Annotated in this window: 65 protein-coding genes and 9 tRNA genes (2 of these 74 running past the window's edge); 72 read left to right on the top strand and 2 right to left on the bottom strand. The window is 40.5% G+C overall.

Annotated features, from left to right (window positions below; translation table 11 throughout):
- The 40 genes from rplN to ACSV5T_RS02980 form a co-directional block, all read left to right on the top strand.
- A protein-coding gene (gene rplN, locus ACSV5T_RS03175) for a 50S ribosomal protein L14 (RefSeq protein ID WP_004695117.1) crosses the window boundary here: on the top strand, positions 1-132 show its 3' end. 237 nt of this gene lie to the left of the window's left edge; the window shows 132 of its 369 coding nt (coding positions 238-369); its start codon lies off the left edge, out of view; it ends in the stop codon at positions 130-132.
- Positions 133-150: 18 nt separating this feature from the next.
- Positions 151-471, top strand: a complete 321-nt coding sequence (gene rplX / locus ACSV5T_RS03170; protein ID WP_005385506.1) for a 50S ribosomal protein L24 — start codon at positions 151-153, stop codon at positions 469-471.
- A gap of 23 nt (positions 472-494) precedes the next feature.
- The gene (gene rplE, locus ACSV5T_RS03165; protein ID WP_295782857.1) at positions 495-1,034 is read left to right on the top strand and encodes a 50S ribosomal protein L5; all 540 of its coding nucleotides are present in this window, start codon (positions 495-497) and stop codon (positions 1,032-1,034) included.
- Positions 1,035-1,050: 16 nt separating this feature from the next.
- Positions 1,051-1,320, top strand: a complete 270-nt coding sequence (rpsN, locus tag ACSV5T_RS03160) for a 30S ribosomal protein S14 (protein ID WP_005377140.1) — start codon at positions 1,051-1,053, stop codon at positions 1,318-1,320.
- Between the two features lie 27 nt (positions 1,321-1,347).
- A complete protein-coding gene (gene rpsH / locus ACSV5T_RS03155; RefSeq protein WP_004695128.1) occupies positions 1,348-1,734 on the top strand; it encodes a 30S ribosomal protein S8 in 387 nt (128 codons plus the stop codon).
- Positions 1,735-1,758: 24 nt separating this feature from the next.
- Positions 1,759-2,304: a 50S ribosomal protein L6 gene (gene rplF, locus ACSV5T_RS03150; RefSeq protein ID WP_295782855.1), complete on the top strand. Its 546-nt coding sequence runs from the start codon at positions 1,759-1,761 to the stop codon at positions 2,302-2,304.
- Between the two features lie 17 nt (positions 2,305-2,321).
- Positions 2,322-2,702, top strand: coding sequence for a 50S ribosomal protein L18 (gene rplR, locus ACSV5T_RS03145; protein ID WP_005385510.1), 381 nt, complete (start codon positions 2,322-2,324; stop codon positions 2,700-2,702).
- An 18-nt stretch (positions 2,703-2,720) separates the two neighbouring features.
- Complete coding sequence (gene rpsE / locus ACSV5T_RS03140) at positions 2,721-3,224, top strand: 30S ribosomal protein S5 (RefSeq protein WP_004695136.1); 504 nt, start codon at positions 2,721-2,723, stop codon at positions 3,222-3,224.
- A 14-nt stretch (positions 3,225-3,238) separates the two neighbouring features.
- Positions 3,239-3,418 carry a 50S ribosomal protein L30 gene (gene rpmD, locus ACSV5T_RS03135; RefSeq protein WP_004695138.1) on the top strand — a complete coding sequence of 60 codons (180 nt, stop codon included), beginning with the start codon at positions 3,239-3,241 and terminating at the stop codon, positions 3,416-3,418.
- A gap of 22 nt (positions 3,419-3,440) precedes the next feature.
- A complete protein-coding gene (rplO, locus tag ACSV5T_RS03130; RefSeq protein ID WP_060923780.1) occupies positions 3,441-3,884 on the top strand; it encodes a 50S ribosomal protein L15 in 444 nt (147 codons plus the stop codon).
- Position 3,885: 1 nt separating this feature from the next.
- Positions 3,886-5,148, top strand: coding sequence for a preprotein translocase subunit SecY (gene secY / locus ACSV5T_RS03125; protein ID WP_039968988.1), 1,263 nt, complete (start codon positions 3,886-3,888; stop codon positions 5,146-5,148).
- A 12-nt stretch (positions 5,149-5,160) separates the two neighbouring features.
- Positions 5,161-5,724, top strand: a complete 564-nt coding sequence (locus tag ACSV5T_RS03120; protein WP_005385513.1) for an adenylate kinase — start codon at positions 5,161-5,163, stop codon at positions 5,722-5,724.
- A gap of 3 nt (positions 5,725-5,727) precedes the next feature.
- Positions 5,728-6,498 (top strand): type I methionyl aminopeptidase, encoded by a 771-nt coding sequence (gene map, locus ACSV5T_RS03115; protein WP_005385514.1) that lies wholly within the window; start codon positions 5,728-5,730, stop codon positions 6,496-6,498.
- 23 nt (positions 6,499-6,521) lie between these two features.
- On the top strand, positions 6,522-6,740 hold the full coding sequence (infA, locus tag ACSV5T_RS03110) for a translation initiation factor IF-1 (RefSeq protein WP_004695147.1): 219 nt from the start codon (positions 6,522-6,524) through the stop codon (positions 6,738-6,740).
- A gap of 26 nt (positions 6,741-6,766) precedes the next feature.
- Positions 6,767-6,880 (top strand): 50S ribosomal protein L36, encoded by a 114-nt coding sequence (gene rpmJ / locus ACSV5T_RS03105; protein ID WP_004695148.1) that lies wholly within the window; start codon positions 6,767-6,769, stop codon positions 6,878-6,880.
- Positions 6,881-6,903: 23 nt separating this feature from the next.
- A complete protein-coding gene (rpsM, locus tag ACSV5T_RS03100) occupies positions 6,904-7,272 on the top strand; it encodes a 30S ribosomal protein S13 (RefSeq protein ID WP_004695149.1) in 369 nt (122 codons plus the stop codon).
- A 19-nt stretch (positions 7,273-7,291) separates the two neighbouring features.
- Positions 7,292-7,681, top strand: coding sequence for a 30S ribosomal protein S11 (gene rpsK, locus ACSV5T_RS03095; protein ID WP_004695151.1), 390 nt, complete (start codon positions 7,292-7,294; stop codon positions 7,679-7,681).
- Between the two features lie 71 nt (positions 7,682-7,752).
- Positions 7,753-8,757 carry a DNA-directed RNA polymerase subunit alpha gene (locus ACSV5T_RS03090; protein ID WP_105089704.1) on the top strand — a complete coding sequence of 335 codons (1,005 nt, stop codon included), beginning with the start codon at positions 7,753-7,755 and terminating at the stop codon, positions 8,755-8,757.
- 12 nt (positions 8,758-8,769) lie between these two features.
- A complete protein-coding gene (gene rplQ / locus ACSV5T_RS03085) occupies positions 8,770-9,105 on the top strand; it encodes a 50S ribosomal protein L17 (protein ID WP_004695155.1) in 336 nt (111 codons plus the stop codon).
- A gap of 282 nt (positions 9,106-9,387) precedes the next feature.
- Complete coding sequence (locus ACSV5T_RS03080; RefSeq protein WP_370815676.1) at positions 9,388-10,332, top strand: energy-coupling factor transporter ATPase; 945 nt, start codon at positions 9,388-9,390, stop codon at positions 10,330-10,332.
- The gene (locus tag ACSV5T_RS03075; RefSeq protein WP_438320292.1) at positions 10,332-11,192 is read left to right on the top strand and encodes an energy-coupling factor transporter ATPase; all 861 of its coding nucleotides are present in this window, start codon (positions 10,332-10,334) and stop codon (positions 11,190-11,192) included. The genes ACSV5T_RS03080 and ACSV5T_RS03075 overlap by 1 nt, the downstream gene beginning before the upstream one ends.
- Entirely contained in the window at positions 11,182-11,985 is an 804-nt protein-coding gene (locus tag ACSV5T_RS03070) for an energy-coupling factor transporter transmembrane component T family protein (protein WP_295867241.1), read from the top strand. Before ACSV5T_RS03075 ends, ACSV5T_RS03070 begins: the two co-directional genes overlap by 11 nt.
- Entirely contained in the window at positions 11,982-12,767 is a 786-nt protein-coding gene (gene truA / locus ACSV5T_RS03065; protein WP_438320291.1) for a tRNA pseudouridine(38-40) synthase TruA, read from the top strand. Before ACSV5T_RS03070 ends, truA begins: the two co-directional genes overlap by 4 nt.
- A gap of 270 nt (positions 12,768-13,037) precedes the next feature.
- Positions 13,038-14,789, top strand: a complete 1,752-nt coding sequence (locus ACSV5T_RS03060; RefSeq protein WP_227721019.1) for a 2-oxoacid:acceptor oxidoreductase subunit alpha — start codon at positions 13,038-13,040, stop codon at positions 14,787-14,789.
- A gap of 1 nt (position 14,790) precedes the next feature.
- Positions 14,791-15,663, top strand: a complete 873-nt coding sequence (locus ACSV5T_RS03055; protein ID WP_295802627.1) for a 2-oxoacid:ferredoxin oxidoreductase subunit beta — start codon at positions 14,791-14,793, stop codon at positions 15,661-15,663.
- Between the two features lie 321 nt (positions 15,664-15,984).
- Positions 15,985-17,835 (top strand): MAG1210 family protein, encoded by a 1,851-nt coding sequence (locus ACSV5T_RS03050; RefSeq protein WP_438320290.1) that lies wholly within the window; start codon positions 15,985-15,987, stop codon positions 17,833-17,835.
- A complete protein-coding gene (locus ACSV5T_RS03045) occupies positions 17,828-18,547 on the top strand; it encodes a LemA family protein (protein WP_370815680.1) in 720 nt (239 codons plus the stop codon). The genes ACSV5T_RS03050 and ACSV5T_RS03045 overlap by 8 nt, the downstream gene beginning before the upstream one ends.
- A gap of 72 nt (positions 18,548-18,619) precedes the next feature.
- Positions 18,620-19,966 (top strand): MATE family efflux transporter, encoded by a 1,347-nt coding sequence (locus tag ACSV5T_RS03040; protein ID WP_438320289.1) that lies wholly within the window; start codon positions 18,620-18,622, stop codon positions 19,964-19,966.
- A gap of 101 nt (positions 19,967-20,067) precedes the next feature.
- A complete protein-coding gene (locus ACSV5T_RS03035; protein ID WP_105089695.1) occupies positions 20,068-20,955 on the top strand; it encodes a prephenate dehydrogenase in 888 nt (295 codons plus the stop codon).
- 230 nt (positions 20,956-21,185) lie between these two features.
- A complete protein-coding gene (locus ACSV5T_RS03030) occupies positions 21,186-22,223 on the top strand; it encodes a nicotinate-nucleotide--dimethylbenzimidazole phosphoribosyltransferase (RefSeq protein ID WP_438320288.1) in 1,038 nt (345 codons plus the stop codon).
- Positions 22,220-23,323 carry a nicotinate-nucleotide--dimethylbenzimidazole phosphoribosyltransferase gene (locus ACSV5T_RS03025; RefSeq protein ID WP_438320287.1) on the top strand — a complete coding sequence of 368 codons (1,104 nt, stop codon included), beginning with the start codon at positions 22,220-22,222 and terminating at the stop codon, positions 23,321-23,323. The genes ACSV5T_RS03030 and ACSV5T_RS03025 overlap by 4 nt, the downstream gene beginning before the upstream one ends.
- 198 nt (positions 23,324-23,521) lie before the next feature.
- Positions 23,522-23,596, top strand: a tRNA-Gly gene (locus tag ACSV5T_RS03020).
- A gap of 5 nt (positions 23,597-23,601) precedes the next feature.
- Positions 23,602-23,677: transfer RNA gene (locus tag ACSV5T_RS03015), tRNA-Asn, on the top strand.
- A gap of 5 nt (positions 23,678-23,682) precedes the next feature.
- Positions 23,683-23,758, top strand: a tRNA-Lys gene (locus tag ACSV5T_RS03010).
- 4 nt (positions 23,759-23,762) lie between these two features.
- A tRNA-Glu gene (locus ACSV5T_RS03005) sits at positions 23,763-23,837 on the top strand.
- A 3-nt stretch (positions 23,838-23,840) separates the two neighbouring features.
- A tRNA-Val gene (locus tag ACSV5T_RS03000) sits at positions 23,841-23,916 on the top strand.
- Positions 23,917-23,919: 3 nt separating this feature from the next.
- A tRNA-Gly gene (locus tag ACSV5T_RS02995) sits at positions 23,920-23,994 on the top strand.
- 7 nt (positions 23,995-24,001) lie between these two features.
- Positions 24,002-24,077 (top strand) — tRNA-Asn (locus tag ACSV5T_RS02990).
- 9 nt (positions 24,078-24,086) lie between these two features.
- Positions 24,087-24,161: transfer RNA gene (locus ACSV5T_RS02985), tRNA-Glu, on the top strand.
- 3 nt (positions 24,162-24,164) lie between these two features.
- A tRNA-Val gene (locus ACSV5T_RS02980) sits at positions 24,165-24,240 on the top strand.
- Between the two features lie 152 nt (positions 24,241-24,392).
- Here the strand turns inward: ACSV5T_RS02980 and ACSV5T_RS02975 are convergent.
- Together ACSV5T_RS02975 and ACSV5T_RS02970 are read right to left on the bottom strand one after the other, a co-directional pair.
- Complete coding sequence (locus tag ACSV5T_RS02975) at positions 24,393-24,716, bottom strand: YnfA family protein (RefSeq protein WP_105089692.1); 324 nt, start codon at positions 24,714-24,716, stop codon at positions 24,393-24,395.
- Positions 24,717-24,839: 123 nt separating this feature from the next.
- Positions 24,840-25,739 (bottom strand): LysR family transcriptional regulator, encoded by a 900-nt coding sequence (locus tag ACSV5T_RS02970; RefSeq protein WP_105094174.1) that lies wholly within the window; start codon positions 25,737-25,739, stop codon positions 24,840-24,842.
- 297 nt (positions 25,740-26,036) lie between these two features.
- Between ACSV5T_RS02970 and rpsD the strand changes: the two genes are divergently transcribed.
- The 32 genes from rpsD to ACSV5T_RS02810 form a co-directional block, all read left to right on the top strand.
- Complete coding sequence (rpsD, locus tag ACSV5T_RS02965) at positions 26,037-26,624, top strand: 30S ribosomal protein S4 (RefSeq protein ID WP_303930950.1); 588 nt, start codon at positions 26,037-26,039, stop codon at positions 26,622-26,624.
- 215 nt (positions 26,625-26,839) lie between these two features.
- On the top strand, positions 26,840-27,280 hold the full coding sequence (rplM, locus tag ACSV5T_RS02960) for a 50S ribosomal protein L13 (RefSeq protein WP_005381375.1): 441 nt from the start codon (positions 26,840-26,842) through the stop codon (positions 27,278-27,280).
- Between the two features lie 20 nt (positions 27,281-27,300).
- Entirely contained in the window at positions 27,301-27,693 is a 393-nt protein-coding gene (gene rpsI / locus ACSV5T_RS02955; RefSeq protein WP_005377846.1) for a 30S ribosomal protein S9, read from the top strand.
- A gap of 186 nt (positions 27,694-27,879) precedes the next feature.
- The gene (gene fabM, locus ACSV5T_RS02950) at positions 27,880-28,671 is read left to right on the top strand and encodes a trans-2-decenoyl-ACP isomerase (protein ID WP_024066640.1); all 792 of its coding nucleotides are present in this window, start codon (positions 27,880-27,882) and stop codon (positions 28,669-28,671) included.
- Between the two features lie 170 nt (positions 28,672-28,841).
- Positions 28,842-29,597, top strand: a complete 756-nt coding sequence (gene pgl, locus ACSV5T_RS02945; RefSeq protein ID WP_060923795.1) for a 6-phosphogluconolactonase — start codon at positions 28,842-28,844, stop codon at positions 29,595-29,597.
- Between the two features lie 36 nt (positions 29,598-29,633).
- Positions 29,634-29,876, top strand: coding sequence for a Sec-independent protein translocase subunit TatA/TatB (locus ACSV5T_RS02940; protein WP_024066642.1), 243 nt, complete (start codon positions 29,634-29,636; stop codon positions 29,874-29,876).
- A 14-nt stretch (positions 29,877-29,890) separates the two neighbouring features.
- The gene (locus tag ACSV5T_RS02935; RefSeq protein ID WP_105094171.1) at positions 29,891-30,199 is read left to right on the top strand and encodes a heavy-metal-associated domain-containing protein; all 309 of its coding nucleotides are present in this window, start codon (positions 29,891-29,893) and stop codon (positions 30,197-30,199) included.
- A gap of 66 nt (positions 30,200-30,265) precedes the next feature.
- Positions 30,266-30,709, top strand: a complete 444-nt coding sequence (locus ACSV5T_RS02930) for a cupin domain-containing protein (RefSeq protein ID WP_438320286.1) — start codon at positions 30,266-30,268, stop codon at positions 30,707-30,709.
- Between the two features lie 89 nt (positions 30,710-30,798).
- Positions 30,799-32,202 (top strand): DASS family sodium-coupled anion symporter, encoded by a 1,404-nt coding sequence (locus tag ACSV5T_RS02925; RefSeq protein ID WP_438320285.1) that lies wholly within the window; start codon positions 30,799-30,801, stop codon positions 32,200-32,202.
- 564 nt (positions 32,203-32,766) lie between these two features.
- A complete protein-coding gene (gene ilvD, locus ACSV5T_RS02920) occupies positions 32,767-34,437 on the top strand; it encodes a dihydroxy-acid dehydratase (protein WP_438320284.1) in 1,671 nt (556 codons plus the stop codon).
- A 42-nt stretch (positions 34,438-34,479) separates the two neighbouring features.
- Positions 34,480-35,703 carry a threonine ammonia-lyase gene (gene ilvA, locus ACSV5T_RS02915; RefSeq protein ID WP_438320283.1) on the top strand — a complete coding sequence of 408 codons (1,224 nt, stop codon included), beginning with the start codon at positions 34,480-34,482 and terminating at the stop codon, positions 35,701-35,703.
- Positions 35,704-35,721: 18 nt separating this feature from the next.
- A complete protein-coding gene (gene ilvB / locus ACSV5T_RS02910; RefSeq protein ID WP_438320282.1) occupies positions 35,722-37,431 on the top strand; it encodes a biosynthetic-type acetolactate synthase large subunit in 1,710 nt (569 codons plus the stop codon).
- Complete coding sequence (ilvN, locus tag ACSV5T_RS02905; RefSeq protein ID WP_024066649.1) at positions 37,431-37,919, top strand: acetolactate synthase small subunit; 489 nt, start codon at positions 37,431-37,433, stop codon at positions 37,917-37,919. Before ilvB ends, ilvN begins: the two co-directional genes overlap by 1 nt.
- Positions 37,920-37,930: 11 nt before the next feature.
- The gene (locus ACSV5T_RS02900) at positions 37,931-38,716 is read left to right on the top strand and encodes an ABC transporter ATP-binding protein (RefSeq protein ID WP_005385564.1); all 786 of its coding nucleotides are present in this window, start codon (positions 37,931-37,933) and stop codon (positions 38,714-38,716) included.
- A 184-nt stretch (positions 38,717-38,900) separates the two neighbouring features.
- Positions 38,901-39,908 (top strand): ketol-acid reductoisomerase, encoded by a 1,008-nt coding sequence (gene ilvC / locus ACSV5T_RS02895; RefSeq protein WP_004695212.1) that lies wholly within the window; start codon positions 38,901-38,903, stop codon positions 39,906-39,908.
- A gap of 144 nt (positions 39,909-40,052) precedes the next feature.
- Positions 40,053-40,562, top strand: a complete 510-nt coding sequence (locus ACSV5T_RS02890) for a hypothetical protein (protein WP_295793149.1) — start codon at positions 40,053-40,055, stop codon at positions 40,560-40,562.
- 123 nt (positions 40,563-40,685) lie between these two features.
- A complete protein-coding gene (locus tag ACSV5T_RS02885; protein WP_295793150.1) occupies positions 40,686-41,147 on the top strand; it encodes a DUF3290 family protein in 462 nt (153 codons plus the stop codon).
- Positions 41,148-41,159: 12 nt separating this feature from the next.
- Positions 41,160-41,879, top strand: coding sequence for a DUF421 domain-containing protein (locus ACSV5T_RS02880; protein WP_024066652.1), 720 nt, complete (start codon positions 41,160-41,162; stop codon positions 41,877-41,879).
- A 137-nt stretch (positions 41,880-42,016) separates the two neighbouring features.
- Positions 42,017-43,744 (top strand): radical SAM protein, encoded by a 1,728-nt coding sequence (locus ACSV5T_RS02875; RefSeq protein ID WP_438320281.1) that lies wholly within the window; start codon positions 42,017-42,019, stop codon positions 43,742-43,744.
- Positions 43,745-43,753: 9 nt separating this feature from the next.
- Positions 43,754-44,608, top strand: coding sequence for a polyphenol oxidase family protein (locus ACSV5T_RS02870; protein WP_438320280.1), 855 nt, complete (start codon positions 43,754-43,756; stop codon positions 44,606-44,608).
- A gap of 130 nt (positions 44,609-44,738) precedes the next feature.
- Positions 44,739-45,425: a YggS family pyridoxal phosphate-dependent enzyme gene (locus ACSV5T_RS02865; protein WP_325192510.1), complete on the top strand. Its 687-nt coding sequence runs from the start codon at positions 44,739-44,741 to the stop codon at positions 45,423-45,425.
- A 51-nt stretch (positions 45,426-45,476) separates the two neighbouring features.
- On the top strand, positions 45,477-45,974 hold the full coding sequence (locus ACSV5T_RS02860; protein ID WP_325192509.1) for a cell division protein SepF: 498 nt from the start codon (positions 45,477-45,479) through the stop codon (positions 45,972-45,974).
- A gap of 26 nt (positions 45,975-46,000) precedes the next feature.
- Complete coding sequence (proC, locus tag ACSV5T_RS02855; protein ID WP_438320279.1) at positions 46,001-46,795, top strand: pyrroline-5-carboxylate reductase; 795 nt, start codon at positions 46,001-46,003, stop codon at positions 46,793-46,795.
- Between the two features lie 2 nt (positions 46,796-46,797).
- Entirely contained in the window at positions 46,798-47,583 is a 786-nt protein-coding gene (locus tag ACSV5T_RS02850; protein WP_438320278.1) for an RNA-binding protein, read from the top strand.
- A 57-nt stretch (positions 47,584-47,640) separates the two neighbouring features.
- Positions 47,641-48,288, top strand: a complete 648-nt coding sequence (locus tag ACSV5T_RS02845) for a precorrin-2 dehydrogenase/sirohydrochlorin ferrochelatase family protein (RefSeq protein ID WP_438320277.1) — start codon at positions 47,641-47,643, stop codon at positions 48,286-48,288.
- Positions 48,257-49,528: a glutamyl-tRNA reductase gene (gene hemA, locus ACSV5T_RS02840; protein WP_287539576.1), complete on the top strand. Its 1,272-nt coding sequence runs from the start codon at positions 48,257-48,259 to the stop codon at positions 49,526-49,528. The genes ACSV5T_RS02845 and hemA overlap by 32 nt, the downstream gene beginning before the upstream one ends.
- Before the next feature lie 4 nt (positions 49,529-49,532).
- Entirely contained in the window at positions 49,533-50,471 is a 939-nt protein-coding gene (hemC, locus tag ACSV5T_RS02835; protein ID WP_438320276.1) for a hydroxymethylbilane synthase, read from the top strand.
- Entirely contained in the window at positions 50,468-51,976 is a 1,509-nt protein-coding gene (gene cobA, locus ACSV5T_RS02830; protein ID WP_438320275.1) for a uroporphyrinogen-III C-methyltransferase, read from the top strand. Before hemC ends, cobA begins: the two co-directional genes overlap by 4 nt.
- 9 nt (positions 51,977-51,985) lie before the next feature.
- Positions 51,986-52,960, top strand: a complete 975-nt coding sequence (hemB, locus tag ACSV5T_RS02825; protein WP_316591026.1) for a porphobilinogen synthase — start codon at positions 51,986-51,988, stop codon at positions 52,958-52,960.
- Between the two features lie 9 nt (positions 52,961-52,969).
- A complete protein-coding gene (gene hemL, locus ACSV5T_RS02820) occupies positions 52,970-54,274 on the top strand; it encodes a glutamate-1-semialdehyde 2,1-aminomutase (protein WP_438320274.1) in 1,305 nt (434 codons plus the stop codon).
- A 68-nt stretch (positions 54,275-54,342) separates the two neighbouring features.
- Complete coding sequence (locus ACSV5T_RS02815) at positions 54,343-54,804, top strand: helix-turn-helix domain-containing protein (RefSeq protein WP_438320273.1); 462 nt, start codon at positions 54,343-54,345, stop codon at positions 54,802-54,804.
- Positions 54,805-55,074: 270 nt separating this feature from the next.
- Positions 55,075-56,709 carry the 5' portion of a ShlB/FhaC/HecB family hemolysin secretion/activation protein gene (locus tag ACSV5T_RS02810; RefSeq protein ID WP_438320272.1) on the top strand. The gene runs 63 nt beyond the window's last position, so the window shows 1,635 of its 1,698 coding nt (coding positions 1-1,635); it begins with the start codon at positions 55,075-55,077; the stop codon falls past the right edge of the window.

Genomic DNA, 56,709 nt, shown 5'->3' with positions numbered 1-56,709 from the left:
GATGAAAACGCAGCAGTAGTTATTAAAGATGACAAGACCCCTCGTGGTACTCGTATCTTTGGACCTGTAGCTAGAGAGCTTCGTGAAAAAGACTTCATGAAAATCGTTTCTTTGGCTCCAGAAGTATTATAAGAAGGAGGAACGCAGCATATGGCTAAACTACAAATCAAAAAAGGCGATACAGTTGTTGTTATCTCCGGTAAAGATAAAGGTAAGCAAGGTACAGTAATTGCTACTGAACCTAAAAAAGAACGCGTATTTGTTGAAGGCGTTAACACTGTAAAACGTCATACAAAACCTTCTCAAGCTAACCCACAAGGCGGCATCGTTACTAAAGAAGCTGGTATCCATGTTTCTAACGTAATGATCGTTGACCCAGAAACTAAAACAGCTACTCGTATCAAAAAAGTTGAAGGCAAAGACGGTAAATTCGTTCGCGCTACAGTTAAATCTGGTACAGTACTTAAATAATCAGGAAAGGAGGAGCTAAATAAATGTCTCGTTTATTTGAACAATATAACTCTGAAATCAAAAAGAGTATGCAAGAAAAATTCCAATACGGCAACGTTATGGAAATCCCTAAATTGGAAAAAATCGTTATCAACATCGGCGTTGGTGATGCAGTAGGCAATGCAAAAGCATTGGAAGCAGCAGTTAATGATTTGACTATCATTTCTGGTCAAAAACCTGTAATCACAAAAGCTAAAAAATCCATTGCGAACTTCAAAGTTCGTGAAGGCATGGCGTTGGGTACAAAAGTTACTCTTCGTGGCGAACGCATGTATGAATTCCTCGATAAATTGATCAATGCGGCATTACCTCGTGTACGTGACTTCCGCGGTATCAGCGCAACAGCATTTGATGGCCGTGGTAACTACGCTTTGGGTCTTAAAGAACAGCTCATCTTCCCTGAGATCGAATATGATCAAGTAGAACGTGTTACTGGTATGGATATCATCGTAGTAACAACTGCTAAAACAGATGAAGAAGCTCGTGAATTGTTGACTCAATTCGGTATGCCTTTTGAAAAATAATAGGAGGAACATATAGATGGCTAAAAAATCTATGATTGAACGCGAAAAGAAACGCGCTAAAATCGTTGAAAAATATGCAGCTAAACGTGCAGCGTTAAAAGCAGCAGGTGATTATGAAGGCTTGTCCAAATTACCAGCAAACGCATCCCCAACACGCTTACACAACCGTTGCAACTTAACTGGTCGTCCTCACGGCTATATGCGCAAATTCGGTATCAGCCGTATTGCGTTCCGTGAATTGGCGTACAAAGGACAAATTCCTGGTGTTAAAAAAGCCAGCTGGTAATATTAGACGAGAGGAGGTTTTTAGATTATGGTAATGACCGATCCTATCGCGGATATGCTTACGCGCATCCGTAATGCAAATGCTGCACTTCATGAAACGGTAAACATTCCTGCATCTAGAATGAAAGCAGCTGTTCTTGACATCCTTTTACAAGAAGGTTTCGTAAAGAACGTAGAAAAAGAAGAAAACACTTTAAAAGTAACTTTGAAATATGGTTCCAATAACGAAAAAGTTATTACAGGAATTAAACGTATTTCCAAACCTGGTTTACGTGTTTACGCGAAAAAGGAAGAACTTCCTCGTGTACTTGGTGGTTTGGGTATCGCAGTTATTTCTACATCCAAAGGCGTTATGAGCGACAAACAAGCTCGTAAAGAAGGTCTTGGTGGCGAAGTAATCGCATACGTTTGGTAATAGTAGCAATAGGAGGTAGAAATAATGTCACGTATCGGTAGAATGCCTATCGAGATCCCTGCAGGCGTTACTGTTACATATGATAACCATCATATGAACGTAAAAGGTCCTAAAGGTGAATTATCTCGCGATTTGCATCCAGATATGAATATCACTGTTGAAGGTAACACAATTACAGTAGCTCGTCCTTCCGACAATAAAGCTCATCGTTCCCTTCACGGTTTGACTCGCGCTCTTGTTGCTAATATGGTAACAGGCGTATCTGAAGGATTCACAAAAACTCTTGAAATCAACGGTGTTGGTTACAGAGCGGCTAAACAAGGCAATAAATTAGTTCTTACACTTGGCTTCTCTCATCCAGTAGAAATGGAAGCTCCAGCTGGTATTACAATTGAAGTTCCAGCTCCTAACAAAATCGTTGTTTCTGGTGCAGACAAAGAAGTTGTAGGCGCAGTAGCAGCTGATATCCGTAAATGGAGAAAACCTGAACCTTACAAAGGTAAAGGTATCCGCTATGAAGGCGAAGTTGTTCGTCGCAAAGCTGGTAAAGCTGGTGCAAAAGGTAAATAGTAATATCATCTATATGAATGAAAGGAGTGAATATCTTGCCTCGTAAATCTAGTAGAAATATCGCTCGAGCAAAACGTCATCTTCGTATTCGCCGTCACATCTCTGGTACGGCAACTTGCCCACGTTTGAACGTTTACCGTTCTTTGAGCAACATTTACGCACAAGTAATCGATGACGTAGCAGGTACAACTTTGGTTGCTGCTAGCTCTTTAGATAAAGATTTGAACTTATCCTATGGTGGTAACGTAGCTGCTGCTAAAGCTGTTGGTGAAGCAGTTGCTAAAAAAGCTATCGCTAAAGGCATTGACACTGTAGTGTTTGACCGTGGTGGTTACATTTACCACGGCCGCGTAGCAGCCCTTGCAGAAGGTGCTCGTGAAGCAGGCTTAAAATTCTAAGAAGGAGGAACTATAGACATGGCGAGAATTGACTACACCAGTCTTGATCTTAAAGAAAGAGTAGTATTCATCAACCGCGTAGCCAAAGTAGTTAAAGGCGGTCGTCGTTTTTCCTTCAGCGCTCTTGTAGTTGTTGGTGATGGCAACGGTTATGTAGGCGTTGGCTTAGGTAAAGCAGCGGAAGTACCAGAAGCAATTCGCAAAGGTATCGATGATGCTAAGAAAAATATTGTAAACGTAGCAATTAAAAATGGTACAATCCCTCACAGCGTAACAGGCGTATTCGGCGCAGGCCGCGTATTCTTGAAACCAGCTGCTGAAGGTACTGGCGTTATCGCTGGTGGCCCTGTTCGTGCCGTATTGGAATTAGTAGGTGTTCGTAACATCTTGACTAAATCTTTGGGCTCTTCTAACCCTAACAATATGGTTCGCGCTACAATCGAAGGTTTGAAAGATTTGAAACGCGCTAGCGAAGTTGCTGAACTTCGTGGTAAAACCGTTGAAGAAATTTATAACGCGTAATAAGGAGACAAGAAATGGCACAAGTTAAAGTAACATTAACAAGAAGCTTAATCGGTCGTCCTGAAGATCAACGCGCGACAGTTAAAGCTTTGGGCTTGAAAAAAACTAATTCTCAAGTTGTAAAAGAAGTAACACCTCAAATCGAAGGTATGCTTCACAAAGTTAGACATTTAGTAAAAGTTGAAGAAGTTTAATACTGATAAGGAGGTGCACTGAATGAAACTTCATGAATTACAACCAGCTGCTGGTTCCAAAAAAGCTCGTACTCGTGTAGGCCGTGGTTTAGGTTCTGGCTTGGGTAAAACATCTGGTCGTGGTCAAAAAGGTCAAAACTCCCGTTCTGGCGGTGGCGTTCGCTCCGGTTTTGAAGGCGGCCAAATGCCTCTTTATCGTCGTTTACCAAAACGTGGTTTCAACAACGTTTTTGCTAAACAATATGCTGAAGTTAACGTAGAACAATTGAACCGTTTTGAAGACGGTGCAACAGTTGATCCAGTAGCTCTTATTGAAGCTGGCATTTTGAAAAATGTACGCGATGGCATTCGTATTTTAGGTAACGGTACATTGGAAACTAAAAACTTAACAGTTATCGCTAATGGCTTCACTAAATCTGCTGAAGAAAAAATTACAGCAGCAGGCGGAAAAGTAGAGGTGATCTAGGGTGCTAGATAGCCTCTCGAACATCTTTAAGATTACCGAATTACGTAATAAGATTCTTTACACATTAATGATGTTTGCCATCTTTAGAGCTGGTATCCACATTCCTGTTCCAGGCGTTGATGCGTCTGTTATCGAATCCTTGTTTACATCCGGTAACCTATTCGGTCTATTAGACTTGTTTGCTGGTGGTGCGCTTAGTAAGTTCTCTATCTTTGCAATGAGTATTACACCTTACATCAATGCTTCCATCATCATGCAACTGCTTCAGTCTGTAGTTCCTCAGTTTGAAGCATGGAGTAAAGATGGTGAAGACGGGCGTAAGAAAATAGCGAAGGTAACTCGTTATGGCACCGTAGTCCTCGGCTTTGTACAAGCCGCAGGCATGGCATTTGCTCTTAGAGCAAACAACGCTTTGGTAAATAATGATTTCCTTAGTGTATTCGTTGTGGCCATCATCCTAACAGCAGGCACATGCTTGTTGATGTGGATTGGTGAACAAATCACAGCATATGGTATAGGTAATGGTATTTCCTTGATCATCTTTGCTGGTATCGTAGCTCGATTACCAGATGGTTTAGAAACTATTTATCAATATATCCAAAACGGAACAATCAATATGTTCCAAGCATTCTTATTTGCTGTAATTGCTCTTGCGATGATTGCTGTCGTAGTTGCAGTTACACAAGGCCAACGTCGTATTCCGATTCAATATGCTAAACGCGTAGTAGGTCGTAAAATGTACGGTGGTCACTCTACATTCTTGCCGTTGAAAGTCAATCAGGCAGGTGTAATCCCAATTATCTTTGCGTCATCTGTGTTGATGTTCCCTGTGACAATTGCGCAATTTATTGACAATGAATATGTTCATAAAATTGCAGATCTATTTACATGGGGTACGCCGTTACAAACGGCATTGTATGCATTATTGATTTTTATCTTTACGTATTTCTATACTGCAATCTCTATCAACATTACAGATATGGCAGATAATATGAAAAAATACGGTGGTTTTATCCCAGGTATTCGTGCGGGTAAACCAACTGCTGATTATGTGGATAACGTGATGACCAAGATCACTTTGGCTGGCGCTGTATTCTTAGCTGTCGTTGCTATTATACCGAATTTCCTCGGTAGTATTACCGGCGTCCAAGGCGTATACTTTGGTGGTACGGCTCTCCTTATCGTTGTAGGTGTAGCACTTGATACAATGCAACAAATTGAGTCGCTCATGGTAACACGCCACTATAAAGGCTTTGTGAAATAGGAGGGAAACAATATGTATATTCTATTAATGGGACCTCCTGGTGCTGGTAAAGGCACTCAGGCAGCTCGACTTATTGAAAAATACGGTATTCCCCAAATTTCAACAGGTGATATGTTCCGCGCTGCGATTAAGAACGAAACACCTCTTGGAGTTGAGGCTAAGAAATACATCGATGCTGGTCAATTGGTACCTGACAGTGTAACTGTTGGTATCGTACGTGATCGCTTGGTGAAAGATGACTGCAAATCTGGATTTATTCTTGATGGATTCCCAAGAACAACAGCGCAAGCTGTGTCCTTGGATGCAATCCTTAAAGAATTAGGAATTTCTTTGGACGCTGTACTTAACTTAAATGTTCCTTCCGAGGAATTAGTTAAACGTATTAGCGAACGAGCTGTTCTAGAAAATCGTGCTGATGATAACCCTGAAACAGTACAGAAACGTCTAGCTGTGTACGAAGAATCTACTAAACCTTTAATTGATTACTACCGCAACAGCGGCTTATATGAAGAAATTAATGGTTTACAAGATGTAGACGCAGTATTTGCTGACATCATTAAGGCTTTGGAGAAATAATCCATGATTATTTTGAAATCGCCCCATGAAATTGAATGTATCCGCAAGGCAAGTAAGCTTACAGCAGACACGTTGTCCTTGTTAGTAGAAAAGGCTAAACCTGGCATCACGACGCTTGAGTTAGATACAATTGCCGAAGAATATATTCGCAGCCACGGTGGTATACCAAGTTGTAAAGGGTACTATGGATTCCCTGCTACAATCTGTGCTTCTATCAATGATGAAGTTGTTCATGGTATTCCGAGCGCTAAGCGTAAGCTTAAAAACGGTGATGTCCTCAGTATTGATCTTGTATCATCTATTGATGGATATCACGGCGATTCGGCTGTGACGATTCCTATCGGTCACGTCAAACCAGATGTGATGAAATTGTTAAAAGTTACAGAAGAAAGTCTGTTCAAGGGAATTGAACAAGTGAAAGTTGGCAACCGTATCGGTGCTATCGGTCACGCTGTTCAAACGTATTGTGAGAAACATGGTTACGGCGTCGTTCGCGACTTCGTAGGTCATGGTTTAGGCCGCGAAATGCATGAAGATCCGCAAATACCAAACTATGGTAGTCCTGATCAAGGACCTTTAATGAAACCAGGTATGGTATTGTGTATTGAACCGATGATTACAATGGGTAGTTATCGTGTTCATGTATTAGGGGATGACTGGACAGCAGTTACCGTAGATGGTAAACCTGCTGCTCATTTCGAACATACAGTGGTTGTTACAGAAAACGGCCCTGAAATATTAACCATGCGTGATGAACCGCGGTTAATTAAATAAAACAGGTAACCGGAGGAAAAGATATGTCAAAAGAAGACGTTATTGAGGTGGAAGGTACGGTAGTTGAGGCTTTACCGAATGCCATGTTCCAAGTTGAATTGGAAAATGGTCATATCGTATTGGCTCATGTGTCAGGTAAAATGCGTATGAATTTTATCCGTATTCTTCCTGGTGATAAAGTTACTATGGAACTGACACCGTATGACTTAAATCGTGGTCGCATCACCTATCGCTTCAAATAAGCATAGGGTCCACAAAGGAGGTACTAATGAAGGTTCAACCATCAGTTAAAAAGATATGCGAAAAATGTAAAATCATTAAACGCAAAGGCCGTGTAATGGTTATTTGCGAAAATCCAAAACATAAACAAAAACAAGGATAATCTGATAGGAGGTGGATGATTAGATGGCACGTATCGCCGGTGTAGATTTACCTCGTGATAAACGAGTGGAAATTGGTTTAACTTATATTTATGGTATTGGTCCAACTTTAGCATCTGAAATCATTGCTAAAACTGGCATCAATCCTGACACACGTGTTCGTGATCTTTCTGAAGATGAAGTAGCGAAAATCCGTGAATTGTTAGATGCTGATTACAAAGTTGAAGGTGACCTTCGTCGTGAAGAAGCTCTTAACATTAAACGCTTAATTGAAATCAACTCCTATCGAGGCAAACGTCATCGTATGGGTTTACCACTTCGTGGTCAACGTACTAAAACGAATGCACGTACTCGCAAAGGTCCTAGAAAAGCAATTGCTGGTAAAAAGAAATAAGATAAAGGAGGGATAAAGCGTGGCTAAAAAAGTTGTTAGAACTAAAAGAAAAGAAAAGAAACATATTGAATCCGGTGCGGCTCATATTCGTTCTACATTCAATAACACTATCGTAACTTTGACAGATACAAACGGTAATGCGTTGTCTTGGGCTTCCGCTGGTGGCTTGGGCTTCCGTGGTTCTCGTAAATCCACTCCATTCGCTGCTCAAATGGCTGCTGAACAAGCTGCTAAAGCTGCAATGGAACATGGTCTTCGCACTGTTGAAGTATTCGTAAAAGGTCCTGGATCCGGCCGTGAAGCTGCAATCCGTGCTTTACAAGCTGCAGGTCTTGAAGTTACTTCCATTAAAGACGTAACTCCAATTCCTCACAATGGTTGTCGCCCTCCAAAACGCCGTCGTGTATAATTAATAGCGGCCGATTTGATACGGTGCTATAATTAAACTATGAACGTGTGTTGTATAGGAGGATGTTCCTGATGAGCGAAGAAAAGAAACTTAAAATCGAGAAGGTGGACATCGCCGAAGGCGGTCGCTATGGTAAGTTCGTATGTGAACCATTAGACCGTGGTTATGGTATCACTCTCGGTAATAGCTTACGCAGAATTTTGCTTTCATCCTTGGATGGGGCAGCTATCACCTCTATCAAAATTGATGGAGTTCTTCATGAATTCTCTACTATTCCTGGTATTCGCGAAGACGTTACGGATATCATCCTTAACTTAAAGCAATTGTGCATCAAAGTTGAAGAAGATGTGCAACTACCATTGGAAGTTCACTTTGACTTCCAAAAGGATGGTGTATTGACAGCTGCTGACTTAGCTGAGCAATTCCCACCAGAAGTGGAAGTATTGAATCCTGAACTAGTGATTGCGACTATGGATGAGACAGCTCATCTCGTAATGGACGTAGTGATTGAACGTGGCAAAGGTTACGTTCCTTCTACGAAGAATAAAAAAGACACAGATGTAATCGGTTGTATTCCAATCGATTCCATCTTCTCTCCAATTCTTCGTGCCAAATACGAAGTGAGTGATGTTCGTGTAGGCAATGAAATGGACTTTGACAAACTTACATTAGAAGTTTGGACTGATGGTTCCATTACTGCTGCTGATGCAGTGGCAAAATCTGCTGCCATTATGATTGGTTATTTAGGGAACTTCACTAAATTAGCGCACTCTGCAGATGTTGTAGATGTAAACACAGGTGAAGGCGGTATCGTTGTTGATCCAGTAGGTTCTGATAATGAAGAACCAGCTGTAGATGACGGCCCAGCAAAGATTTCCATCGATGAGTTGGAACTCTCTGTTCGTGCGTATAACTGCTTGAAACGTGCTGGCATTAATACAATTGCAGATTTGCTAGACAAAACCATTGATGACTTAGGAAAAGTTCGCAATTTAGGCAAAAAATCCATCGATGAAATTGAGGAAAAACTCAACAATCATCCAGGTGGTTTTCAACTTAAACAAAAAGGCGAATAAGGAGGAAGACGAATGTACAGAAAATTAGGCCGCGACAGCTCCGCTCGTAAAGCGTTGTTCCGTAGCATGTTAACATCTTTCTTCCAATATGAGCGTATTGAAACTACAGAAGCTAAAGCGAAAGAACTTCGCTCTTTAGCTGATCAAATGGTAACTTTGGCTAAACGTGGTGATCTTCATGCACGTCGCCAAGTTCTTGCATACCTCATGGATGAAAGCGTAGTAAAAAAATTGTTTGATACAATTGCTCCAAAATATGCAGACCGTCAAGGTGGTTACACTCGTGTAATCAAAACTGGTCTTCGCAAAGGTGACGCTGCACCTTTGGCTATTATCGAGTTAGTTTAATCAAACTCATACGGTGTTGTAACTTATGTTGCAGCACCGTTTTTTTATTGTCAATTTTATGGTACAATCGATGAGTATAATATCGTAATATATTAGCAGTTATCGTAAATATTAAATGTCTATTGTTAACCTTTTACAGAATACCTTAGATACTATTTCATTCTAAGTGTATGAACAGGACATATTATATTGATGCTAGTAGGCTCAATATGGGAATGATTGATTTGTAAATGGTTCTACTTTTATAGAAACGAAATTGACTAGAAAGATATGAGGTTATCCATGAATGAAAAAGACATTATGATTGAGGTCAATCATATGAGTCATATCTATACCGATGAAAATGGCAATGATGTACATGCATTAAATGATGTAAATTTATCTATTAAGCGCGGTGAGTTTGTTTGTATCATCGGTACGAATGGTAGTGGTAAAAGTACACTAGCTAAGCATTTCAACGTGTTATTACAACCTAGTGAAGGTCATATCAATGTATGTGGCTATGATACGCGTGATGAAGCGCATATTTGGGATATACGCCAACATGTGGGCATGGTATTCCAAAACCCTGATAATCAAATTGTGGCAGCTGTCGTAGAAGAGGACGTTGCCTTTGGTCCAGAAAACTTAGGTATTCCTAGCGCAGAAATTAGAAAACGTGTCGATGCAGCGTTAGAGGCTGTAAATATGACTGAATATAGAGAACATGGTCCTCATTTGTTGTCTGGTGGCCAAAAGCAACGTATTGCCATTGCCGGCGTACTTGCAATGAAACCAGATTGCATCGTCCTTGATGAGCCAACAGCTATGCTAGACCCTAAAGGTCGTCGTGAAGTGCTTGAAACAGTTCATAAACTCAATAAAGAAGAAGGTATCACTATCGTGTACATTACACACTTTATGGAGGAAGCTGTTACGGCTGACCGTGTGGTGGTAATGAAAAATGGCGTGAAGTTACATGATGGTACTCCTCGTGAAATCTTTAGCCATGTAGATACCTTAAAAGGCCTTGGCCTCGATGTACCTGTGGCGTCTGAAATTGCTTTCAAATTGAATGAAAAAGGTTATGAAGTAGGTAAGAGTATCATCAACAATGAAGAATTAGCAGAAGGTCTAAAACATTCTAAATTGGCTGATCAATTACTAAGTGAACATAAAGGTGCTAATACGATTAGTTCTCCTATCAATGAAAATTCAGATGTAGTAAGCGGGGAGGGCGTACACTAATGGCGATTGTATTAGATAATATTACCTATACCTATGGTGTAGGCACTCCATTTGAAAAAACGGCCCTTCATGGTGTATCTCTTACCGTTGAAAACGGTGAGTTTTTAGGTATCATTGGTCATACAGGGTCTGGTAAATCTACCTTTGTACAACATTTAAATGGCTTATTACATCCTACAACAGGAACCGTTACCGTTAATGGTGTAGATATTAGCGCTTCTACAGAGGAAGCTAAGAAGATGCGTCATAAGGTAGGCATGGTGTTCCAATATCCAGAACATCAATTATTCGAAGAAACCATTGCCGAAGATATTGCATTTGGTCCTAAAAACTTAGGCCTTAGTGCAGATGAAGTCGATGAACGCGTACGAGATGCCATGAAATTTGTAGGCCTCGACTATGATACTTATGCAGAGCGTTCTCCATTCCACCTATCTGGTGGTCAAATGCGTCGCGTTGCCATTGCTGGTGTGGTGGCTATGGATCCGGACTTCCTAGTTCTTGATGAGCCATCTGCAGGCCTTGACCCATTTGGTCGGGAAGAAATCTTTGAAGAAATTATTCGCCTTCATAAAGAAAAGGGGATTACAGTAATCCTTGTATCTCACAATATGGAAGATATTTCGCGCATGGCATCTCGCCTTGTAGTTCTTGATAAAGGTCGTATCGTTCTCGATGGACAACCGATGGATATCTTTAATCATCACCGCCATGAATTGCAAGCTGTTGGTGTAGACGTACCACCAGTATCTGTAACCATGGAATATTTGCGTGAACAAGGATTAGATGTATCTAATCGTGTATTATCCGTGGATGATGCAGTACAAGCCATTCTAGAAGGAGGTAGCCATGTTAAATAACATTACTATTGGGCAATACTTCCCAGGAAACTCCTTCTTGCATCGCATGGATCCTCGTGCCAAGATTATTGCCACAACTATCTTTGTGGTAGCTATTTTCCTAGCAAATTCTCCTCTTGCGTATGGCTTGGTAGGGGCATTTACCATCTTTGCTATGCTGTTATCAAGATTGCCATTACGCTTGATGTGGTCTGCTATTAAACCACTTTGGATTATCATCGTATTTACCATGGGTATTCATATCTTTACAACACCAGGTAATACAATCTTCCAATGGTGGATCATCAACATTACAGATCAAGGCGTGGCTATGGGTCTACAAATGGCGGCGCGATTAATCTTTTTAATCTTGTTCTCGTCTTTATTGACTTATACGACATCACCAATTCGTTTGACCGATGGTATTGAACATTTGCTCAATCCATTCCGTTGTATTGGTGTGCCAGCTCATGAATTAGCAATGATGATGACCATTGCATTGCGATTTATTCCTACACTACTAGATGAGACAGATCGTATTATGAAAGCTCAATCTGCTCGTGGTGCAGATTTTGTAACAGGCTCCATCATTCAACGTGCTAAAAACATGGTACCTCTCTTAGTACCATTATTTATTAGTGCTTTCAGACGCGCTGATGAACTAGCTATTGCCATGGAGGCTCGCTGTTATAGAGGCGGTGTGAATCGTACGCGCATGAAAGAACTACAAGTTACCTATGTAGATTATATCGGCGTAGGCGCTGTCATTTTGGTTACCATTTTACTCATCGTTTTATGGTGGCTTGATCTATGAGAAATATACGGATTATAGTCGCTTATGATGGCACTGACTTAGCAGGCTATCAAAAGCAACCTGACGATAAGGGCTTAACGGTGCAAGGCTGTTTAGAATATGGATTGTCAAAAATTTGTAATGAACCAATTCAAATCTACGGCGCTTCTAGAACAGATGCAGGGGTACATGCGAAGTTTCAAGTCTGTACATTCCAAACATCTGGAGCTATACCGGCAGAAAATATTCCTCGCGCTATGATTGCTCATATCCCAAAGGATATAGTTGTTCTTGAGGCGGTGGAAATACCCCTCGATTGGAAGCCACGATGGAATATATATGGTAAAGAGTATGTATATACTATCCATAATCAACTCATTGCTAACCCGTTGACAAAACGATACCATTGGCACGTTAAGAAACCTCTTAATATTGAGCTTATGCAAGCTGCCGGTAATGAACTGTTGGGCACGCATGACTTTACAACCTTGAAGGGCACGAATTCAACGCCTGCTGATCCTGTAAAGACTATTATGGGCATCCATGTAGAGGCCGAAGGCCCACATGTTACTATTTCAGTAGTGGGCAATGGGTTTCTATACCACATGGTTCGTAACATTGCAGGCTTGCTTGTCGATGTAGGACTAGGAAGACGCAAGGTGGAGAATGTTAAGGGCTATTTAGCTGCTAAAGATCGCCGTGTTATAGGTAAAACGGCACCAGCCCAAGGTTTGTGCTTAGAGGAAATCTTCTTTACCGAAGAACGGCAGCAAGAGGTATTACAGAATAAATATTCTATATAATTTTGTATAGACTACATTCTCCTATAATTTATTTAAAACGATAACCATTAATACTAAAAGGATACTACTTACCATGTAGTATCCTTTTCTCTTATAATTTTTAGTTATAATGCCTTAATTTATACCTATTATTATGTGAAATGATACATTGTAAACCCAAAATATACATGATACAATGACGATATAGACAGGTTCGTACTATAAAACATTAACATAGTAAGGTAGACTCTTGTCAGCAGTGTAATTTTTATCCTAAGGAGGGTGAATCTCTTGCAAAAACGTAAAGATTTTATCTGGAAAATGGGCGGCCAACAAGGTGAAGGTATTGAGAGTTGTGGCGAAATCATGGCGACAATCCTCGCTAAAGAAGGTTATTCCTTGTATAGCCAACGTTTATTTGCATCTCGTATCAAAGGTGGTCATACTACATTCGCATTGCGCGTTGCATTAGAACAAGTTATGTCCATTGGTGAAGGCGTAGACTTCTTGCTTTCTCTTGATCAAGAAACAGTTGATATGCATGGTTCCGAAGTTCGCGATGGCGGTTACATCATTTGTGACAGCAAAGTAAATCCTGACTTCTCTAAATTTGAAGGTACAAAGGTTAATTGCTTGTCCTTGCCAATTTCTGAAACAGCAATGAAACAAGGTTCCATGTTGATGCGTAACATCGTAGCACTTGGTATGTCTGTAGCACTTCTTGGTTTCGATACTAAGATGTTTAAAGATGCGATTGCTGCTAAATTTGCGAAAAAATCCCAAGAAATCGTGGATAAAAACTTGGCTGCTTTTGACGATGGTTATGGCCTTGTAATGGAAAAATTAGGCGATGTTGAAATCGATACATTGCCAGCTCCTGGTAAGAAAGATCAAATGTTCTTATTAGGTAATGAAGCATGTGCGTTAGGTGCTATTGCAGCGGGTTCCCGTTTCATGGCATCTTATCCTATTACTCCAGCATCTGAAGTAATGGAATATATGATTAAAAACATGGATAAATTGGGTGCTACAATCGTTCAAACAGAGGACGAAATCGCAGCATGCATGACAGCTATGGGCGGCGTATACGCAGGTGTTCGTGGCTTCACATGTACTTCTGGCCCTGGTCTTTCCTTGATGGCTGAATCCTTATCCATGGCTTCCATGGCTGAATTGCCAATGGTTGTTATCGATGTTCAACGTTCTGGCCCATCCACAGGTATGGCTACAAAGGTTGAACAATCCGATATTGATGCGGCTTGCTACAATGCACATGGCGATTACGCTGGTATCGTAATTTCTCCAACATCTATCGAAGAATGCTTCTATGAAATTCAAAAAGCTTTCAACTTGGCAGAAATGTACCAATGCCCAGTTATCTTCATGCCTGACTTACAACAAGGTTTGAATAAACAATCCGTTCCTTCCTTCGACTTGAATCGTGTACCTATTAACCGCGGTAAAATGATGAAAGAAGCTGATCTTCCTGAATTGGAACAACCTAAATACTTCAAACGCTTTGAATTGACTGAAGATGGTATTTCTCCACGTACAATTCCTGGCATGAAAAATGGGCTATTCCTTTCCACAGGTCTAGAACATAATGAAGAAGGTAAACCAGCAGAAGCACCTACAATGCACGTAGCGCAAACTGATAAACGCTTCCGCAAATTGGAAACTGTAGCTGATAACTATGAACCATTCTTGAATAATGCTAAATACGATGAAGCAGATGTACTCGTTGTAGGTATGGCTTCTAGCCGTGGCGCTATCGAAGAAGCAGTTGCTGAATTCGATCAAGAAGGCGTTAAAGTTAACCACTTGCAATTGCGCTTGATTAAACCATTCCCAGCTAAACAATTACAACCATTCATGGATGCTGCGAAAAAAGTGGTTATCGTTGAGCACAATGCTACAGGTCAATTGACTAACTTATTTAAAATCAACATGCATAAGAAATCTAAAATTTCCAGCTGCTTGAAATACGATGGTAATCCATTCACAAAAAGTTATGTGAAAAATGCGATTAAGGAGGTCCTATAATATGACAACAGCTAAAGATTACAGAAACGATATTCGTCCTAACTGGTGTCCAGGCTGTGGCCATTATGGGGTTCAAGCAGCGATTACTGACGCTGTAGTAGCGAAAAATATTCCACCAGAAAAATTAGCAGTAATTTCCGGTATCGGTTGCTCTAGCCGTATCGGTGGTTATTTCTACGCATATGGCGCGCATACAACTCATGGTCGTGCGCTTCCTTACGCACAAGGCGTTAAACTTGCTAACCAAGACTTAGAAGTTATCGCTTGCTCCGGTGATGGTGATGCGTTCGCTATCGGTATGGGTCACACTATCCATGCTTTCAAACGTAATGTAAACATGACATATGTTGTAATGGATAACCATGTATATGGTTTGACTAAAGGTCAAGCATCCCCTCGTTCCGATATCGGTTTTGTTACAAAAACAACTCCTCGTGGGGCATTCGAATCTCCATTGTCCGTTTGTGAAACTGCAATCGCTGCAGGTGCTACATTCGTAGCACAAGGTTACATGATTAACCGTGCAGAACTTGTTGATTTGATTCAACAAGCAATGGATCATGAAGGCTTCTCCTTCATTAACGTATTCAGCCCATGTGTTACATATAATAAACACAACAGCTATGACTGGTTCAAAGAACACTTAGTTGCATTGCCAGAAGGTTACGACCCAACAGATCGTGCAGCAGCACTTAAAACTTTGGGTGAAACAAATGGTTTGGTTACTGGTCTTATCTACCAAGATACTACTAAACCTTCCTTCGAAAAAGCTATGGCTGCAGCAAATGGTGGTCCACATCCTCGTCCATTAACTGAAGACGTTGTAAAACCAGATCAAGCGCTATTTGATAGCCTTTGTAATCAATTTAAATAATCTTATTTAAATTGGATCATTTATGGTCTGTACCCCTCTTTACTGGATGTCCAGTAAAGAGGGGTTTTTGCTTTATACCTTTATGAATAGTAGTTTTCCCTTATAGTGCAATGGAGAGTATTATTACCTTAAAGTGTTATAAATAGTATTATTACTTTACGGAGGTTTTCTTAATTGATATACTAATTTATAATTTAGGATATTTATAATTAAGTAAAAATTTGAAAACTTATAAGTATAAGAGGCTGTTATTTCAGAATATGAGGCATAATGGAAACGTATAGATGTATTACTTACTGTACGATTCATTAAGGAGAGGGAATGAGTAACGTGTCGAATGAATATAATGAAGCATTACTAGAGCCACTTAAGTATTATCGGGAAGAGCTAAAAGATTCCTTCCAACGAGTGACAGAAGAATACTTTCAACAATTAGTAGATCAATCAAAAGTAGATATAGATAACAATAAAGTATTAATAGATAAGTATACTGCTGTATCAGAAAATCGGGACCAATCGAATACATCATATAAACGATTTGGCATTATTAAGAAGATTGATATTGTTATCGGTATAGGGGCCATTATTTATGGTATTTATCAGTTTTCACAAAATCATGTAGATATCGTATCTATCATTATTTGTATTGCGGTTCTAGTTCTATGTGTAGGTTTATATCTGTACTGGATTAAGCCTAATAGTAAGAGCCTTGAGGAAAAGCTTAAAGACCTAGATGCGACCTTAGCTCAAATGCGTCAAGAAGGCTATGAGATGATGGCGCCTTTGAATAATCTCTTTCATAGTGAAATGACTATGGAACTCCTAAAAAAGGCGATTCCTTTTATTCATATGGATTCTAACTTTAATATTGAACGATATGAACAGCTCGTTAAAGATTATGGATTTTTAGAAAAAGGCGATGTGAATCATTCCACATTAGATATTGCGTCTGGCGATATTTTAGGAAATCCCTTTGTATTTCTTAAGCGTATAGTCCACTGGCTGGACGACTATACCTATGAAGGCACATTAGATGTGACCTATACAGAGGAGTATGTAGATTCTAATGGGAATTTAAAGACTAGAGATGTTAACGAAACATTACGTGCTGTAATAAGACAACCTGGTCCATATTATGCAAATAGAGTATCCTTAGTGTATGGTAATCATGCGGCACCTAATTTAACATTTCATAGAAAACCACCGGAAAAAGGATTCTTTAATTTTGGTGGTGCCAAGAGTCGATTAGCGAAAGGCATTGCTAGTCTTAGAAAGAAAGGTCAAGACTCATTGGAGGATGGCGGTAATTTCCAAGCTTTAGCCAATGAAGAGTTTGATGCCCAATTTAATGCATTAGATCGAAATAATGAGGTTGAGTTCCGCGTATTGTTTACGCCATTAGCACAAAGCAACTACAAGGATATTTTTGAAAACTCACCGTATGGCGATGATTTTATATTTAACAAAGAATATAAAATTAATGAGATTAAAGCTGACAACTCTCAAAACTGGGATTTTGATACTTCGCCATCTCAGTATTATGATTTTTCATTTGAAAAGATTAAAGAAAAGTTCATTAATTACAACTGTAGTTACTTTGATCACATGTATTTCTCATTCCTGCCAATTTTAGCAATTCCTGTGTATCAACAGATGGCATCTAATGATTATATTTATGGTAAATCTTATGCTTTCAAATATAATGATTACATTACAGAAATGCTGGCGAATAAAATGGGACTCAATTTATTTGTTCCCCCTGATGCGTCGGAGCGTAATAATGTAAAAACAATCCTTAAGACTAGTCACCATAAAAATGAAGGTGACTCGGAAGTAATTAAGGTAGATGCCTATTCGTATAGAGCGATTGAACACATAGATGAAGTACCTGTACGAGCGGGTAATGGTAGGACCTATTATGTGCCAGTCCGCTGGGATGAGTATGTTCCTGTAACAAAACAAGAATTTATAGAGGTGACCGACATACAATCCGCAGGAGATGATTTCAACCATATTAAAGGTTTAGATCATTATCAAAAATCTGAAGATAATAGGGATAGATCCTTTGCGTATGATCACTTTATGGCAGGTAAACTATATCGACAAAATCAGTCTCTAGGCGATTTATTAAATACTATTTATGAACAATGTGGAGGTACTAAAAATGGCTAATCAACTCGACGAAATGAATCCGGAAATTATGTCTGAAGGCAGAGATGTAAATGTTATTGCGAAGGTAATCCCTGTAGAAACTAGTGGTTTTGAAAAAATGTTACCTACTATTCTTATGGCTATCGGTGTTATTGGTATCGTTTTAGGCATAGTTATTGACAAGTATCTGGTATCCATTATTGGTGCAATCGTGCTAATTTATCCATGGTGGAGATTAAAACAAATTAGCTCAGAGTTTAATATGATGGAACAAAGAATCCAAAATGCTGCTTCTGAAATCGACAATTATATGGAGCAACGTGTGGTGATTCTTTCCAATGCGGCTAAATTAGTGGAAAAATCTATTGAAGTAGATAAAGATATTCTTGTAGATATTGCTAAGTATAGAAGTGGTAATTTCTCTGAAGAGTCTAGAAGTGATGTGAACTCTCAACTTAACAAGGCTACAAGAGCTCTTAATGTGGCTATAGAAAATTATCCAGAATTACAAAGCCAAGATACAATTCGCGATGCAATGCAACAAAACTCTTATTTGCAAAAAGAAATTACTGCAGCTAGAACGTTATACAATGATGCGGTAAATACTTGGAATAGAGAAATCTTTGAATTCCCATTTAAAAAGATTGTAGCTGCTAAAGAAGGTAGAACTACAAGAATTCCATTTATTGCTGATCAAGAAACTAAAGAAAAGGCTAAAGGCGTTTTCTTTTAAGGGCTAAGTAATGGGGCGTTAGTGTATAAAGGGAAGACTATGAAATTTGGCATTAGTATATAAGGGGATACTATGAAGTCTTATGAAAAAGGGATTAGCTTGTCTATCTGGACTTTGAGTTGGCCTATATTCATCGAAGTGTTCCTACAGATGCTGGTAGGTAACATAGACCAACTGATGATGAGTCACTACTCGCCTGAAGCAGTAGCAGCAGTAGCTAATGCCAATCAAATTTTAAATATCTTTATTATGCTCATCATTGTGATGAGCACAGCTACGACGATTCTGATTGCTCAATATTTAGGGGCTCGGAATCAATCGAAGTTATCAGAGGTGTGTACGGTCAGCTTGGTGCTGAACTTTTTCTTCTCATCGATAGCGGCCGTATTCTTTATTACTTGTCATACATGGATTTTTACATGGCTTGGCATACCTCCAGAAACGATGAGCGATACGTCGGTGTATACAACCATAGTGGCCGCAGGCTTGCCAATTCAGGCTATGTACTATGCGTTGGTTGCCGTGTTTAGAGGACATTCATTAACACGTGTTACTATGTACATTGCATTGGTTATGAATGTTATCCATATTGCAACTAACTATGTGTTAATCTTTGGCCATGGGCCTATACCAAGCTTAGGTGTACTAGGGGTATCCATTTCTACATGGTTGTCTAAGGTGGTTGGCCTCCTGATTATCGGTTATACATTTAAGAAACTGCTTACATTAGAGGTAAGCTTTAGATTCTTAAAACCATTCCCATGGCATACGGTTAAGTCCTTGCTGAACATCAGTGTTCCTTCCGGTGGCGAAACCTTAAGTTATCAGTTATCTCAGACAACGATTATGAAAATGGTCAACATCCTAGGGCTAGCTGTTATTAATACAAAGGTGTATGTATCAGTTATTGCCATGCTTTGCTATGTATATACCATAGCATTAGCAAATGCATCTCAAGTTATTGTGGGTTACCTGATGGGGGCTAAACGACAAGCTGAGGTGACAAATCGCGTATGGCATTCTATGTTGTTAGCCATTGCCATTAGTGTAGGACTGGCTACGTTCTTTTATATTACCAGTGATATTGTACTATCCATATTTACTACGGATCCAGAAATCCTATCGTTAGCACATAATGTATTACTGATTGAGATTTTTCTTGAGTTAGGTCGTGCCGTTAATATTGTTATGGTTGGCTGCTTACAAGCAGCAGGGGATATTAGAACACCGATGCTCGTAGGCATTTTTGGCATGTGGTTATGTGCTGTACCATTGTCCTATCTATTTGGAATTTACTGGGAATGGGGGCTCGTAGGCATTTGGATTGCCATGGCGGTAGATGAAATTTTACGAGGTTTATTATTTGTATATCGCTGGTATAGTGGGAAGTGGAAAAATAGACGCCTCATAGAGGCATAGTCTTATATTTACACGATTTCAATATACTTTTAGTAGTTTGTAGATATAGTTAGCCTTACATTAGAGAGTGTAAGGCTAATTATTTGTGAAAGTAGGTTTATATGAGTAAGACAGTAGGCATTATTGGCTTAGGTCTATTAGGTGGTTCGTTGGCGAAGGCTTTAAAGGCCTATACCGATTATGAGGTGGTAGGGTATGCTCGTCGCCAAGAGGTTTGTGATGCGGCCATTCAGGATGGGGTGGTAAAAGCTGCTTGGACTGAGGTAGAACCATTGATTGAAAATTCAGATATTGTTGTATTTTCATTGCCTCCAGATACAAATGCAAGACTATTTACAGAAATGGCACATCTTTTTAGACCAGGACAAGTGGTGACTGATGTATCTAGTGCAAAGGAAAACTTTGTACGAGCTGTATATGATTCTATTCCGAAAGGGACAATTTTTGTGTCTGTTCATCCTATGGCTGGCTCTGAAAAGGGTGGCTACGAAGTATCTCATAAAAACCTATTTAAAGGTATGGGTTGGATTGTACTAGAGGATAAGGCCTCTGATGTATATAATGAAGAGGTTGCTCAAGAACTAGCTGAAATGGGACGCGCTGTAGGATCACGTATTGAATTCGTCGATATCTATGCTCACGATGCGTATTTAGCTATGGTGAGTCATATGCCACATTTATTGGCATCCATTTTAACTCAAGTTTCCGGTGGTGATGAATTAGGCGAGTTGCGCATGAAATTATCTGCAGGAGGCTTTAGAGATTGTACACGTGTTGCCGGTGGTTTGCCATCTATGTGGCGTGAAATCATCTATGGTAATAGACACAATGTAATTGAAGGCCTTTCACAGATTGAATCCGAAATTAAACGTGTAAAAGAGATACTTTCACAAGAAGATGAAGGTCAAGCCTTAGAATCCTATCTTGAACGGGGCCGAGAAATTCGTGGTAAATTGCCATATTTAACAGGGCAAATCAAAAATAGCTAATGACAATTAACGATTAGCTAAGGCCATATATTGGTTAATTAAGGATATATCGGTTAGTTAAGGCTACATATTGCTTAGTAATTATGGATACTAACGATGATTAGTTAACATTCATTTAATACTTATGCATATTTATGTAGCTAAAGCAACATGATTTATGCAGTATAATGTGTATACTAGAGTTCTAGAAGAATATACATTTAACATATGATTTAGTTAAGGGAGATATTATGAGTTTGTTACAAGAAACTTGTGACGCTATTACTGGGCGCAGTCATGAGATTGAACAACATATAATTGATAGTTGGAATGCAGGTTCACCTGTAGAGCAATATGGACGACTTGTAAATGTAGTGGCTCAATATGGGGCGGCTACGAATCAAGAACAGTTAACGGTACCAAAGCCTTGTATGATTATTGCCTCTGCAGATCATGGCGTGGCCGATATGGGTGTCAGTGCGTATCCAAAGGAAACAACCGTAGGGATGACACAAAATTACCTAATTCCTAAAGGGGCTGGCGCTAATTCCTTAGCTAATTACTGCGGTGCTCAAATGGAAGTCATCGACATGGGCATTGATGCAGATATGAGCTGGGTACCAGGATTACGTATTCATAAACTTGGTATGGGTACAAAGAACTTTGTGGAAGAACCTGCCATGACTCGTGAGCAAGCTATTGAAGGTATTGAAACAGGTATTCGTCTTGTAAAAGAAAAAATCGACGAAGGCTTTAATATCTTCTTAGTAGGGGAAATGGGTATTTCCAATACTACAGCGAGTGCGCTTATGACTGCTAAGTTTGCTGGACTCACTGCAGAGGAAGCGACAGGCAGGGGTACTAACATTTCTGATGAACGTCTAAAATTAAAGCAACGCATTGTGCATGATGTATTAGAAAAATATAAGAATATACCGAAAGACGATGCCATCGGAATTTTATCCTCCGTGGGCGGATTTGAATTCTCCTGTATCGTAGGTGTTATTCTAGGTGCTGCAGCGAATAATGCATTAGTTATTATTGATGGCTTTAATACATCTGCTTGTGCACTAGTTGCTAAGACCTTGGTGCCACAGGCGATGGACTATGTGATGGCATCTCATTTATCTGCTGAAAAAGCGGCTAAATCGTCCTTAGAAAATCTAGGCCTTGAAGCCTATGTTGACTTAGGACTTTGCCTCGGTGAGGCATCTGGTGGCTCCATTCAAATGGGCATGCTAGATCTTGCCGTTCATATGTATTTGGCTGTTACAGGAGGTAAGGCATGAGAACTTTTATAATCGAACCGTTACATGCGCCATCCATGGAAGCATGTCGATTACGTATCGACAATTTAACAAAGCCTATTTATAGCCTTGCTACATTAGAACTAATTGCAGAGCGTTTTGCCGGTATTCTTGCAGATCCTCAACCAAATCATTTGCGATATGGTGTACTTGTGGTGGCGGCGGATCACTTGGTGGATGGTCCACAAAATAGCCAGCATGGTCGTGAAAGCTACGCAGCTATTAAGCGTTTCAATGATGGTAGAACGGCTACACAAGGTGCGGCATCTAAGTTACAAGCACCTGTGCATGTAGTAAATATAGGCCTTGAACAAGATACAACAGATTTGACGAATATTGACCAAAAGGTTATCCGTAAGGGTTCCCACTTCTTTGGTGTAGAACCTGTTATTTCTCGTGATGAGTTAGAAGAATCCCTTGAACTTGGCTTTACCTATGCTGACAAATTACATAAGGCTGGCTTGCAAGTAGTTGCTATTGGTAATATTGGTGAACGAGCTTTCTTGGATTCTCTAGTAACGACAGCAACTATTACAGGTTGCGCCTATGACGATATTCTCGTTCATACTGAATGTGGACCTACCATTGAGCAACGAGCTGCTCATATTCATTCCTTTGTAGATCGTTTCAACATTGCCGTTGATGATTGGTCTGCTTTGAGTGAAAGCGAGCGTCGTGATGCGGTATTGTATTTGCTTCATGTAGCAGGTGGTTTAGATATTGCATTCTTAACTGGATTTATTTTAGGTGCTGCTAGTCATCGTATGGCGGTAGTGTTTGATAATGCCGTAACCGGTGCAGCTGTATTAGCGGCAGTTACCATTGAACCATTGGTTAAGGACTATATATTCCCATCTGCAGCATATGAGGAACCAATCCATAAGGAGCAATGTCGATTCTTAGGTGTAAAACCATGTTTGCACTATAACTTACAAATTGATGAAGCATTAGGCTCTACAATGGGACTATCCATTATCGATGCATCCATGCATATGCTGAATGATATGAAAACCTTCGTAGAAGCTGAGGTTAAAGCCGCTGAAGACGGAGCCGGTAAAGGTAGACAAAAGAATAAAGAGTAATCTAAATAAAAGAGGGGTTATTAAATCCCTCTTTTTATATGTTTTATGCTCAATTATGCAAAATTAACTGAGAATTTCATGGAAAAACCATTGACACTATATGTGTAAATTGATATTATTATAGGGCAGTCAGGACAGACTTAAATTGTTCTTGACGACAGATTGATGATTATGTTATATTAATTATCGGTTCTGTATGCGGGAATAGCTCAGCGGTAGAGCACCGCCTTGCCAAGGCGGGGGTCGCGAGTTCGAATCTCGTTTCCCGCTCCATACATTCCTCGATAGCTCAGTTGGTAGAGCAATCGGCTGTTAACCGATCGGTCGTAGGTTCGAGTCCTACTCGAGGAGCCATTTATGACTCACTAGCTCAGTTGGCAGAGCACCTGACTTTTAATCAGGGTGTCCCGCGTTCGAGTCGCGGGTGAGTCACCATTCTGGCCCGTTGGTCAAGCGGTTAAGACACCGCCCTTTCACGGCGGTATCCCGGGTTCGATTCCCGGACGGGTCACCACATGGACGATTAGCTCAGCTGGGAGAGCGCCTGCCTTACAAGCAGGATGTCGGCAGTTCGATCCTGTCATCGTCCACCACATGCGGGAATAGCTCAGCGGTAGAGCACCGCCTTGCCAAGGCGGGGGTCGCGAGTTCGAATCTCGTTTCCCGCTCCATTAATGTTCCTCGATAGCTCAGTTGGTAGAGCAATCGGCTGTTAACCGATCGGTCGTAGGTTCGAGTCCTACTCGAGGAGCCAATTTCATATGGCCCGTTGGTCAAGCGGTTAAGACACCGCCCTTTCACGGCGGTATCCCGGGTTCGATTCCCGGACGGGTCACCACATGGACGATTAGCTCAGCTGGGAGAGCGCCTGCCTTACAAGCAGGATGTCGGCAGTTCGATCCTGTCATCGTCCACCAACGTAAGCGGTTATCTTCGGATGACCGCTTTTTTGTTATAGAAATAAAAAGTAAGAGTACAACTGTAGTAGTTGTACTCTTTGCACTTTATGTACTTTATGTACTTTATATAGTAGTTGTTGTTCTTTATGTAGCAGTTGGATTCTTAGTATTTAACGCGGCGCGTACATGATAATATAGACACCTACAAGACATACGAGACCGCCGATGATATCATATGTGTCTGGTCGTAAACCATCGATGAGCCAACCCCATAGGATGGAGAGGGCGATAAATACGCCACCGTAGGCTGCGTAAACTTTACCGAAGCTTGCTTCCGGTTGGAACGTAGGGATGATGCCGTATAAAAATAGGATGATGGCACCGGCCAGTAAATAGACAGGACTTTTATCGTCACGCATATAGAGCCATACTAAATAACCGCCACCAATTTCGGCTAAGCCGGCCAAGATAAAGAAGAAAATAGATAAAAGCATAATTACCTCGCTATATTAATTGAAATCTATTCTCTATTTTACAACTTGTGATAGTAGAGAGCAATTATTTTTAACATAATAAAAACCTCGTACACCTAAAGGTATACGAGGTTATGTTCGTTCTTATAAACGTGCTGGTGATTCGCTTTGTACATAGTCCATAAAGGTATGCATTGTTTCGGATTTAGAGTTATTCTTCTTGAATGCGAAGCACACTTGTAGTTTAAATGGTTTTTCTAAAGGTATGAAGCCATCATTGATATTTAAAGAATTTAAGATTTGGCGTGCTACGATGCAGCCAGATTTATTTTTTTTGCAGTAGTCGATCATTGTATATGGGTTGGATAAACGGCTGCCTCTAATATGTAGGTTTTGTTGGCCGTTACCCACATAGTTTTTCAATGTGCGATACATAAAGTACTTAGGTGGATACATAAGCAACGGTTGTTGCTGAATTGCTTTCAAACTAGCAACTTCCATACCATCGATAATGTTTGGAGCATAGTATACGAATTCGTCCTCCCGAAGGGCTGTAGATTCATAGGCTGACATATCTTTGTTGTTTGGTAAGTAGAGGAGAGCGATGTCAATACGATTTTCGCGTAAGTCGAGCATCAATTCTTCTTCTTCCATGTCGTAAATGCTAACTGAAAACTCAGGATGGTTTTGGAAGAAGTGAGATACATAGCCATTAAGACGGATATCACCTAAACTACGCAAGACACCAATATTTAAGATCGGACGCTCTACCTTGCTGGCTAAACGAATCGATTGGATAGCGCGTTCCAATGTGTCAAGAACTTGCTCTGCTTCTGGTAGGAATAATTCGCCTTCAGGCGTTAAACGGCTACCTCTTGTGGAGCGTGATATTAATTTCACACCAACTAGACGCTCTAATTTTTTCATTTGAGCGCTGAAAGCTGATTGTGTAATATTCATAGATTGTGCAGCTAATGTAAAGCTTCCTGTTTTATTATAGGTAATAAAACTTTGTAGCTCTTGCATTGTAGGTAACTCTTTCATAGTATTCCCCCAATATTGACATAAAACTCCAATGATACCTATTACCTTTCTTACTCATATTGTAGCATACTATAATTGTTTTTTCATCTAAATCTATAAAATATGATGAAGCATGCACAATCGATATAGTGAGCAATATTATCGTAAAAAATCGTGATAAATAAATGCGATTATGCACTTATTTCAATGACTTTCACAATTATCAATAATTGACATAAGTAAATGAAAATGATATTATACATGAGTACCTTTATGTGTAGGTACAAGTTTATATTAATCTTATGAGGTGATAATCACATGGCAACGAGAAGAGAGGCTCGATTCAAACTTTGTCGTCGCTTTGGTGTGAACGTATTCGGTCACGCAAAAGCCTTGAATCGCGTCAAAAAAGACCAACGTCAGAAAAAAATGTCTGAGTATGGCACACAATTATTAGAAAAACAAAAAGTTAAAGCTTACTACAACTTGCTAGAACGCCAGTTCGTACGCTATTATGATAAAGCGAAAAAAATGCAAGGTGTTACAGGTCAAAACATGTTGATTCTTTTGGAACAACGTCTTGATAACCTTGTATATCGCATCGGCTTCGGTAACTCCATTCGTCAAGCTCGTCAAATGGTAAACCATGGCCACATCTTGGTAAACGGTCGTCGCGTAGACATTCCTTCCTTCTCCTGTAAACCAGGCGATGTAATCGAATTGCGCGAAGCATCTCGTGACAACGAAATGTTCAAAATTAACTTCCAAGAACTTCGTTCTTTCGAACTTCCTTACATTGAAAAAGACTTGGAAGGCTTCAAAGCTACATTCACTCGTCTTCCTCAACGTGAAGAACTTCCTATCGAAGTTAACGAAACACTTATCGTCGAATTGTACTCCAAATAATTTGGCGCTTATGGGAAAACCACTCAGAATTGGGTGGTTTTTTCTTTATGACATGTCACTGTTAAAGGGCTATAACAGTGTAAAAAACAATTGACATAGAACACCAAAATCTGTATACTATTTTGAGTAAGCTTTAGTCGTGTTTCCATTAGCCCCGGAAGCAAAGGACAAGCTGATTTTGGTAGAATTATGACGTTATTAGGAGGATATGCAGCATGAAAACTACATTTATGGCCAATCCGAACACAATCGAACGGAAATGGTATGTTGTTGACGCTGAAGGTAAAACTTTAGGACGCCTTGCTGCCGAAGTTGCAAAAGTTCTTCGGGGCAAAAATAAACCAACTTTCACACCACACGTAGACACTGGTGACCATGTGATCGTTGTAAACGCAGAAAAAATTCGCGTAACTGGTAAAAAATTGGAACAAAAGGAATACTTCCGTCACTCTGGTTACCCAGGTGGTTCCCGTTTCACTAAATTGTCCATGATGCTTGAAAAACAACCTGAACGTGTTGTTGAAATGGCAGTTCGTGGTATGCTTCCAAAAAATAAATTGGGTGCACAACAATACCGTAAATTAAACGTATACGCTGGTCCTGAGCATCCACATGCAGCTCAAAAACCAGAAGTATTAGAAATTTCCGTACGATAATCTAGAGGGAGGAACATATAATGGCAGTAGCACAATATTACGGCACTGGTCGTAGAAAATCTTCCGTTGCTAGAGTTCGTCTGGTACCGGGCACAGGTAAAATCACTGTTAACAAACGTGAACTTAATGAATATTTCGGTCGCCAAACTTTGGAATTGATCGTAAAACAACCTTTGAACTTGACTAACACAGTTGAACAATACGATGTAATCGCAACTGTAGCTGGTGGCGGTCCTTCCGGTCAAGCTGGTGCAATTCGTCACGGTATCTCCCGTGCGTTATTGGACGTAGATGGCGAACTTCGTCAATCTTTGAAAAAAGCTGGCTTCTTGACTCGTGACCCACGTATGAAAGAACGTAAAAAATACGGTCTTAAAAAAGCCCGCAAAGCAAGCCAATTCTCCAAACGTTAATATTTGGAAAACAGGTTATTACACCTGCAGACAATGTCTGCAGGTGTTTTTTTATACTATGATTAATATAATATTGTCGTTAGAGTGGAAAATTATTTTTACGTTTACATCTATATTTAATTCCCCTATAATAGAGATATATCATCGAATTTTTTCGAATATAGATTTTCATATAGGAGAACTCATATGATTTATAATACAATTCAGTACGTAGTAGATAATGGTATCGGTACGTTGACATTTAATCGGCCTACAGTGGCGAATGGTTTTAATATCGAGATGTGCAAGGAAATCCTTGAGGTTTTAGATAACGCACATAATGATGAAAGTGTTCGTGCTTTGCTCATCAATGCTGAAGGTAAGGTATTCTCTGCTGGTGGCGATTTAACAGAAATGGAACGGGCTGTAAATGATGGTGATACAGAGTCTTTATTTGAAATTGTTGAACTAGTAGCTCAAATTTCTATGGCTATGAAACGCTTACCTAAACCTGTTATCATGAGCCTTCAAGGTGCTGCAGCAGGTGCGGCGTTCAACATGGCGTTAGCAGCAGACTTTGTGGTAGCGGCTAACAATGTACGCTTTATCCAAGCTTTCGTAAACGTAGGTCTTGCTCCAGATGCAGGTGGTTTGTTCTTGTTGACTCGATCCATTGGCATGAACCGTGCTATGCATATCGTTATGACTGGTGAAGCCGTATCTGCTGAAAAAGGTAAAGAACTTGGCTTTGTATATAAAGTTTGTGAATTAGAAGATTTAGAAACTGCTACAAGACGTCTTGTAGAGAAGTTAGCTAAAGGTCCTGCACAATCTTACCGCGTTATGAAAGAAATGATGTGGAATAGCTTCTTATCTGGCTGGGAAGAGTACAAGAAGTTTGAAGTAGAAAATCAATGCTCCTTAGGTCTTTCTGAAGACTTTAAGGAAGGTGTACGAGCTTTCACAGAACGCCGTCGCCCTAAATTTGGTCAAAAATAATAATTATTCTCTTGTAATTCTTTGGAATATCATGTATTTTATAAGCAGTTACTAATATAATTCGAACCGATGTGGCTCTATATATTGAGTTACATCGGTTTTTGCTTTCATAAAAAAGCAAAAGTGTATATAATAGTACTATTATAATAGTTTTAGGAGGTCATTATTACATGGCTCAAGATACAATTAAATGTTATGACGGTCCTAGTGATGTAGTCCAAGCCTTGGCGGAGGATTTTATTGATTTTACTAATGATGAAATTAGCCGTACTGAAACGTGCATCGTTGGTATTACTGGGGGTACTGTTATAAATGGTTTGTTAGAATTACTTAACTCTCCTGAATATATTGAGCGCCTTAATTGGGAACGGATATTCTTCTTGTGGACTGATGAGCGTTTCTTACCACAAGCGCATGAGGATAATTACTTTAATCGCGTAAAACCTCATTTGCTATGCAAGGCAAAGGGAGCTGCTCATTTCTTGCCCATTAATACGGATTCTAAAACCGTACATGAAGCGGCTGAAGAATATGAAAAAGAGGTTCGCAATGTCCTAAAGGCATGTAAAAAATCTGGTCTTGATTTAGCGTTGCTTGATTTAGGCGAGGATGGTCATACGGCAGGATTATTTGCAGGCTCTCACGCACTGCGTGTAGCTGATCAAGATGTAGTGGCCGTTGAAGATGGCAAGGTATGGGAACGCATTTCTATGACATTTTCTTTCCTAGCAAAATCTGATGCTGTCTGGTTTACTGTGACTGGTGAAAGCAAGCGAACTGCATTGACAAAGGTATTGTACCAACGCGAAGATTACGAGGATTTAACGTGGGAAAAACGCATTGGTCGTACATTGCCTGGTGCTGTGCTTTCACAAGAAGCTGTGACCTGGTATGTGGACAAGGCTGCCTATAATGATGTACACTAAAAGATGTAAGTTTTAGTAAATATAAAGGAGATACATATGGGATCTATAGGAACACCTGAATTAATAGTTATATTAGTGATCGCTTTAGTTATCTTCGGACCTGGTAAGTTGCCTGAAGTAGGTAAAGCTATTGGTAAGGGCATCAATGAATTTAAAGATGCTATTTCCGGCCCTAAAAAAGCTGTTGATGAAACGAAAGAAGCCGTTAAAAAGGCGACTACTATCGACGTAACAGCAGGGGCTAAAAACGACGATAAACATAAAGAATCTAATGATTAATAGGAGGTATCACTATGTGTAAAGATTGTGGTTGCGGTGAAGATAATGGCGTTGTAACAAAGGTATTTACTGTACCTGGTATGATGTGCAATAACTGTAAAGAAACGGTTGAAGGTGCATCCCTTGGTTTACCTGGTGTTTTGAGCGCAGAGGTAAATTTGCCAGAGAAAACAGCGACTGTTTCTTTTGATCCAGAAAAAGCATCTGTTGAAGTTATTACAAAAGCTATTGAACGTACAGGCTTTGAAGTAGAAAGCGTTGCAGATGGTGTACAAGAACATAGTCATGGTTTACTAGGAACATTGAAACGTTTCTTCAAATAATCGAACCCATAGGGCTGTATTGAAACACTGTTTCGATGCAGCCTTTTTTCATAAAGAGGTAATAAAATGATACGCAAGTTTGATGCTAAAAATTTCAAGTGGGATGGCGTCGATACCTTGGTATATAAACAAGATGGTAGCCCTTTTAAAGATGTAACACGTCAAGTTTTATACGATGGGGCCTTTGATATTCCATGCCAATTCCGCTATTTTGAATGCTTGCCAGGTGGGTATTCTACGCTTGAATATCATGAACATACACATATGGTTATGATATTCCGCGGGAAGGGTCAAGTCTTATTAGGCAATGAAATCCATGATGTAGAAGCTGGTGATTTTATTGAAATTCCAGGTAAAACGATACATCAATTCCGGGCTAATAAAGGAGATTATATCGGGTTCCTCTGCTTGGTTAACCAAGATCGGGACAAGGTTAAATTATTATCCCCTGAAGAGATGGATACATTGCGCTCTAATCCGAAGATTAAAGAGTTTTTGGAAAGCTGTTAGTTCATATGGCGGTTATGTGTGATGACCGCCATATAGTTTTTTATAATCAACAGTAACTATTGATATGTATAGTTTAATAGGGAGGTTCTATGAATACCTTTACACGCGCCGCACTGACGGTACTGGTAGGACTTGTAATCTGGTTCTTGCCTCATACGGAGGCAATTAAGCCGGAAGGTTGGCATTTATTAGCTATCTTCACGGCTACTATTGTGGGCTTTATTTTAAGACCGTGGCCAACAGGCATTATGGCACTCTTTGGTATTGTTGCTGCCGTAGCAACAAATTCTATTACCATGGTACAAGCATTAGGTGGTTATGCTGAGGCTAATGTATGGCTTATCGTGGCAGCCGTATTCTTTTCTAGAGGTATTATTAACTCTGGTCTCGGTAAGCGTATCGCGTATACCTTGATTCGTGCGTTTGGTACTAGTTCCTTAAAGTTAGCCTATGCATTGGCTTGTACGGATCTTATTATTTCTCCTGCCACACCATCTAATACGGCGCGTGGGGGCGGTATTATTTTCCCAATCGTACAAAACATTTCCTTAGCTTTTGACTCTGAACCGAATGGTAGTACAGCACGTCGCATAGGGGCGTACTTGATGACTACGGCTCATACGATAAACACTATAACCGTAACCATTTTCTTAACTGCTTGTAGTGGTAACTTATTGATTACATCATTAGGGGCAAAATTATTTGGCTATGATATTTCTTGGTGGGAATGGTTCCAAGCTGGTGTGATCCCTGGTGTGATTTGTATGATTTTGATGCCTTGGTTTATTTACAAAATCTATCCACCAGAAATTAAAGAAACTCCACAAGCTGCTGAAATGGCTCAAAAAGAGTTAGACGCTCTTGGGCCAATTACAAAGGCTGAAATTTCTGTGGCTATCATCTTTATACTTTGTATCTTACTTTGGGCTACAGCGATTTGGACGAAGTTACATCCTACAGTAGTTGCTATGATGGGCGTTCTTGCTTGTGTAGTAACTGGATCCCTTACCTGGGAAGATATTCTCGGTGAACGCACTGGTTGGGATATCCTTATCTGGATGGGTACACTTGTAGGTATGGCTGGTTTACTTGGTAAATTAGGTGTTGTAGCTGTATTTGCAGATTTTGTAAGTCAACATCTTGTAGGTATTGATTGGTTCTGGGCATCCTTTATTATCTCTGCAACCTTTGTATACTCTCAATATTTCTTTGCCAGTGGTACAGCGCGTATTACAGCGTTGTTCTCCGCTTTTGCAGCAATCTTGGTGGCAATGGGTGCACCAATTCCGTTTACCATCTTGCTCTTTGGTTTGATGAATAGCCCTGGCTGTACATTAACGCATTATAGCTCTGGTGTAACGCCAATCTTCTTCGGTGCAGGCTATGTACCGCAAGGAACATGGTGGCGTGTAGGTCTTGCTATTTCTGTAGTAAGCTTCCTTATTCACTTCTGGGGCGGTACCCTCGGCATGTGGTTATTTGGAATCTTATAATATAAAAATCCCTCGCTTCGGTGAGGGATTTTTTGTTTTGAGCTGAGCTGTATATAGGTTGGTTATCTATTTATTTTGTATAAGCGTTATATAGATATTGTATCTAATAGTATTTGCTATAGTTTTTATATATGGTAAACTTTAAAAATTTATATAATAAATCTATAGAATATTTATTGCATGTAGAAATATAAAGTGTTATTATTATTTTATGATTACAGATTACTTTAGGAGGAAACATGTTGGGTTTAGTCATTAGCTTGTTGATTATCGCGCTCGTCGTGATTATTAAAGACATTCGAATTATGAACAACAACTTAACACGTTTTTGTCTTAACGGTTCCACGAATGGTTTAATATACAATCAATAAGATTTGACTATATGGTTTGTTTCTTATGTGTATTTATTCCAAGGGGTACATAGGATTGTTTATGTATATCGGAATTCTGTAAACAAAAGGAATATCATTTGTAAACTTTTAAGACGATTCATAAGAATCGTCTTTTTTTATTAAGTTGAAAAGCGTCCAAGTGGATGCTTTCAAGAAAAGTGAGGAGATTAACATGAGTTGTAGAAGTGACAATTTAAAAACAGGCGTAGCACGTGCACCACATAGATCTTTGCTAAAAGCTCTTGGTTTCGTTGATGAAGAAATGGGTAGACCAGTCATTGGTATTGCGAACTCTTTCAACGAAATTATCCCTGGTCACGTGGGCTTGAAAAATATTGTACAAGCCGTAAAAGACGGCATTCGCAACGCAGGTGGTGTGCCAATCGAGTTCAATACAATCGGTATTTGCGACGGTTTGGCTATGAACCACATCGGTATGAAATACTCCTTGGTAACACGTAATATCATTGCTGACTCCATCGAAGCAACAGCTATGGCAACACCTTTTGATGCTATGGTATTCATTCCAAACTGCGATAAAGTAGTACCTGGTATGTTGATTGCTGCGGCTCGTCTTAACATTCCATCTGTATTCGTATCTGGTGGCGCTATGCTTGCTGGCGTACATAATGGCAAAAAAATTGGTTTGTCTGACGTATTCGAAGCAGTAGGTAAACATCAAACTGGTGAAATGGGTGATGCTGAGTTAGCTGAAATCGAAAATACAGCATGTCCTACATGTGGTTCTTGCTCTGGTATGTATACAGCTAATACAATGAACTGCTTAACTGAAGCTCTTGGTATGGGCCTTCCTGGCAATGGTACAATTCCTGCTGTATACTCTGAACGTTTACGTCTTGCTAAATTAGCAGGTATGCAAGCTGTAGAGGTATTGAAAGCAAATCTTCGCCCTAAAGATATTATGACTCGCGAAGCTTTTGAAAATGCAGTAGCTCTAGATATGGCGTTGGGTGGCTCCTCTAATACAGCACTTCATTTGCCAGCTATCGCTCACGAAGCAGGTGTTCCATTGTCTTTAGATGACTTTGATCGTATTGCACAAAATACACCTCAATTGTCTAAACTTTCTCCATCTGGTAAATACTTCATTGAAGACTTGTATGCTGCAGGTGGTGTATCTGCGGTATTGAAACGCTTAGCAGAAAATGGTCGTTTGCATACAGATTGCAAAACTGTAGCTCTTAAAACACAAGGTGAAATTGCAGAGGCTACTCATGTTGTGGATGAAGATGTTATCCATCCATGGAATAATCCAGTTCATGAAACAGGCGGTATCGCAGTCCTAAAAGGTAACCTTGCAGTAGATGGTTCCGTTGTAAAAGCAGGTGCCGTAGATGATGATATGCTCGTTCACTCTGGCCCAGCAAAGGTATTCAACAGCGAAGAAGAAGCTGTTGAAGCTATTACAGGCGGTAAAATCGTTAAAGGCGATGTTGTCGTTATCCGTTATGAAGGTCCTAAAGGTGGCCCTGGCATGCGTGAAATGTTGACACCAACATCCATGATTGCAGGTATGGGTCTTGATAAAGATGTAGCATTGTTGACTGACGGTCGTTTCTCTGGTGCTACACGTGGTGCATCTATTGGTCACGTATCTCCAGAAGCAGCTGCTGGTGGTACAATCGCGGTTGTTGAAGATGGCGATATCATCAACATCGATATTCCAAACGGCAAATTGGAATTGGCTGTTTCTGATGAAGAAATCGCTCGTCGTAAAGCAGCATTGAAACCATTCAAATCCAATGTAACTGGATACCTTAAAAAATACGCTCTTCACGTATCCTCTGCAGCACAAGGTGCTATTGAAGTGTTGGAAGACTAATATTAGACTTTAATTTAATACTATCTAGAGGAGATGGTGACCATGCATAAGTTGTATGATTTTATGGAGGCTCGCGAGAGACTTAGCACAATCACTGTGAAAACAAAATTGCTTCACAGCGATGTGTTCTCCGATGAATCTGGCAATGATGTATATATCAAGCCAGAAAACTTACAAATAACAGGTTCCTTTAAGGTTCGTGGTGCGTATAATAAAATCGCAAAATTAACAGAAGAAGAAAAGGCGCGCGGCGTTATCGCCGCGTCTGCCGGCAACCATGCACAAGGTGTGGCTCTTGCGGCAAAACGCCTAGGCATTAAAGCGACTATCGTTATGCCAAAACATACGCCTCTTATCAAGGTGAATGCGACGAAACAATATGGTGCTGAAGTCGTATTATCTGGTGAGATTTATGATGAAGCTTACCAAAAAGCGATGGAGCTCCAACAAGAACACGGTTATGTGTTCGTTCATCCTTTCGATGATGAAGATGTAATTGAAGGGCAAGGTACAATTGCGTTAGAGGTTCTTGAAGAATTGCCTGATGCAGATGTATTGTTAGTTCCTGTAGGTGGCGGCGGTATTGTTTCTGGTATCGCAGCTGCTGCCAAATTAAAAAATCCTAGCATCAAGATTATTGGTGTAGAACCGGAAGGTGCTGCTAGTGCCATCGCTGCATTAAAAGCTGATCATCCTGTACCACTTAATGAAGTGGCTACCATTGCAGATGGTACTGCTGTGCGTCAAATCGGCGAAACTACATTAGAATATATCAAAAAATACGTAGATGAAATTGTTACTGTTTCAGACTATGAATTGATGGAAGCATTCTTATTGCTTGTAGAAAAACATAAGCTAGTTGCAGAAAACTCTGGTATTTTACCACTAGCAGGTCTAAAAAAATTAGAGTGCAAAGACAAAAAAGTGGTAGCTATTGTCAGTGGTGGTAATATCGACGTACTTACTATTTCCTCTATGATCAATAAAGGTCTCGTATTGCGTGGCCGTATCTTTACGTTCTCCGTTAACCTTCCTGATAAACCAGGTCAATTGGTTGCGGTATCTCAAATGCTTGCCGATGCGGATGCAAACGTTATTAAACTTGATCACAATCAGTTTAAAAACCTTGACCGCTTCCACGAAGTGGAATTGCAAGTTACTGTAGAAACAAATGGTGAAGAACACATCCAACACATTATTGATACTTTCAAAAATAATGGTTACATTATTAAACGATTAAATTCCAGCGAGATTTTATCTGAATAGCTGGTTGAAAGGGTTCCTATGAGCGCAGAAACAATCAATGGGGCACGCATTGTCCTTGAAACATTGCATCGCCTTGGTGTAACTGACATGTTTGGTTATCCAGGTGGCGCGGTAATTCCAATTTACGATGAAATTTATAGCTTCCCTGAAATTAAACATTATTTTGTTCGTCATGAACAAGGTGCAGCACATGCAGCAGATGGTTATGCACGCGTATCCGGTAAAGTTGGTGTATGTCTTGCTACCTCTGGTCCTGGTGCAACAAACCTTGTAACAGGTATTATGACTGCGTATATGGATTCAGTACCTATGGTAGCCATTACTGGTCAGGTTGGTCGTGCATTTATTGGCAAAGACTCCTTCCAAGAAGCGGATATTCAAGGTATTACAATGCCAATTACAAAACATAACTACCTAGTTCAAGATATTCGCGACTTACCTCGCATCATTAAAGAAGCATATTTTATTGCTAGTACAGGTCGTCCAGGACCTGTTCTTATCGATATTCCAAAGGATATTCAAACAGAAAAAATATCCATGACAGAATACAATAAATTATATGAAGTACCTATCCATCTTGAAGGGTATGATCCAACCTATAAAGGTCATCAAGGGCAAATTAAGAAAGCGGCTACACTCATTAAAAATGCGAAACGTCCGCTCATCATTGCCGGTGCCGGTGTATTGAAATCTGGCGCTATGGATGAGTTAAAGGAATTGGCAGAAAAGGCTCAAATTCCTGTAACAAATACATTAGTTGGCCTTGGTGGTTTCCCAGGGAACCATGAGCTTGCTCTTGGTATGGTGGGTATGCATGGCTCTGTAGCGGCTAATAATAGTACAGAAGAAGCAGACCTTGTTATTGCAGCTGGTATTCGTTTCCACGACCGCATTACAGGCCATCCTGATTTCTTCTGTAAAAAAGCTAAAATCATTCATATCGATATCGACCCAGCAGAAATTGATAAGAACGTCACTATTAACGTACCAATCGTAGGTGATTTAAAGAGTGTCTTAACCGAATTGAATACACTGGTAGAGCCTACAACTCATGAACCGTGGATTGCTCAAATTCGCGAATGGCAAGCGGAATACCCTATGGTAATTCCTGAATCTAAAGATGGCGTATTACATCCACAATACGTCTTGTCTGAACTTAATAAGATTGCCAAAGAGGATGCAGTTATCGTAACTGACGTAGGTCAACATCAAATGTGGGCGGCTCAATTCTTAACTCATAAAAAACCGCATACCATCGTTACATCTGGTGGTGCAGGTACAATGGGCTATGGTTTGCCAGCTGCTATTGGGGCTCAAGTGGGGGCTCCCAATAAACAAGTCATCCTCGTTGTTGGTGATGGTGGCTTCCAAATGACCTTTGAAGAACTAATGATGGTTCGTCAATATAATTTACCAATTAAGATTGTTATCATCAATAATGGTTACCTTGGCATGGTTCGTCAATGGCAACAAATCTTTAATGACCGCCGTTATTCCTATGTAGATTTGGAAACGAGTCCAGACTTCTTGAAATTGGCAGATGCCTTTGATTTGAAAGCCGCTCGTATCGATAATGTAGAGGATTTCAATAAAGAATTTAAATCTTTCATTACATCTGATGAAAGTATCATCTTGGATTGCCGTGTAGCAAGAGAAGATAATGTATTGCCGATGATTCCAGCTGGCGGTACCGTAAGTGGTATGATGGGCAAGAAAGGGGTGCTATAATGGCGAGAGAACATCAAGTCTTAGTAATTGCAAAAAATACAGCAGGCATTGGTGCACGTATATTGGCGCTCTTTAACCGTCGTGGTTTTAATGTTACAAAGATGACATCTGGTATTACAAATACACCAGGCTACGCTCGTATTACCCTCACCGTTGAGGCAGATGATCGCATCTTAGACCAAATTCAAAAACAAATTTACAAGCTCATTGATGTGGTAAAGGTTAAAGTTTTTGAAGATCATGATGTGGTATGCCGTGAGTTAATGCTTATCAAGGTAAAAGCAACTGCTGCAACACGCTCTCAAATTGTACAAATTGCCGATGTATATCGTGGCAATGTGCTCGATATTTCTCCTACTTCTATGATTATTGAAGTAATTGGTAGCGTAGAAAAATTACGCGGTTTCATTCAAATTATGGAAACGTATGGGGTCCTTGAAATTGCCAAAACTGGCATTACCGCAATGAGCCGTGGAGAAAAGATTTAGGAGATGGTTGTGTGAGTAGTGAATTACTCCATTATGAAGACGTCAAGTTTCGTCGTGAAGGCCGCGAAATTTTAAAAGGCATTAATTGGCATGTTGAAGAAGGGGAGAATTGGGCCTTATTAGGTCTCAATGGGGCTGGTAAATCGACGATGCTCAGCATGATTCCAGCTTACCAAATTCCTACAACAGGACTATTACGCGTATTTGGTCATGAATTTGGTAAATATGCATGGCCTAAAATCAAGGCGCGATTAGGCTTTGTTAGTTCGGCGCTTGGACAATTCCAGTCCACCTTGGATAAACAAGTGGTAGAAGATGTTGTTATTTCTGGTGCTTTTAATAGTATTGGTATTTATCAACAGGTAGAGCCTGAAGTACGTGAACGAGGACTGCAATTATTGTCTGAGTTTGGTTTGTCCTATTTGGAAGGCCATAGATTTCATACACTATCTGCTGGTGAACAGCGCCGCGTATTATTAGCACGTGCTATTATGGCTAATCCAGATTTGCTCATTCTAGATGAGCCTTGCTCTGGCCTTGATTTGCCTGCTCGCGAGCAATTCTTAAGAACTGTTGAGAATATGGCACGAGAGGAGCATAAGCCTTTTATTTATGTATCTCATCAAATTGAAGAGATTATGCCCAGTATTACACATGTAGCTATTATTAAAGATGGCCTCATTGTATATAAAGGCAAGAAGCGAGACATCTTAACAGATGAAATTTTAAGCGACGTATTTGGTATTGATGTATCTGTAGTATGGGAAAAAAATCGCCCATGGATTATAGTTAAGTAAGAGCTAAAAATGGGATAATTCATTTTTTCTTAATACAAAAAGGGTACAAATTTAAGTTGTAGATTAGTCTATTTGACTATTCGATAAATTACGATATACACTACAAATCTTGCATTTATTTGTGAGATTGTGTACAGTATATATATTAAATATTCTATTGAATATATATTGGAGGTTGTCTAGTATGGCAGGTAAAATTTTAGGTACTACAGTTTATTATGATGCAGATTGTAATTTGAGCAAATTGGAAGGCAAAAAAATTACAGTTTTAGGTTACGGCTCCCAAGGTCATGCTCATGCATTGAACTTAAAAGAAAATGGTATGGACGTAACAATTGGTCTTCGTGGCGGTTCTTCTAGCTGGAAAGCTGCTGAAGAAGCTGGCCTTACAGTAAAAGAAACTGCAGAAGCAGTTAAAGGTGCTGACATCGTTATGGTATTGATTCCGGACGAATTACAAGCAGACGTATATGCACAAGATATTGCTCCTAACTTGAAACAAGGTGCATACTTGGCATTTGCTCACGGCTTCAACATTCACTTTGGTAAAATCGTACCTCGTGAAGACATCAACGTATTCATGGTAGCTCCTAAAGGCCCTGGTCATTTAGTACGTCGTACATACCAAGAAGGCTCCGGTGTTCCTTGCTTGTACGCTGTAGAAAAAGATCCATCTGGTGATACTGAAGAAGTTGCATTAGCATGGGCTTCTGGTATCGGTGGTGGCCGTTCCGGTATCTTGGAAACTAACTTCAAATCTGAAACTGAAACTGACCTCTTCGGTGAACAAGCTGTATTGTGCGGCGGTGTTACTGAATTGATCAAAACTGGTTTCGAAGTATTAACAGAAGCTGGTTATGAACCTGTAAACGCTTACTTCGAATGCTTGCATGAAATGAAATTGATCGTAGATCTTATCTACGAAGGTGGCTTCCAAAAAATGCGTCACTCCATTTCCAACACTGCTGAATATGGTGACTACCATGCAGGTCCTCGCGTAATTACTGCAGATACTAAAAAAGCTATGGAACAAATCTTGGCTGATATCCAATCTGGTAAATTCGCTGACGAATTCTTGGCTGATTCCAAAAATGGTCAAAAATTCCTTAAAGAACATCGTGAAGCAGCTGCTAACCATCCAATCGAACCAGTTGGTGCAGAACTTCGCAATTTGATGAGCTGGTTAAAATAAGAGATTACATTAGTAATTTCTTGATAAGCATAGGCTTACTGAAAGCGACCCCATTTGGGGTCGTTTTTTATTGAGTAATACTAGTACGTATGATATAGTTAACGTAGAGTCAGTGTAGTATATTTTGGTATAAGGAGAGATACTATGAGTTCTACAACTATTATTATCATCGTAGCGGTTGCAGTCATTTGGGCCATTTTGTTTGCCGTATTTATGAAGTTCAATAAAAAACGACAAGCCGGTGAACAACAATTTGTACAAGAGAATGCTAATAAAGCGATTCTTCATATTTATGGTAAATCTGTAAAGGTTGATGGTAAGGACCTTTCTACTATTGATCATAAAACTGGTCAATATGGTCAAGTCATTGTGGCAGTAACACCAGGAGAACATACCATTGAATCCGTATATTACACAACGGATAATGTGGGTACTAAAACAAAGAATATTGAAACACAGCCTGTTACCATCACAATTCCAGTACAAGCAGGTAATGAATATAATGCGGCTATGTATTTCTATTCCGCAGAACAACGTAAGGCCTATTATAAAGGTGACGTTGATGATGCTATTTTAGAAGTTGAACTAGAATTAGAATCTGGTTTTACAGCGAATACCCATGCTTATATCATCGTGTACCGTGAATGTAAATAAATTAGTATAGTAACTGTTTAATAGAGCTATCATTGTGGTAGCTCTATTTTTTATAAATCGTTGTTGGTTATTATCATATTTATTTGTGATATAATAAAGAATAATATATGAAAGGAGAACGATATGGATTTTTACACTTTGGCCTATGTTGAAAGTCAGGCTGTGACAGGCCAAACATGGGGCTTTATCGTTTTTGTTGCCATTCTTTTAGCATTGCTCGTTCTAGGTGTACAGGTATTGCGAAATGGTTTTACTAATCGCTATCGGGATTTATTGGTTATTTTGTCTTTAATTGTAGTATTTTTCTTAGGCCTTGAGTATCAAGAGTATAATCGAATGAAAACATATTCTGAAGACTCCTCTCGTATGGCTCAATTTTTACATTCTTTTAGTGCTGATCGTTCTGTACCAAGTGAGCAATTAGCGGTTAACTCCTTAAAAATTCGCAATGGTATGATTTTAAAGGTAAGCGATGATTATTATGAGGTTCAGTTTAATCCAGAATTTACAACCTATACAATTACTCGTGTGTATAAGATGAGCCCAACAGATCGTATTCATGATAAAGCGGACGTATTACCATAAGGAGGAACGTAAATGACAGAAGCTATGGCCGTCTATGGGATGGTCTTTGCCAAACTCGCCATCGGTCTCTTGGCGATTATCTTACAAATCAACTTAATGGGGAAGGGCAACTTAGCGCCAACCTCTGCTTTGGACCAATTACAAAACTATGTACTTGGTGGTATTATCGGTGCCATTATTTACAATGACCAAATCGGTATTTTACAGTTTATGTTAGTCCTCATTTTATGGACTATACTTGTAATGACGCTTAAGTTCTTAAAAGGAAATCTCCGATTCTTTAAAACTATTTTGGATGGACATCCTGTAATTGTTATTGAAAAAGGTCATATCTTAACAGAAGAATGTATGCGTTATGGCATTCAAGCGGCGGAGCTTAAGTTAAAGCTTCGTACAGCAGGTGTTCAATATGTTACGGATGTTAAGCGTGCTGTATTGGAGCAAAATGGTCAGCTCAGCGTAGTTCAATTTAGTGATGAGAATATTAAATTTGACCTTATTGATGATGGTCAAATTAACCATTTTACATTAGATGTAATTGAAAAAGGCCAGGATTGGCTAGAAGAAGAAGTTGAAAAGCAAGGCTATAAAATTAAGGAGGTATACATTGCAGAATACAAAGATGGGGAAGTTGTTATTTACCCTTATGAAAAAAAACATCGCCCTCAAATTGTAAAAACACTTAAAGATAAGACCTCTCATACAAAGGATAAATTGAAATCTAAATTGTAATGTTTCTTGGTCTTATAGTATAGTTAAGATAAGTATTATATACTACTCTTATAGACATACAAATATAGACATACAAACGATATATAAAATGTTTTTAAGCCCACTATTCGTAGTGGGCTTATATAGAAAGGAAATTAGTGAATCGTAAAGATTTAATTGATAGATTACAAGCATTATATAAAGACGAAGATAGTCGGGTAACGGTAAACCCTCATGCAGGGCAGAAGGTAGCTATCGTCTATCCTAATACATATTTTGTAGGCATGAGTAATCTTGGTCTCCACATTATTTATGAGGAAATCAACTTACGCAATGATAGCGTATGTGAACGTATCTTCTTGCCTGAGAAAAAGGAATTAGAAGCATACGATAAGACTAAGACACCGTTGATGAGTGTTGAAACACAGCGGCCTATGCATCAATTTGATGTGGTGGCCTTTGACGTGACCTTTGAAATGGACTATTTTCATATTCCGTTGATGTTACGTCATGGACGCGTACCTATTATGGGGAAGGACCGCACCGAATTTGATCCTATCGTTATTGCCGGTGGCCCATGTGCTACCTTTAATCCTGAGCCATTTGCTGACTTTATCGATGCTTTCATCATCGGTGAAGGGGAAGGTATCGTTAGTCGCGTTCTAGATATCATTCGCGATGGCAAAATGGAGGGTCTAGATCGCCACGCTATTTTGCGTCAATTAGCGAATGTATCTGGCGTGTACGTCCCATCCTTATATGTGCCGATTTATAGCGAAGATGGGGGCTTTAAAGGCTATGATATTGCAGACGGTGCGCCGAAGACGATTAAACGCCACTTTGAAATGCTCACTAGTGGCGGCGAAACCGTAGTAGCAACAAACTATACAGAATTTGGCGCTATGTACATCATCGAGGTGGCACGTGGTTGTGGACGACATTGTCGATTCTGTATGGCCGGCTATTGTTTCCGTGTACCGCGCGTACGACCTTTAGAAATATTAAAAGAAGGCGTAGATAGAGCAGAGAAATTAGGTAAAAAGGTAGGCCTTATGGGGGCCGCTATTTCTGATTATCCAGAGGTAGATGAGTTAGTTACGTATATTCGTTCTAAAGATATGCGTTATTCTTGCGCATCCTTGCGTGCAGATTCTTTGACGCAAGCCGTTGTAGATGGCTTGGCAGATAGTGGGCAAAAGACGATTACCATTGCGCCAGAAACGGGCAGTGAACGATTGCGGCGCGTCATCAATAAGGGCATTAGCGAAGAGCATTTACAAAATGCGGCCACTTTATCAGCTAAGTCTGGTATCCAACATATGCGACTCTACATTATGATTGGGTTACCAACGGAAACTAACGAGGATATTGAAGCAATTGTAGGTCTGGCAGAACGGACGCAATCCCATATGGCAGAGGTGGGCTGTAAAGGTCGTTTAACACTCAGTATCAATCCATTTATTCCAAAGCCTTTTACACCATTCCAATGGATGGCTATGGATAATCAAAAAACGGTAGAGAAAAAACTTCAATATATTAAAAAAGCATTGCAAAAGAATCGTCGTATCGAGGTGCTCGTTGAATCACCTAAAGAGGCATATATCCAAGGTGTACTCGCTCGTGGTGATCGCCGTCTTGGCGCTGTTCTTGCGGCATGTGCAGCAGATCGTGGCAGTAAGTCCTTCAAGGCTGAAATGAAGGCAGCAGGCCTAGATATGGACGAGATGAACTATCGTGAACGCAGCTTTAATGAATTCTTGCCGTGGAGTCATCTCGATATGGGGATGGATGAGGGATATCTTGAAATGGAATGGAAACGCTCTGTAGATGAAGCGTATACACCGCCATGTGTACAAGGCTGTAAGCGATGTGGTGTATGTAAATAGGAGGCACTTATGAATCAATCTGTAAAACGTATAGATGTTAAAGGACCTCATGGTACTTGGTCTTATGAAACTCCTAATTGGGCAGATCGTTTTCCTATTACAATAGGTGATACGTACCGTCATGGTGGTGTATCTCAAGAGCCCTATGAATCACTAAATTTAGCATTTCACGTAGGGGATGAGCCTAAGTATGTTCGTGAAAACCGTGCTATTGTTGCTGAATATTTAGGTGTTCAACCAGAGCGAATCTCTTGTGGTAATCAAGTACATGGTTTAAAAGCTGTAGAAATCACAGAAGATCTCGTTGGTGCGGGAGCCTTGGGAGAGGATACAGCCATAGCCGATTGTGATGCTGTATTTACAAAATTACCGAATGTACCGCTATTTTTATTTACTGCTGATTGTGTAGCTGTAGGTATTTATGATGCTAAGCATCACGCTATCGCTACGGTACATGCAGGCTGGCGCGGAGCGATAGGACATTTGCCAGTTCTTACTATTGAGGCTATGAAAGAAGCGTATGGTACGGAGTTCAAAGATTGTTATATCTATCTTGGACCTAGTATTGGACCGGAGTCCTTTGAGGTTGATGTAGAGCTAGGCAAGCGTTTTGAGTTAACTTGGCGTGGTATGACAGAGCGTAGCGTTGCTGATGTGGTAAACTATCCAGGCGATAAATTAGATAAAGCCTATATTAACTTATGGAACTTTATCGCCGAAGGGCTTATGGTTAATGGTGTACCTAAAGAACATATTGCTATCGGCGGTACCGATAGTGTAACCGAAGGTGATTGCTATTCCTACCGCCGGGAATCTGGTAAAACAGGTCGCATGGCTTTGTTTGGTATGCTACAAGAACGGTAGTATATACATACATAGATTCATAGGCTTTATAAGACCTAAATGATGTACAATCAATACTAAATACTATATAATAGAATAGTCTATACAAATATATTTTATGGTTTTTAAATATAGATTGAAGGGGAATCACATGATTGAAGAATCCCTACACGCTATACAGCAGCGCATGGCAGATGCTATGGCGCGCGTTGGTCGCGTAGATACAGCATTATTGGTAGCGGTTACTAAGAACCATCCCGTATCGGCGGTGGAAGAGGTGGCGCGTCTCGGTGTAACTCATGTGGGTGAAAACCGAGTACAAGAGGCTAAAGAAAAACAGCTCACCTATAAGGGGCCACAATTAACATGGCACTTGATTGGTCATTTGCAGGTCAATAAGGTGCGTCAAGCGGTGCCTATGTTTGATTTAATTCATTCTGTAGACAGCCGTAAATTATTAGATGAAATCGAAAAGGTGGCAGCAAAGCACGATAAGGTACAAGATGTATTATTGCAAGTTAATGTAGCCCGCGAAGCATCTAAAACGGGTATGACCGTTGAAGAGTTTCCGGAAATACGAGACTATGCAAAGACATTACCTCATGTCCGTGTTCGCGGCTTGATGTGTATGGCACCATTTTTCGATGATCCAGAGGAAGCACGTCCAATCTTCCGTATAGCTAATGCCTTGTATGAGGATATGAAGGGCTATTTTGAAGAAGGACAGATTCAATATTTATCTATGGGGATGACTCACGATTTTGAAGTCGCTTTGGAAGAAGGGGCTAATATTATTCGTGTAGGCACAGCAATTTTTGGGGAACGTGTGTATTATTAAGGCTCGGGTTGCCTAGTAATCGGTAGCGTTATGTATTAGGAGGAAATCCAAATGGCATTGGGAGATTATTTAGACAAAGCAAAAAACTTATTCTTAGGCAAAAATGATGATGACTATGAATATGATGATTATGACTACGAAGATGATGAGGAATACGAAGCTGAACCAGCTCCAGTAGCTCCAGCAGCACCTGTATCCGGCGCATCTGAATTTCATCCACGCAAGGTAGGAGGCCAATCTACGATGACACAACGTCCAACAGCTATGAAAGTAGTTGTAATTGAACCAAAAGTATTTGAAGATTCTGAAAATATTACACATCAATTACGCGACATGCGTCCTGTTTTGATCAACTTTGAAAATACAGATCCTCATGAAGCAGCGCGTATTGTGGACTTCGTATCTGGTGCGACATTTGCATTGGATGGCAAATTGGAAAAGGTTGGTAAGGACATTTTCATGTGCGTACCTGTAAACATTTCCATTGATTATTCTGATAATGAAAGTAACAAAGCTGAGCAAAACGAATACGCTTGGGAAAACAAATAATCTCTCTATAAACGGTGGTGACAACTATGTTAGGTAAAACCTTATGTATCGGTGTTGGCTCAATGGGTGGCGCTCTATTGCGCGGTGCATTACAGCAGGGCGTGTTGAAAGCAAGTGATACACACATTCTGGTGCGTCGCGAAGAACAATGTAAGGCTCTTACTGAAGAGCTTGGTGTAGTCGGTTTTACGACTATGCCTAATGTACAAGAGTACAATACCATTCTCTTGGCTGTAAAACCACAAGTGTTACCATCTGTACTAGAGGATTTAAAAGAAGTACCTTATGGAACGGTTATGATCTCCGTTGCAGCAGGGATTACCTTAGATACCCTTGATGCGGCGATTCCACAAGCTAACTGGTTTAGAGCTATGCCAAATACACCGGCTTCTATTGGTGCGGGTATGACTGCTCTTGCTGGGGATGATGTGAATACAGACCTTGGCCGCGATGTACAAGCTTTATTTGAGGCTGTTGGTGAAGTAGCCGTGGTGAGCGAAGCCGATTTAGACCGATTAGGTGCACTATCTGGTGCGGGCCCTGGCTATATGTTCGTCATCCTCGATGCCTTAGCTGATGCGGGCGTTCGCATCGGATTGCCTCGTCACTTGGCAATCAAGGCAGCGGCTCAAACGATGTATGGTGCTGGTAAGATGGCTCTTGAAAGTGGCAATCATCCAGCAGTACTACGAGATCAAGTAACAAGTCCTGGTGGCACCACCATTGCCGGTATTGGTGCCATGGAAAAAGGTGGACTTCGCAGTGCTCTCCAAGACGGCGTAGTAGCATGTCTTGCTCGGTCGAATGAATTGGGGAAATAATTTTGGCAGATACTAGTAAATTAATTCGATATTTTGAAGCCAGTGGCAGCGGAGAGGAAGCTCGTCGCATGCTCGATTTGGCAGAGCAGGTTGTAAAAGGTCGCCCTTATCGTGTGGCGGACTTTACGAGCCCTGCAGGCCTTGTCATTGCAGACGCAATCAAGGCTAACTACCCACAACTTATCGTTAAGACAGACGGTGGCTATGAAGGGGCGGAACGTATCCGCATCGCCTTTGTAGATAGCGACTTTAACGGTACTGTGGACATGGGCATTCGCACCCTTAAGGTAAATTGGGACCCACGGTTCCGATTGCTTACCCATCGCGATGTGCTTGGCTCCTTGATGGGCCTTGGCATTGATCGCTCCAAATTTGGGGACGTTATCGTTCAACAAGGGGGCGCTCAAATTATGGTGGATGAAAGCGTAGCAGACTTTGTGATTCAAAACTTCACAAAAATCGCTATGGTTTCCGTATCTGTAGAGGCGATTGAGCTATCAGATATTGCACCAAAAGAAGAAAAAATTAAAGAAGTCCGCACTACAGTTGCTTCCTTGCGCTTAGATGCGGTGGCAAGTTCTGGTTTTAGCGTGTCTCGTACTAAATTGGTGAGCGCTATAAATGCAGGATTATTGCAAGTAAACTGGCAACCAGCTAAGGGTGTATCCCAAGAGGTTAAAGAAGGGGATGTGATCTCTATGCGTGGTCGTGGCCGAATGAAGGTAGAAGCCATTACAGGTACATCTCGTAAGGGGCGTATCGGCGTATATCTGAAACGATTCATGTAGGCAATTGAAAATCGGCTTGACCATCAAGCCGATTTTTTTATATATAGTAGGACAGCCATGGTATCCATAACATTTCAACCTACAACTGAAGATACAATCTTATTCGTTGGTGGCGGAGAGGTCGCAGAGCGACGAATGCAGCTCTTTATTGATGAGCCGTGCAATATTGTCGTAATCGCTCCCACTGTAACAGATAGAATTTGCCAATGGGCAAAGGATAATCGTATCACTTGGTACGACCGTGCTTTCACAAAGGACGATGAAAAACACATTATAACGAGCAGTTTGTTTTTTATCTGCACGGATAATCACGAATTAAACAATACGTTATATGAGATGGGGAAAAAACACCGCGTTTGGACTAATCGCAGTGATGACCCTAAGGCGTGCGGATTTACTGTACCTTCGTCCCTTGAACTAGGGGATCTTCATATCGCTATTAGCGCTAATAATGTAGGGCCTCGTATTAACCGTCTCGTAAGGCAAGATATGATGAATCGTTATGGTCAGTTGCAAAAGGCTATGCCTAGACTTAAAATATTTAGAGAAGAAGTAAAGTTACTACTTCCTACTCCAGAGGCTCGACAGAAATTTTGGCGAGACCATCTGACCGTAGAAACTTTTGAGGCCATTCTCAAGGGAGAGTGGACGACTATAGAGGAGAAACTTGACCATGAAATTAGTGGTATTAGGCCTAAATCATAGAAGTGCCGCTGTAGAGGTGCGTGAACGTTTCTCGTTTGATAAGGACGAGGTAGCTTCAGCACTAAACCGCCTCTATGAATTCGACTGTGTAGCAGAATGCGTTATTTTGTCTACATGCAATAGAACCGAAATTTACGCGGCCTTAGAAGGTGTAGAGTTCCCTAAAGAATATATGTTGGCAGTGTTAAAGGATTTAAAAGGTGCCGACCATATCGATGAAGATGCATTCTTCTTCTATGAAGAACGAGATTGTATTGAACATCTATTCCGTGTGTCTGCAAGCCTTGATTCCCTTGTGTTGGGGGAAGGTCAAATCTTGAGCCAATTAAAAGGGGCTTATATTCAGGCTTATAGCGCAGGCTGTACGGGCACAATTTTTAATATTTTATTCCAACGCGCTATTAGTGTTGGTAAAAAGGTGCGTACTAATACGGGCATTGCTAATACGCCTGTATCTGTTAGTTACACCGCTGTTAACCTAGCTGAGGATAGCCTAGATAAACCATTATCTGAAGCGACGGTGCTCATCTTAGGTGCTGGCACCATGAGTGAGTTGACCGCAACGCACCTACAAGCAAAGGGCGTAAAAACGATTTTTGTATCAAATAGAACCTTTACCAAGGCAGAGGCTCTAGCAGAGCGATTTAATGGTAAAGCTGTTAAGCTCGATAACTTTGTAGATTACGCTAAAGATGCGGATATCCTCATTACATCTACAGGGGCGCCACATTATATTATTACGGAACGTGAAGCAAAGAAAATTACCTCTCTTCGCAAAGGTGAGCCAATCGTTATGATTGATATTGCGGTACCACGCGATATCGATCCCGGCGTAGCAGATATGGACGGTATTTACTTATTTAATATTGACTCTCTTGAAAGTGTAGTCGAAGAAAATAAGGCACAGCGCGAAGAGGAGGCTCGTCGTGCAGAGCCTATCATTCACGATGCTATTGAAGAATTATTAGATAAATTGAGCTATTTAACGGTGCGTCCTATGATGGCATTGCTCACAGAAAAAGCAGAACGCATTCGCCGTCGTGAGTTACATCGCGCATTAGCGAAATTGCCTGACATTTCTGATAAGGAGCGCCGCATTATGGACTCTATGAGTCGCATGATCATTCGCAAAATGTTGCGTGAACCGATGATTCACTTTAACGAAATCGCTGGTACAGAGGAAGAAGGTTTGTACTGGGATTTATTCAAAGATATGTTTAATCTTGAGAAAGAAGGCTGAGGCCATGAGAGACCATATTCGAATCGGCACGCGAAAAAGTGCCCTTGCCCTATGGCAGGCTGAACATATTAGTGCAGAGTTACAACGTCTGTACCCAAACATTACGGTCGAGCTAGTTCACTTTAATACAAAAGGGGACCGTATCTTGGAAAAACCACTGGCTCAAGTGGGTGGTAAAGGTTTATTTACTGCTGAGCTAGAAGAGGCCATGCATAAAGGCGATATTGATATCGCCGTACATAGCTTGAAAGATATGCCTACAGAGTTGCCAGAAGGGCTAACTCTTGGTGCTATCTCTGCTCGTGAAGTGCCTTACGATGCGCTTGTGAGCCCCGTGTATAAAACATTAGATAAATTGCCTGAAGGTGCTCGCGTCGGTACAAGTAGCTTGCGTCGTCAAGCGCAATTATTACATGTCCGTCCTGACCTTAAGGTCGAAGTTATCCGCGGTAATGTACAAACTCGTTTGAGCAAGATTGAAACAGAAAAATTAGATGGCGTTATCTTGGCACAAGCCGGTCTTAAACGGTTGGGCTTAGATGATCAAATTACCCAAGTATTTAAAGCGGATGAAATGATTCCTGCTGTTGGTCAAGGGGCACTTGCTATCGAGTGTCGTGCTGACGATACGGAAATGCTTGAAATGCTAGCTCCTATTAACGACGAAGCTACACGCTATGTCGTTGAAGGGGAACGCAGCTTCTTGCGTCAGTTAAATGGTGGTTGCCAAGTGCCGATGGGGGTACATGGTACTATCAATAAAGGTCAATTGACCTTAAAGGCCATGATCGCATCCCTCGACGGTAAAACGGTATACGAAGGAGAAATTTCTGGCCCAGCAAAGAAAGCTGAAATTCTTGGTAAAAACCTTGCAAAAGCCTTATATGAAGAAGGGGGCAAACATATTGTAGATGCTCTCATAGAGGAAGGAATCATAAAATGACAGGTATGGTATATCTAATCGGTGCAGGCCCTGGCGATGTTAAACTCATTACTGTAAAAGGTCGCGAATGCATTGAAAAAGCAGATGTAATTGTATATGACTATTTAGCAGATGCTCATTTGTTAGAATGGGCTCGCCCAGATGCAGAGTTGATTTACGCTGGTAAACAATGTAAAGATCACACAATGCACCAATGGGAAATCAACGAGTTATTAGTTCAAAAAGGTAAAGAAGGAAAAATCGTAGCGCGCTTAAAAGGCGGCGACCCACTCGTGTTCGGTCGCGGTGGTGAAGAGGCGATGGCTCTTGGCGAAGCTGGTGTACCATTTGAATTCGTACCAGGCGTAACATCTCCCATCGCAGCACCTGCTTATGCAGGCATCCCTGTAACGCAACGCGCTATGGCTACATCCTTTGCGGTTGTAACCGGTCATGAGGATCCAACTAAAGCAGTATCTGGTATTCACTGGGAAGGCCTTGCTACGGCAGTAGATACACTTTGCTTTGTAATGGGGGTTGGCAATTTGCCTACCATTGCAGAAAAATTGATGGCTCATGGACGCCCAGCTTCTACACCAGTAGCGCTTGTTCGTTGGGGTACAAAAACGATTCAAGAAGTTCTCGTATCTACCCTTGAACATGTAGTAGAAGACGTAGAAAAGGCACAACTAAAAGCGCCAGCTATCATCGTAGTAGGTGATGTAGTTAATCTTCGTGAAAAATTACAATGGTTCGATAATAAACCTTTATTCGGTAAAACTGTAGTAGTGACACGCGCTCGTTCTCAAGCTAGTGCATTCCGTGAAAAATTAGCAGCTCAAGGTGCTAATGTAGTTGAAGCGGCAGCTATTAAAACATCTCCGTTGGAGTTATTTGATGAAGATCGACGCATCATTAATAACACAAAACAATACCAATGCATCGTATTCACATCTGGAGAAGGGGTTCGTTACTTCTTCGATGCTCTGTATAAAGAAGGCAAGGACACTCGTGCATTAGGTAACTCTAAAGTAGCAGCCATCGGCTGTGCTACAGCTCGTGAACTTCAAAAATACGGTATCGTTCCAGATATTATTCCTGTAGACTACAAGGCTGAATCTGCTGTAGAGGCTCTTGAAGAAGAACTCAAGGCAGGGGATTCCGTATTGCTCATTCAACCAAAAGTAGCTCGCGACGTAATTCCACGCTCTTTGCGTCATCACGATATAGATGTAGATATCTTGCGTTTATATGAAACCACACAAGATACATCTCAACAAGAAGCATTAGTAAATGCCTTAACAGAAGGTACTGTAGACTACATTACGTTTACAAGTTCCTCTACAGTAACAAATACAATTCAATTATTGGGCGATGATGCATTGAAACTATTAGGCAATACTAAGATTGCTTGCATTGGACCTATCACTGCTGCTACAGCTATGAGTGCAGGCCTTAAACCTGCTGTCATCAGCGATGTATATACAACTGATGGCTTAGTCAATGCTATTATAAAGGACATTTAGGAGGATCACATGTACGATTTAACATACCGTCCTCGCCGCTTGCGTATCAATCCAGAAATACGTGATTTGGTACGGGAAACGACACTCGACGTAACTGATTTAATTTATCCATTATTTATCGTTCCTGGCGAAGGTATCAAAAAAGAAATCGATACATTACCAGGCCAATACCACTTATCTGTTGATGAAGCTGTAAAAATGGCTCAAGAGGTATATGATCTTGGTATTCTTGGGGTAGAAATCTTTGGTATTCCTACATACAAGGATGAACAAGGTTCCTCTGCATGGGATATGTCCCAACCTGTACAACAAGCTATTAAAGCCATTCGCGCAGCTGTGCCAAACCTATTGGTTGTAGCTGATGTATGCTTGTGTCAATATACTACAACAGGTCATTGCGGTATGATTGATGACCATGAAATTTTGAATGATGAAACATTGCCATTACTTTGTAAAGTAGCGGTAAGCCAAGCAGAAGCGGGTGCACATATGGTGGCTCCATCCGATATGATGGACGGCCGTGTAGGTGCTATTCGTGAAGCTCTTGATGCGGCAGGTTATACGAATGTATCTATCATGAGCTATGCTGCAAAATACGCATCTGCTTACTATGGTCCGTTCCGTGGTGCTGTTAACTCTGCACCTAAATTTGGGGACCGTAAGTCCTATCAAATGGACCCAGCTAATCGCTTGGAAGCTTTCAGAGAAATTGAACTCGACATTGCTGAAGGCGCAGATATTATCATGATTAAACCGGCCTTGTCCTATTTGGATATTGTTCGTGAAACACGTGACCGCTATGAATTACCTGTAGCGGTATACAATGTGTCTGGCGAATATGCGATGGTTAAATCCGCTGCAGCAGCTGGCCTTATCGACGAAGAACGCCTCGTTATGGAAACAATGCTTTCTATGAAGCGCGCTGGTGCTAAAATTATTATTACGTACCATGCTATAGATATTGCTAAATGGTTACAAAAGTAAGGAGAAACCATGTTCCAACTCGGTAAATCTGAAAAAGCCTTTGAAGAGGCTAAACGTTATATGCCAGGCGGTGTAAACAGTCCCGTTCGTTCCTACCGCAGCGTAGGTTCTAACCCTCCGTTTATCAGCAGCGCTAGCGGCAGCCGTATTTATGATATTGATAACAACGAATACATCGACTATGTGTTGAGCTGGGGACCTATGATTTTGGGCCATGCGAATCCTGAGGTTATAGCTAGCTTGCAAGAGGCGATTCCACGTGGTACTAGCTACGGTGCGCCTACACTACTAGAAACAGAATTGGCTAAAAAGGTACAAGCCTTCATGCCATCTATGGAGGTTATCCGCCTTGTTAACTCTGGTACAGAGGCGACTATGAGTGCTTTGCGCGTAGCTCGTGGCTATACTGGTCGCGATCGTATCGTGAAATTCGTTGGCTGTTATCATGGTCATAGCGATGCACTCTTGGTGAAAGCTGGCTCTGGCCTTGCTACCTTTGGCGTGCCAGATAGTCCTGGCGTTCCTCAAGGTGTAGCAGAAAATACAATTACCTTGCCGTACAACGACTCTGATGCGGTTCGTAAATTATTCGACGAGATTGGCGATACTATTGCAGCTATCATCGTAGAACCTGTAGCAGGCAATATGGGCTGTGTGCCTCCAGAACCAGGATTCCTCGAAACCTTGCGAGAAGTGACTAAGGCTCATGGTGCATTGTTGATTTTTGACGAAGTTATGTGTGGCTTCCGCGCTAGCAGCGGCGGTGCACAAAAACGTTATAAAATTAAACCTGACCTTACATGCCTTGGTAAAATTGTTGGCGGTGGCATGCCACTTGCTGTATTTGGTGGCTCCCGTGAGATTATGAATCAAATTGCACCAGCTGGTCCTATTTATCAAGCTGGTACATTGAGCGGTAACCCTATTGCCGTTACTTCTGGTCTTGCAACGCTTTCCATTTTGCAACGAGATCCAACTATCTTTAAACAAGTAGAAGACGCAACTATCGCCCTTTGTGAAGGCTTTGAACGTTTGGCAGCCCAATACAATGTGCCTGTTGTAGTACAACGTGTAGGCTCCATGTTCACCATCTTCTTCACTGATAAACCAGTTAAGAATTTTGATGATGCAGCAGCGTGCAATGAAGAACAATTTAAAATGTTCTTCCACCATAACTTGAGCCATGGTATTTACTATGCACCAAGCCCTTATGAAAGTAACTTCGTATCTATCTGCCACAAGAGCAGTGAAATCGAACGCACATTAGCCGTAGCTGATGAAGCTTTCAAAAAAATCAGTGATACACTACTATAAAAATTAGTGATACATTATTATAAAATATATAGTTTGTAGTTGTTTATGTATCGATGTAGGTGATGAACATGCAGTTTTACAAGAACTTAAAGCGTGCTCGCGTGCGCATGGGCAAAAGCCAAATCGAAGTAGCAAAGGCCGTAGGTATCAGTAATGCGGCGCTTTCAAATTACGAAACAGGGTATCGCGAACCAGATTTAGATACACTCTGTGCCCTGTCTCGCTATTATGGATTGACCTTAGATGAGCTGCTAGATGTAAATGGAGAACAACACGAGCCCATCTATGATCTCAGTCCAGTATTAAAGAATAAATACATCGCCTATAAAGGTGATGTATTTGAGTTGAAAGACTCACAAAAACGCACGCTCTTACGCGAGCTAGACAATCTATTTACTAAATTTGAGAAATCAAAGGTAGAAGATAAAAGTAGTAAACCAAAAACGTATAAACATGGGAATCCACATATCAACCGGGCGGGCCTAGCTAATAGTGCTGGAAGTCTGGCAGCAAGACGAAATATAAAGTAGTGGAATAGACTACTTTGTATATTGAGTGGAATATGTTTATTTGAACAACTGAATTAGAGCAATTATAAAAGCACCATCTATCTTAATAGGAAACGACACATAAGTCGGACCTAGGTAGATGATGCTTTTTTTTGTCATGGATAAATTGCTAAGTTAATGAATTATTTTTTTGCATCAAATATAAATAAAATATTAAATTACTTAATATTTTATTGCAAAAAGAAGATAATTTAATATATAATTTACTTTATAAAGAAAGGAGAGGAATTAATGAGAGTTGTATGTATTGCAGCAGGTTGTGTTGGCTTGCTGACCACATTCGGTACGATGCCTACTATTGCGGCTGAAGTATCCAACCCATTTATACAACAAGAAGCGGCCCGAGCCGATGCTTCATTACGCCAACGTGCAGAAGCACCAATGACTGGGGCCGCTTTGCCGCGTTCAGAATCTGGCTATATAGGTTTAGATAAAGTGCCAATGAAGTCATTACCTAAGGAAAGTACATCGTTTGCAATAGAGCATATTGTGGTGACTTCTTCAGAACCAGTGTTACAAAAATATAAAAATCGATTGCAGGTCTATAATCATAATCGCATTGGGACAGAAGGCATTCAGTTTTTACAAAAGGAATTACAAGAACAACTGTTATCTGATGGGTATATTACGAGTCAAGTAGTTGTGCCAAATCAAGATTTACAGTCTGGTACACTCACGTTTGAGATTATACCTGGTTATGTAGAGGATATTGTTCTTACAAATCCTAAAGCACGTACGAATTGGCGAAGTGCTTTTCCTGTGAGACCTGGTTACGTATTACGACGTCAAGCACTAGAGCAAGGGATTGATCAAATGCGTAATGTACCAGGTCAAGATATTAAGATGACCATAGAGCCTGGTACGAAACCGCTACATTCTATTGTTAAGCTTACCGTTGAGCAAAAAGGTTTTGTACACGGCTCTTTGATGCTAGATAATTCTGGAAATAAATCAACAGGGACGTATCAAGGGGCTGTATTTTTATCTTTCAGTCAATTGGCAGGACTCAATGACGTATTAACTACTAGCTTTACAAAAGACATCAGTCATCATGATGATGGGCATGGATCAAAACAATATGCGGTTAGCTATTCTGTTCCTGACGGAAATCGTACGTATCGTATTTCAACGTATAAATATAGCTATAATCAATTAGTATTCATGCCTAATGCGTTTCGTTCTTCTGGCACTACGCAAGGTACAGAGTTTGCAGTAGAGCAAGTATTAAATAGAACAAGTCGCTCTAAAACTTCGGCTGTAGCAAAAGTCATTCATAAGGAGCGTCATAATTATTTAGACGATGTAGAGCTTGGTGTACAAGAGCAACATACAACCGCTGTCGAGGTGGGTTTATCTCATCGTCAATATAGTGGGAATACTGTATCCGATGTTTATCTATTCTATCGACAAGGTATTAATGGATTGGGTGCTCAAGTACGGAGTTGGGAAGGCTTGTCAGATAATCCTACTACACTATATAAAATGGCAGGCGTAGAAGGTCAAGTTCAAACTGGTGTTCGCATGGGTCATAAACAAGGTACGTATACGATGCGTTTTAGAAGCCAGTTTACAGACCAACGCTTATTTGGTACTGAACAATTTAGTATTGGTGGTCGTTATTCTGTACGAGGCTTTAGTGGAGAAGAAACCTTAAGAGGGGATTCTGGTTATTATGTACAAAATGAATGGGCATTACCATTTAGAAAACAACAAGTCACCCCTTATGTAGGTGTAGATGTTGGCCATGTATGGGGTCCATCTACAGAAACGCAAGTAGGTAATACCTTGGTTGGTGGCGTAGTCGGGGTTCGCGGAACAGTTGGTGATGCTGTAAATTACGATGTATCACTGGGAACCCCTATTAAG

Source organism: Veillonella sp. ZSJB6, from assembly GCF_051549505.1.
Classification (GTDB): domain Bacteria; phylum Bacillota; class Negativicutes; order Veillonellales; family Veillonellaceae; genus Veillonella.
Note: the sequence above shows the minus strand (reverse complement) of the source record. Positions and strands in the feature narration are given on the sequence as shown.

Bases quoted from the DNA above. Each gene is read 5' to 3' on its own strand.
- ACSV5T_RS03090 (WP_105089704.1), top strand. From the start codon at position 7,753: ATGAGCGAAGAAAAGAAACTTAAAATCGAGAAGGTGGACATCGCCGAA.
- ilvA (WP_438320283.1), top strand. From the start codon at position 34,480: ATGCATAAGTTGTATGATTTTATGGAGGCTCGCGAGAGACTTAGCACA.
- ACSV5T_RS02890 (WP_295793149.1), top strand. From the start codon at position 40,053: ATGAGTTCTACAACTATTATTATCATCGTAGCGGTTGCAGTCATTTGG.
- cobA (WP_438320275.1), top strand. From the start codon at position 50,468: ATGACAGGTATGGTATATCTAATCGGTGCAGGCCCTGGCGATGTTAAA.
- ACSV5T_RS03040 (WP_438320289.1), top strand. From the start codon at position 18,620: ATGAAGTCTTATGAAAAAGGGATTAGCTTGTCTATCTGGACTTTGAGT.
- ilvC (WP_004695212.1), top strand. From the start codon at position 38,901: ATGGCAGGTAAAATTTTAGGTACTACAGTTTATTATGATGCAGATTGT.
- ilvB (WP_438320282.1), top strand. From the start codon at position 35,722: ATGAGCGCAGAAACAATCAATGGGGCACGCATTGTCCTTGAAACATTG.
- ACSV5T_RS03025 (WP_438320287.1), top strand. From the start codon at position 22,220: ATGAGAACTTTTATAATCGAACCGTTACATGCGCCATCCATGGAAGCA.
- ACSV5T_RS03120 (WP_005385513.1), top strand. From the start codon at position 5,161: ATGTATATTCTATTAATGGGACCTCCTGGTGCTGGTAAAGGCACTCAG.
- rpmD (WP_004695138.1), top strand. From the start codon at position 3,239: ATGGCACAAGTTAAAGTAACATTAACAAGAAGCTTAATCGGTCGTCCT.
- ilvD (WP_438320284.1), top strand. From the start codon at position 32,767: ATGAGTTGTAGAAGTGACAATTTAAAAACAGGCGTAGCACGTGCACCA.
- ACSV5T_RS02865 (WP_325192510.1), top strand. From the start codon at position 44,739: ATGATTGAAGAATCCCTACACGCTATACAGCAGCGCATGGCAGATGCT.
- fabM (WP_024066640.1), top strand. From the start codon at position 27,880: ATGATTTATAATACAATTCAGTACGTAGTAGATAATGGTATCGGTACG.
- map (WP_005385514.1), top strand. From the start codon at position 5,728: ATGATTATTTTGAAATCGCCCCATGAAATTGAATGTATCCGCAAGGCA.
- ACSV5T_RS03035 (WP_105089695.1), top strand. From the start codon at position 20,068: ATGAGTAAGACAGTAGGCATTATTGGCTTAGGTCTATTAGGTGGTTCG.
- rplO (WP_060923780.1), top strand. From the start codon at position 3,441: ATGAAACTTCATGAATTACAACCAGCTGCTGGTTCCAAAAAAGCTCGT.
- rpsD (WP_303930950.1), top strand. From the start codon at position 26,037: ATGGCAACGAGAAGAGAGGCTCGATTCAAACTTTGTCGTCGCTTTGGT.
- proC (WP_438320279.1), top strand. From the start codon at position 46,001: ATGTTAGGTAAAACCTTATGTATCGGTGTTGGCTCAATGGGTGGCGCT.
- ACSV5T_RS03070 (WP_295867241.1), top strand. From the start codon at position 11,182: ATGTTAAATAACATTACTATTGGGCAATACTTCCCAGGAAACTCCTTC.
- ACSV5T_RS03030 (WP_438320288.1), top strand. From the start codon at position 21,186: ATGAGTTTGTTACAAGAAACTTGTGACGCTATTACTGGGCGCAGTCAT.
- ACSV5T_RS02940 (WP_024066642.1), top strand. From the start codon at position 29,634: ATGGGATCTATAGGAACACCTGAATTAATAGTTATATTAGTGATCGCT.
- hemL (WP_438320274.1), top strand. From the start codon at position 52,970: ATGTTCCAACTCGGTAAATCTGAAAAAGCCTTTGAAGAGGCTAAACGT.
- rpsI (WP_005377846.1), top strand. From the start codon at position 27,301: ATGGCAGTAGCACAATATTACGGCACTGGTCGTAGAAAATCTTCCGTT.
- ACSV5T_RS02860 (WP_325192509.1), top strand. From the start codon at position 45,477: ATGGCATTGGGAGATTATTTAGACAAAGCAAAAAACTTATTCTTAGGC.
- ACSV5T_RS02970 (WP_105094174.1), bottom strand. From the start codon at position 25,739: ATGAAAGAGTTACCTACAATGCAAGAGCTACAAAGTTTTATTACCTAT.
- rpsM (WP_004695149.1), top strand. From the start codon at position 6,904: ATGGCACGTATCGCCGGTGTAGATTTACCTCGTGATAAACGAGTGGAA.
- ACSV5T_RS02845 (WP_438320277.1), top strand. From the start codon at position 47,641: ATGGTATCCATAACATTTCAACCTACAACTGAAGATACAATCTTATTC.
- rplE (WP_295782857.1), top strand. From the start codon at position 495: ATGTCTCGTTTATTTGAACAATATAACTCTGAAATCAAAAAGAGTATG.
- rplM (WP_005381375.1), top strand. From the start codon at position 26,840: ATGAAAACTACATTTATGGCCAATCCGAACACAATCGAACGGAAATGG.
- ACSV5T_RS02975 (WP_105089692.1), bottom strand. From the start codon at position 24,716: ATGCTTTTATCTATTTTCTTCTTTATCTTGGCCGGCTTAGCCGAAATT.
- ACSV5T_RS03075 (WP_438320292.1), top strand. From the start codon at position 10,332: ATGGCGATTGTATTAGATAATATTACCTATACCTATGGTGTAGGCACT.
- ACSV5T_RS03045 (WP_370815680.1), top strand. From the start codon at position 17,828: ATGGCTAATCAACTCGACGAAATGAATCCGGAAATTATGTCTGAAGGC.
- rpsN (WP_005377140.1), top strand. From the start codon at position 1,051: ATGGCTAAAAAATCTATGATTGAACGCGAAAAGAAACGCGCTAAAATC.
- pgl (WP_060923795.1), top strand. From the start codon at position 28,842: ATGGCTCAAGATACAATTAAATGTTATGACGGTCCTAGTGATGTAGTC.
- ACSV5T_RS02885 (WP_295793150.1), top strand. From the start codon at position 40,686: ATGGATTTTTACACTTTGGCCTATGTTGAAAGTCAGGCTGTGACAGGC.
- ilvN (WP_024066649.1), top strand. From the start codon at position 37,431: ATGGCGAGAGAACATCAAGTCTTAGTAATTGCAAAAAATACAGCAGGC.
- hemA (WP_287539576.1), top strand. From the start codon at position 48,257: ATGAAATTAGTGGTATTAGGCCTAAATCATAGAAGTGCCGCTGTAGAG.
- ACSV5T_RS02930 (WP_438320286.1), top strand. From the start codon at position 30,266: ATGATACGCAAGTTTGATGCTAAAAATTTCAAGTGGGATGGCGTCGAT.
- infA (WP_004695147.1), top strand. From the start codon at position 6,522: ATGTCAAAAGAAGACGTTATTGAGGTGGAAGGTACGGTAGTTGAGGCT.
- ACSV5T_RS02815 (WP_438320273.1), top strand. From the start codon at position 54,343: ATGCAGTTTTACAAGAACTTAAAGCGTGCTCGCGTGCGCATGGGCAAA.
- rpsH (WP_004695128.1), top strand. From the start codon at position 1,348: ATGGTAATGACCGATCCTATCGCGGATATGCTTACGCGCATCCGTAAT.
- ACSV5T_RS02870 (WP_438320280.1), top strand. From the start codon at position 43,754: ATGAATCAATCTGTAAAACGTATAGATGTTAAAGGACCTCATGGTACT.
- ACSV5T_RS02925 (WP_438320285.1), top strand. From the start codon at position 30,799: ATGAATACCTTTACACGCGCCGCACTGACGGTACTGGTAGGACTTGTA.
- ACSV5T_RS03055 (WP_295802627.1), top strand. From the start codon at position 14,791: ATGACAACAGCTAAAGATTACAGAAACGATATTCGTCCTAACTGGTGT.
- rpmJ (WP_004695148.1), top strand. From the start codon at position 6,767: ATGAAGGTTCAACCATCAGTTAAAAAGATATGCGAAAAATGTAAAATC.
- truA (WP_438320291.1), top strand. From the start codon at position 11,982: ATGAGAAATATACGGATTATAGTCGCTTATGATGGCACTGACTTAGCA.
- ACSV5T_RS02935 (WP_105094171.1), top strand. From the start codon at position 29,891: ATGTGTAAAGATTGTGGTTGCGGTGAAGATAATGGCGTTGTAACAAAG.
- ACSV5T_RS02880 (WP_024066652.1), top strand. From the start codon at position 41,160: ATGACAGAAGCTATGGCCGTCTATGGGATGGTCTTTGCCAAACTCGCC.
- hemC (WP_438320276.1), top strand. From the start codon at position 49,533: ATGAGAGACCATATTCGAATCGGCACGCGAAAAAGTGCCCTTGCCCTA.
- ACSV5T_RS03080 (WP_370815676.1), top strand. From the start codon at position 9,388: ATGAATGAAAAAGACATTATGATTGAGGTCAATCATATGAGTCATATC.
- hemB (WP_316591026.1), top strand. From the start codon at position 51,986: ATGTACGATTTAACATACCGTCCTCGCCGCTTGCGTATCAATCCAGAA.
- rpsE (WP_004695136.1), top strand. From the start codon at position 2,721: ATGGCGAGAATTGACTACACCAGTCTTGATCTTAAAGAAAGAGTAGTA.
- rplR (WP_005385510.1), top strand. From the start codon at position 2,322: ATGAAAGGAGTGAATATCTTGCCTCGTAAATCTAGTAGAAATATCGCT.
- rplQ (WP_004695155.1), top strand. From the start codon at position 8,770: ATGTACAGAAAATTAGGCCGCGACAGCTCCGCTCGTAAAGCGTTGTTC.
- ACSV5T_RS03050 (WP_438320290.1), top strand. From the start codon at position 15,985: ATGAGTAACGTGTCGAATGAATATAATGAAGCATTACTAGAGCCACTT.
- rplF (WP_295782855.1), top strand. From the start codon at position 1,759: ATGTCACGTATCGGTAGAATGCCTATCGAGATCCCTGCAGGCGTTACT.
- rplX (WP_005385506.1), top strand. From the start codon at position 151: ATGGCTAAACTACAAATCAAAAAAGGCGATACAGTTGTTGTTATCTCC.